Genomic DNA, 45282 nt, shown 5'->3' on the forward strand with positions numbered 1-45282 from the left:
AGAAGCTGCCGCCTGCAACATACAGGCAACAGCTTCTTCACGTATCCTAACCTTTTTTAAAATGTCCTTTACAAGGGGTACAGTTTAACTTAAAGGCTGCCTTTTTTATGCCTAATTTGTCCCAGATGCATAGATGTTCATGAGCTGAACTTTCTTTCACGTGAAGATTTATGTTAGATTAAATGATGCAGAATCATGAAGGACTTCATGATTTACGTACATATAGAGAAACAAGGAGAGAAATATGAAAAAGTCTAAACGTATTGAAAACATCCGCAAGATCATTATGATCGTCATCGGCGCGGTAATTGCTGGATACGGCCTAGAGGCCGTGCTGATTCCAAACGAGGTAATTGATGGCGGCGTCACAGGCATCAGTATTATGGGCTCCCACTTATTTGGATTACCGCTGGGTGTGCTGCTGTTCGTCTTGAATATTCCGTTCGTTTTTCTGGGCTATAAACAGGTCGGCCGAACATTTGCCATCATGAGCATCATTGGTATTGCGGCTTTGTCGGTGTCTACGGTTGTCCTGCATCATGTAAAAACAATTCTCGGTCCTGAAGACCCGCTCTTGATCGTCTTGTCCGGTGGATTGCTGCTGGGTATTGGCATTGGCATTGTCCTTCGTAACGGGGGCGCACTGGATGGTTCAGAAGTGCTTGCCGTACTGCTGTCACGTAACATCCCTTTTTCTGTAGGAGATATTATTTTGTTCATCAATGCCTTCATCTTCATCGGTGCCAGCTTTATTTACGGTTTGGAAAGCGCGCTGTATTCGGCACTGACCTATTATATCGCGAAGAATGTAATCGATATTATTCAAGTCGGTTTGGAAAAATCGAAATCTGTGCAGGTTGTCAGCAATAAGTCTGTGGAAATCGGGGATACGATCCAGTCACGTCTGGGACGCAATGTCACCTACACGCCGGGACGTGGCGGGTTCTCGAATGAAAAGTCTGAAATCTTAAATTGTGTAATCAACCGGATGGAAGAAAACAAACTGCTTTCGATCATCAAGGATATTGATGAGAGCGCCTTTGTTGTCATTTCTGATGTTTCCGAGGTTCGCGGGGGCAACTTTAAGAAACGGGATATTCACTAAGATACCTTATATAGAGCAGGAGCTGGAGAAATGGATTGGATACTGTGGTTCAAATATTTGTTCTTGGGATTTGTGCAGGGGTTTACGGAGCCCATACCGGTTTCATCAAGCGGACATCTCATCATTGTACAAAACCTTATGGGACTGAAGCAGCCAGGATTGACGTTTGAAATATTGACGAACACCGCATCGTTATTTGCAATTATGATTATTTTCAGGAAAGATATCATACGGCTTGTAAGCTCAGCTTTATCATATATCAGAAATCGTAATGCTGAAGATCGATCTGATTTTATGTTCTGTGTGTATATTATTATCGGCACGATTCCAGCTGGAATTGGGGCCATACTGTTTAAAAGTCAATTAGAACAAATTTTCTCTTCTGTGTATATGGTCAGTATTGCACTGTTGTTCACAGGTGCTGCACTTTGGCTGATCAGAAACTTCCGGGGACGTAAACAGGACGGTGACCTGACAGTAAAAGATGCCATCATTGTGGGTATAGCTCAGGCAGTGGCACTCATTCCTGGAATCAGCCGGTCCGGAGCAACCGTCATAGCTTCCATTGCGGTCGGCATGAAACAAGAAACCGCGCTGCGATTTTCATTTATGCTGTATCTTCCTATTAGTTTTGGAGGCATTATATTAGGTGTTTCTGACTTTGCCAGTGATCCTGGTCCTTCTGAACTGGCGGTTCCCTATTTGATCGCATTTATTGCCTCATTGATCACCACATACTTCTCCATGAGATGGTTAATGAATATTATGGCTAAAGGTAATCTGAAGTACTTTTCAATTTACTGCTTTGCAGCCGGTATATTGTTTTTATTCCTTTTATAGAGCGGACTATGGTCTTCATGTTAGATTATATCCTTCAAAAGTCGCGGATCCCGCGGCTTTTTTTTAATAAAATATACTATCTTAATGTTACTATTTACCTGTATACTATTTTTTGTAGGTCTAAAGTTTTATATTTGATAGTTCAAGGGAGCGATCATCATGGAGTTTTCAGAAATTGTAAAAAAGAGACGGTCCGCGAATAACTTTTTAGCAGACCATCCCATTACACAAAAAGAACTGGATGAGATTTTTGACCTGGTGAAGCTGAGTCCTTCTGCATTTAACTTGCAGCATGCGAGCTACATTGTGGTGAAGGATCCCGCCGTGAAGGAGCAAGTCAAAGAAGCTGCTTTTGGACAATTTAAAGTCTCATCTGCCTCAGCTGTTGTTGCTGTCTTGGGAAATATGAAAGCGTACACGAAAGTGTCTGAGATTTATATGGGTTTGAAAATGCTGGGAGCGCTCACGGAAGAAGAGTACAATAAAATCACTGATGAGACGATTTCGTTCTATGAAGCTCAAGGCGAAGCTTTTCAAAAAGAAGAAGCGATACGAAACGCATCGTTATCTGCCATGCTGTTCATGCTGGCGGCTAAGGAAAAAGGATGGGACACTTGTCCGATGATCGGCTTTGATCCTGCCCAGATCAAGAACTTGTTGAACGTAAAAGAAGGCTATGAGGTTGTCATGCTGGTTGCGGTAGGGAAAGAGAAGGAAGAGAGCAGAAGGCCGCGCGGATACCGAAAGCCGGTCAGTGAGTTTGTAGCTTACATATAGACCTTTGTTGGCAATAATCAATTAAAACGGGGCCGTCCCAACAGATCTCAGATCTTAGGTACGGCCCCGTGCTATATTGTGTTATGGCAAATCAACCACTTTGTTGATCTCGGAATCATCGGCATCTTTTCCCATCAGTCTGCGGAACATAAAGGACATCATTTTAAATTTGTTGCTGGAGTCCCAATATTCAGCAGTGTCGGCTTTTACTTTAATAAGAACCAGACTTGGATCGTCATAATTGCAATCCAGCAGTTTTTCATATGCCGCATTCCAGAATTCCTTGATCTTTTCGGGACTGTCTACGAGTTCAGCGTTACCCCGAATCGATACATATGATTTATCCACATACGCCACATTCACTTGACGATTATGGAGTATTTCATGAAATTTGCTGGTATCTTTTTTGGTTAAAAACCACAGATCTCCATCAAATTCGACATCCTGGGTTTTCATTGGGCGTGAGACTAAACCATCATCCGAAATGGTCGTAAGCATCGCTGTATCAATATCCTTGATCAATTCCCTTACTTTCTCTATCGCTTCTTGATGATCCGTTACATGACTCATTTGAATTCACCTCTTTGAAATGTGGTATACCAATAGTATTACACGTGTTATTCGTGGTTTAAACCGTCAGCATGAAGCTGGACACCCTCGGAACTGAACACACAAAAATAACATACATCAGAAATGGGGCTCGTGAGCCTTTGTTCGGAGCAGCAACAGGAGCCTAGACGTAAATATGTTTGGTGCTGGACGTTCTGTTTTTATGCTTGAAATCAATCAGAATAAAGATTATTATATATAAGCATTCAATTATATATTTATGTAATGGGGGAGGAGTCAAGGCATTGGAACAGATCAATGAGATTGCTGATAAGCTCAAATTACTTGGAGACAAAACCAGGCTCACCATATTAGCGCTCCTTACTGATCGAGAATGGTGTGTCTGTGAATTTGTAGATTTGTTTGACATGTCACAGCCAGCAGTCAGCCAGCACTTGAGAAAGCTGAAATCGCAAGGTCTCGTGAGTGAATCTAGGCGCGGCCAGTGGGTTTATTATTCTTTGAACATAGATGATAAACCTTATATCCGGGCGGTACTGAATGAGATCCCAAGCTCACAGGAAGTGCTGTCATCAATGAATAAGGAAATCAACTGTGATTGCGACTAACTGGTTTGGCAGAGTGTCCATATGCAATGGTCTACAGTAATAGTGACAAAAATGGAGGAATGAACGTTGTTTTCTGTTGTCTTAGCCAGCATTATCTTTTTAATTACTTTAGTACTGATCATTTGGCAGCCTAAAAATCTTTCGATCGGATGGTCGGCCTGTGGCGGGGCAGTCCTGGCGCTCCTTGTTGGCGTGGTGGATTTTCAAGATGTATGGGATGTCACCCAGATTGTGTGGAATGCTACGCTCGCATTTATCGCGATCATTATTATTTCATTGATTCTGGACAAGATAGGTTTGTTCGAATGGGCTGCCCTTCATATGGCAAAGCTGGCGCAGGGAAGCGGTATACGAATGTTCGTGTATATATCACTGCTTGGGGCCGTTGTGGCTGCCTTTTTCGCCAATGATGGAGCTGCTTTGATCCTGACGCCAATCGTGCTTGCCATGGTAAGGGCATTAAACCTTGATGAGAAGAAAATTTTCCCTTTCATTATTGCCAGCGGTTTTATAGCAGATACCACGTCGCTGCCCCTAGTAGTCAGCAACCTAGTGAATATCGTATCCGCCGACTTTTTTGGGATTACATTTATTGAATACGCCAGCCGGATGTTCGTACCTAATTTATTTGCACTGGCAGCAAGTATTCTCGTACTGTACTTGTTTTTCCGAAAGAGCATCCCGCACAAATTCGATGGGACACAGCTCAAACCGCCTTCATCCGCTATACAGGATCCGGCCATGTTTCGTTTATCCTGGATCGTATTAAGTATACTGCTGGTGGGTTACTTTGTTTGTGAATTTGTCGGCATTCCGGTATCGATTGTAGCCGGGTTTATCGCAATTTTCTTCCTGCTTATGGCTCGTAAAAGTCCTGCCGTGCAGACCAAGGAAGTGCTCAAAGGTGCGCCATGGGCAATTGTATTTTTCTCTATCGGCATGTATGTCGTTGTATACGGCTTGCGAAATGCCGGTCTCACGGATCTGCTGGCAGACGTCATACAGAGTATAGCAGATCAGGGACTGTTTGCGGCAGCAATGGGCATGGGTTTTATCGCTGCAATCCTGTCCTCTGTTATGAATAACATGCCGACTGTGATGATTGATGCACTTGCGATTGATGCAACTACCACATCAGCAGCGATCCGTGAAGCTCTGATTTATGCCAATGTCATCGGATCTGATCTCGGTCCCAAAATCACGCCGATCGGTTCCCTGGCTACGCTGCTCTGGCTTCATGTCCTTTCCACCAAAGGTGTGAAGATCAGCTGGGGTACCTATTTCAAGACAGGAATGATATTAACCATACCAACTTTATTCATTACCCTTTTAGGTTTGTATATCTGGTTAACCGTACTCTAATTAAAGCGACAAGAACAGGAGAGATCATTCAATGGAAAAAAAGACGCTGTACTTCTTATGTACTGGCAATTCATGCCGCAGCCAAATGGCCGAAGGATGGGCCAAGGAATATCTGGGTGAGGAATGGAATGTTTATAGTGCCGGTATCGAGGCTCATGGCTTAAACCCCAATGCGGTTAAAGCCATGCACGAGGCAGGACTGGATATTACGAACCAAACCTCAGATGTCATTGATATGGAACTATTAAACAATGCCGACTTTGTTGTTACACTCTGCGGGGATGCAGCAGACAAATGTCCGATGACGCCTCCACATGTTCGCCGCGAGCACTGGGGATTTGATGATCCTGCCAAAGCGCAGGGCACTGAAGAAGAGAAGTGGTCAGTATTTCAAAGGATCCGTGACCAGATTGCAGAGCGCATCAAGACCTTTGCTGAAACCGGGAACTAAAAGTTTTCAAGCTATGATTCAACAGCCGCCGCAGGGCGGCTTTTTTAGGTTATATATTTGACAAACTATGTATAGTGTGTATAGTATATATACACACTATACATCCTGCATATGAGCATCGTGAGGAGGGAATATCATCAATATTATATTATCTAACGCGTCAACAGATCCTATATACATTCAGATTTTAAATCAAATTAGACAGTCAATTCTAAACGGTGAATTGCGTCCAGGTGACAATCTTCCCTCTATCCGTCAGCTTGCTAAGGATCTGAAGGTTAGTGTGATCACAACTAAACGCGCTTATGAAGAGCTGGAGAAAGAAAAACTCATTGATTCCGTGGTCGGCAAAGGATGTTTTGTATCTGGCGCAAATCAGGATTTCATAAGGGAGCAGCGAATGAAACGTTTAGAAGAGAAGATGATGGAGATTGTACGGGAGAGCCAGGCGCTAAGTATGAGTCAACAGGAATTATTGGATCACTTGAAATTGATGTTAGAGGAGGAGCCAACATGAATGCGATTGAAATCAACAATCTGTGTAAATCATACCCTCTGTTTTCGATGGACAACTTGTCAGTGAACTTTAAAAAAGGTTATATCACAGGACTTATTGGTCCAAATGGCGTTGGGAAAAGTACGCTGATCAAAATGATTCTCGGCATGATTACACCGGACGCGGGCACTATCCGGATTCTCGGGAATTCAATGCCTGAACAAGAAGTTGACATCAAGCAGCGGATCAGTATCGTGTCCGATGATTGCTTCTTTTATGAGCATCTGACCATAAAGGAAACAGGGAAAATGATTGCCCCGTTTTATAGCCATTGGAATGATCAGAAGTTCAAGAGTTTTTTAGAACAATTTCAATTGTCTCCAAGTAAGAGGGTTCAGGATTTATCCAAGGGGATGAAGATCAAGCTCGCCCTGGCGATCGCTTTATCCCACGAGGCAGAGCTGCTGATTATGGATGAGCCCACGTCTGGTCTGGATCCGGTTTTCAGAAGAGAGATGCTGGATTTGCTTGCGGATATGATGCAGAACGACAACCACTCTATTTTATTCTCCACTCATATTACTACGGATTTAGATCGTATAGCGGACTATACTGCCTTTATTCATAACGGCAGACTTATCTTTAATGAAGCGAAAGATGAAGTGCTGGAACGCTATGCGATCGTGAAGGGTGAGATGCAGCTGCTGGACACAGATATACGAAAGGAGTTTGTCGGTCTTCGCGAGACTTCGGTAGGTTTCGAAGGCATGGTAGATAATAGAAGCAGGGCGCAGGAATTGTTTGGCAGTCATGCTTTATTGGAGCAGCCCACCCTGGAAGATATCATGTATTATACAGCTAAAGGAGTTTCCGTTCATGCTTAATATGCTTCGAAAAGACTATATTGCTTTAAAAAGCTCGCAGTGGATCGTCATCTTATATCTTGTTGTATTTAGTACTGTGTTTATTCCACGGATGGACATGTCAATGTACTTTGTCGGGATTTATACAGCTATTGGCTCCATCATGCTAGCAACCATGGTAGATATAAAAAACCATAACCATCGCTTTCTAATCACGCTGCCCATAAATCGTAAACATATCGTAAAGGCTAAGTATTTGACAGCCATCGCTTACATGTTATTCGCAGTCTTTTCATCATTCGGAATTCACTGGCTTACTATTCGGTTGTTCCCATTGCTCGATAAACCGAATTACACATTTAACGATATTATCATTTCAATAGGAATCATCCTGCTGCTGATATCGGTATACATGCCATTATTCTATGCCTTGAGTCATAAAAGTGCAGCGGTCATCAATGCTGTTTTTCTGGTTGCTCTAATTGTCCTGGCTCAGCCAGCGGCCCAATTCATTCATTGGTTAAGCGAAGAAAGTCAGTGGCAGAGTCCGATAACGCTGTTCGTTTATCCAGGTATTCTGCTGCTGTTCTTAGTTTCATATCTTGTCAGTGTCAAGCTGTTTTCGAGAAGAGATATATAAATGAAAAACTGTATCGTTTAACCTGATATCGTAAGGGTAAGGATAAATCAAGGCACCCAAACATACTACGATGACAGGAGTTGAATTACATGTTTCATTATACAGTCGATACGAATAAATCTATTGAACAAGTCATTGCAGATCTTACAGAGAGCCTCAAAACAGAAAAATTCGGTGTATTATGGCATCTGGACATGAAAGAAAAGCTTCATGAGAAGGATGTAGAGCTGGGTATGGAATATCATATCCTGGAAGTCTGCAATCCAGTTGAAGCACAAAAGGTGCTGTCTGAAAATGCACTCGTTGGTTATTTTCTTCCCTGCAAAATCGCAGTTTATGAAGAAGGCGGGACCATCAAGATTGGTATGCCGAAGCCTACGGCATTGATCGGGCTTGTGGACAATAATGAATTAATGAAACTCGCTGGAGATATTGAACAGCGACTGATCTCTTGTGTGGATATGAGCCGCTAGCTTTAATTAATACATGAAGGAGCTCTTTTACTTAGAGCTCCTTATTTCTTTTGTCATTTTACAAATTATGAGAGATAATGAACATATTACAGTAGATTTGAGGTGATCATGAATGTTCGAGCTTAATACGCTTCGGCAGCAGTTTATTGAACCACCGGCAGAATTTAGTCCAATTCCGTTCTGGTTCTGGAACGATGAATTAACGGAAGATGAGCTGATCCGGCAGCTCCGCGATTTCCATTCGAAAGAGGTAAACGGGGTTGTTATTCATCCCCGGATGGGTCTGCCAGACCATATACCTTATTTGTCAGAAGCCTATATGGCATTGGTTGAAGCGGTTGTGGCAGAAGCAGAGGTGTTGGGGATGTCTATCATTTTGTATGATGAAGGCATGTATCCTTCTGGCTCTGCCTGCGGTCTGGTCGTGAAGCAGAATGCAGATTATGCGAGCCGGGGACTGCAAATGCGGGAAATGCCATGTGAAACAGGGACACATTCAAATTTTACTGTACGGCTGAAGCCTGGCGAAATGTTGGTATCTGTACAAGCCGTCCGCAAACTTGCTGCTAACGTCTATGACCCGGACAGCACGGTTATACTTGAGCTGGTTGAACATACGGTTTCTTTCACTCCGCCGGATGATGAAGAATGGTATATCCTCATGTTTGTAGATACGCCATCTAAAGGATCCATCCGTGGGGTCCATCCCGGACAGGACGATGGTGAACCGGGTGCGCCGCCCGCTGCAGACCTTCTGAACCCGGACGCCGTTCAAGCCTTTTTAACCATCACACACGAAACGTATTATAAACATTTGAGCTCTTATTTTGGCACAACCGTGATAGCTATGTTTACGGATGAACCGGATTTGCTGGGGCGCAGACATCTGAAACATCTAAAGCCATGGACACGCGGTTTCATGGATGAATACCTGATGAGCGGCGGCCGGGAGCGAGATTTACCTGCGTTGTGGCTTGAGGGGGGAGAATTGAGCGCATCCATTAGAGACCATTATGAAGCTGTAATTCGCAGCCGGCTCGGTCGAACGTATTACAAACCCCTGGCTGACTGGTGTGAACACCATGGGATCGCACTGACAGGTCACCCGGCCGGAAGTGATGATATCGGACTGCTGGAGCACTTTCATATCCCGGGACAGGATGTGGTATGGAGATATGTTGCTCCCGAGAATGGAACATCTCTGACTGGTGTGCACAGCACGATGGCGAAATGCTCTTCCGACGCCGCGCGTCATCGAGCTAAACGCAGGAATCTGAATGAATGCTTCGGTGTATGCGGCGTTGACGGAGGCTGGTCACTTAGTGCAGACCATATGAAGTGGATATTGGACTGGCTTTTTGTACGAGGCGTTAATCAGATCATTCCTCATGCTTTCTACTATTCCATCCGTGGAGAACGCAGGGATGAGCGGCCGCCGGATGTAGGTCCCCATAATATATGGTGGCCGGAATATGCCCGGTTCTCGCGATACATCAAGCGGATGAGCTGGCTCATGACGGATAGTGTCAATCATGCCGAGGTTGCTGTTCTGGCAGGAGCTGCATGCCTGCCTTGGAACATCGTCAAACCATTGTATGAAGGGCAGGTGGAGTTTAACTACCTGGAGGAGGTTTTGCTGTCATCCTGCACGATCAAAGATGGAGAAATTCGAATAGCAGGCTATCGGTATAAGGCACTCCTGATCGAAGACAGCTGCCGGGTATCTGAAGATACATGGAAACATCTTGTGTCTTTTGTAGAGCAGGGCGGTCTGGTTCTGGAACTGTTTAATCCGAGCAGTAAATCAAAAAACTTTGGACAGATCCAGCTGAGCACCCCAGATGATGTGTTCAGCGAGCTGATGAAAGTGATCTCCAGGCCGGTGAAGCTGGATCCCGCAGCCGAGCACATCAGAATTAGTCATATTTCTAAAGATAATATGTATTACTATATTATCGTGAATGAAGGTGAGAGCGGTTACACTGGCAAGCTTCAGCTTGAAGTTGAGGGTCGTGCTGAAATTTGGCGTCCCTGGGATGGTGATTTCATTCCTGCCACTGTCCTGAAATCCGAAGAAGGTCTATTATTGAATATCCACATTGAACGCCGGGAATGTGTGATTGTTGCTGTAGATCCGCTTGAATCAAGCGAGATACTAGATCTTTCATCAGGGTGGCTCGTAGTGGACGGGCCATGTAAAGGAAGTTTAACTTCACTGTCTTCTTGGACGAAATGGGCAGGAATGGAGCACTATTCTGGAACCGTTACCTATGAACAGCGAATCAATATTCATGATTCCAATCACGCTGCAGGTACCGTGCTGGATTTGGGATCTGTCCATGAAATCATGCAATTGTCTGTCAATGGCCGTGAACAGGGGGTAAGGATGTGGGCCCCTTATCGTTATGATATCGGTCAGGATCTCCAGCAGGGCGAGAACCTTCTGCGAGTCACCGTTACAAACAGCTTAGCCAATCGTTATGATAGAAACAGTCTACCTTCTGGCCTGATCGGTCCGGTTCGGCTTATCCGTTTTTTCGGGTCAATATCATAAATTGAGATATCAATACTAATACAGGCAGCTCGATCAGAGGGCCAATGACTAACGCTAACGAAATTAAAGGCTCATCCGGAAATGCTGTTACAGCAATAGCCAGGGCGACCGGTGAATTCCGTGCAAGTATCGTCAGTTTTAAACTTACCCTATCTGCAAGTGGAAACTTCATCAGCCTTCCGGTCAGGTCTCCTACCATATAATTGATCACAAAATACACCAGTACCGGAATGATCAAAATATAAAAGATATGTAAGTTTTCCATAAGAATAGAGCCTTGAGATGCAAACATTGCCGTGATGGCCAGTGATAAGAAAATCATTTGAGCGGAAGAGAAGAACGGAATGAGTCTCTTCGACAGCACCGGTGTATTTTTTCTGAATAGAAATCGTGTCAGGTGAGCCAGCGCAAACGGAATAACTAATACGACAAATATGCTCTCAACCAGCGTGCTTATAGGGATCGACCAGATTGTTCCGGTGAAAATTAGCAGATACACAGGGAGCAGCAGAACCTGAAGAATTAAGTTTATTGGCAGAATAGACGTTGAAAGTGCGACATTCCCTCTGGCAATGCCGGTGAACATTAAGTACCAATCGGTACATGGTGTCACCATCAGCATGATAAATCCGATCCAGAGGGCAGGATAATCTGCCAGAAAAACAGCGCCCAATGCCCAGGCGAAAATGGGGGTCCATATAAAGTTGATCGCTGTGCTGGCACTTAGAAATTTCACATTCAAAAAGGCCTTTTTAATTTCATCTAATGGGATGGTTAAGAACAGGCCGTACAGCATAAGCAGCAGAAAGGGAACAATGAATAGATCTGCATGCTGTTCAATGACTGTAACCTGTCCAATCAGAAAACCAAAAGCTACAGCCCCTAAAATAATGACGGTTTGCAATCTCTCCATGATTCCCATAATTTTTGTACCTCCAATGAAGATATACATATTAATAAATCTTTGTCTAGGTAAAAGAGGTGTCGTTAGCTGTATAATCTGAACCTTCCTTGCAGGCTTTCTGCGACTTCAGGAGACATCTCTTTGATGAAAATATCTTCACCCAGGAACAGCAGCCAATTGGTGATCTCCGTTAATTCTTCTGCATGGCTTACATGAATATAGGTCATGAGCATCGCCGTGGTCTGGTGGTCAAAGCCTTCAATGTGCCAAACACTTTTCTCACGATAAAGGTGCATCAGATACAAGGAATATGTCTTCAGTTCCTGCTCTTCCTGAAGAGTGAGGCGCAGGCAGCGGTCTGTAAGAAGGGTTTGGATGAGCTTCTCTAACATGGGGTGGGGGAGATCAGACAGATCCAGCAGATCCGGGTTATGGGGGTTCGTTCCCTCAAACAGCAGAATCTGATTGAGCAGTACAAGGTCATCCTGCTGATTCTCCGAGAGGAGGGCCATTTTCTCAGCCAAAGACTGGCGGCTCTTCAGGTAAGGCAGCTGCTGGTTTCTCGTAGCCATAAAGGCTATGAATAATGCTTTAATCTCATTGTCGGTAAAGCGCACGGTCGGCAGAACAGAGTTGTTCATGACCGAATAGCCGCCATCCCTTCCAACCTCAGCGACCAGCGGCATCCCCATGGCTTCAATCTCTCGGATATCACGAATCGCTGTCGAACGATCGTATCATTTTTTGACATGATTAACGTTTATTATAGACCTATCAAGTTGAAAAACAAATCATTTGAAACTGAAAATTAGAAAAGGTGGTTTCACAAATGGCAGATTATGCGATTGTAGAGAAAGAAGGATTTTGGGAGTCTGTGAAGCAGGATGGAAGGCTGGATTCCCTTAAAGCCGCAGCGGAGAACGAATACATTTTTGCAGTGAATGAAGCCGTGAACAACAAAATGATGCATTACGCAGGCGTAATCACAGAGGAGACGTTACCGGATGTATCTAGGCTTATCCAGTTTCCGGAAGGAGATTACCTTGTCGTTGAAGAAGAAGGCAGAAATACTGAGGAACTGGAACAACAGCTAACAGGGATCGCCTTTGGTCAAGTTCTGCCAGAATTGAATGACACTGCCTATGTTGGCGGACCTAATGCAGCCGTTGTGATGGGAGAGAAAAACGGAATGGTCTATGGCGAAATGTGGATTCCGGTAATTAAGAAATAACATGAACTAAGGGAGGAACGATTGTGTCAAGTATTGTAGATTTCAAAAATGTATCAACGGCTGGATTAGAAACATCTCCGGTCGCAGAAGCGCTTGCAGGGTTACGGGCGAACGAAGCGCGCTACTTCATGAACAAATATAAGCATGAATTTACGGTGAAACCTGCAAGTGAGAGCCAGGAGACGCTGGATTATGTGACTTCAATTCTTAAGAAAGAGCGGGACATTGAATTTCAGGCGAAGCCGCTTGAGACATCTCGTTTCCTGGTGGAGAATATTCAATTTGCTTACGTCATTTATGAGGATGGTCTTGTGGTCAATGTGATGTATACTGTCGATGACCACAAAAAAAGGGCGGTGGGCTTCAAGCTTTCTGAGGGGATGGAAATTCCCAAAGAGCTGGAGAGCAAGTTTAAGTTTGCAAGGCAAAAATCTAAATTGGCTGGAACCATCCGGGGCTCGTTCTTTGTTATCAAGGGTGAATACTAAGAACTGAAATGGTCAGTGTTTTTATTCAGAAGAAAGTACCCAATCCAGAGTGAACATTGCGTTCAAGTGGAAGAAATTAGCGAGATCGAAATGATTAATGTATATTAATCTTTCTCATAACGGGTAATTACTAACAACACATCAATCTCTGGACATCAAGTAACAATTAAATTGAGAAAGGGGATTTAAGAAGTGATGAAACGTAAACTGTTATTAACCGGTGCAGCAGGTACCATTGGAAACACGATTTTTAAAGGGCTGCAGCAGGATGAACGGTATGACATTATCGGGGCAGATAAACAGCAGGATGACGAACAGGGCATTGTTGAGATGGACATTACGGACGAAGCGCGGCTGCAGGAACTGACGCAAGGTATTGACACGGTGCTGCATTTTGCCTGGATTAAGGATGAAGGTGATTTTCTCGGAAAAGTGTTGGAGGGAAACGTCAGCGGTGCTTACAAATTAATGGAAGCAGCCGTGCAAAATGGGGTACGCCGGATCATTTTCGCCAGTTCCAACCATGCGACCGGTTTTTACAAGACGGATGAGAAGGTGGATCCCGAAGATCCGTACCGGCCGGACAGCTTTTATGGTCTCAGTAAATGTTATATCGAACTATTGGGCCGGTTGTATTCGGATCAAGATAAGATCTCCTCAATCAATATTCGGATCGGTAACTTTCCTGGTGATGACCGTCCTCATTCAGAACGAGCAGGACATATCTGGATCTCGGAACGTGATATGCTGCAGCTGACGAAGTGCTGTATTGAAGCAGATGATGACATGAAGTATTTGAATCTCTACGGCACCTCCGCCAATACGGATAATTACTATAATATTGATTATCTCGAAGAGCTCATTGGATACAAACCTCAGGATGATGCAGCTAAGCTGCTGGAGCAGGCTAAATCGGCAGGCTTTAAAGTTTCTCAGGATGAGACGATTTATCAAGGAGGACAGAAGCAGTAGTATGGTCAGAATAATACAGCCTACCGGTTTTTGATGCTGAACGTAACGCAAAACCCATCAATGCAGTGGTGGGTTTTTTTATTTTAAGTTTTTGTATGCTCACTTTGTAGGAAAGCTATAAGTATGATCAGCCTCCACTGCGTAAAGGCAATCCGGTTATACCGCTATGCCTGATGAGCTATCCTACATTATTGACCAAATCGCTATTTGTCTCCATGAGAAATATTGATATTTACATAATTTAGTGATAATCTCTGCGATAGCTCATATTATGCATATAAAATTGAAGTTAATATTACTAAACGTTTAGTTTCGAAGAAGCATACGGAGAGGATGTTATTAGAGATTGAATAACCATTCGGTTAAGAACAGCGTCGAATGTTGGGACTGTTTTGAACTTCGATTAAAAGGTCCGAATAGCGGAAATCCCTATGTGGATATTACCTGGAATGTGACGTTCCATCATGAATCTCGAGAAGTCAAGGTGATGGGCTTTTACGCAGGGCGTGAAGAGTATGCTGCTCGGTTTATGCCTGATGAAATAGGAGAGTGGACATACGAGACATCCAGCGACTGCATAGAATTAAATGGAGTTACTGGAAGCTTTACTTGTACGGCCTCTTCATCCGGTAATCACGGTCCTGTTAGAGTGACGCATGATGAACGATTTGCTTATGCCGACAGCACACCATATCATCCATTTGGAACGACTGCCTATGCTTGGATCCATCAGCCCGAGGAATTATATACAGCTACGCTTCAAACTCTTAAAAACAATGTATTTAATAAGATCCGTATGTGCCTGCTCCCCAAAAACTATTCATTTAATGCTCAGGAACCAGAGCTTTACCCATTTGAAGGAGCACCTCAAGAGGGTTTTGATACCAGCCGTTTTAACCCTGCTTTCTGGGATCATCTAGATCGGTGTATTGAGGCATTGCTGAAACTTGGGATTGAAGCGGACATTATTTTATTCCATCCCTATGATAAAGGGCGCTGGGGCTTTGATGTAATGGGTTCGAAGGCCGATGATCTATATTTACGTTATGCCATTGCCCGTCTTTCTGCCTATCGCAATATCTGGTGGGCGATGGCTAACGAATATGATTTCATGAAAGAAATGACTATGAGTGATTGGGACCGATTGATCAGTATTGCTTCAAATGAAGATCCGCACCAGCATTTACTCTCAATTCATAACGGAACAGGAATGTATGAGCCGGGAAGCATCTTCATGTATGATCATACCCGGCCCGAGATTACCCACTGCAGCATCCAGCATTGGGATGTCACCTTGGTTACTGAATGGCGAAAACAATATGGAAAGCCTGTGATCGTAGATGAATGCGGTTACGAAGGCAATCTGCCTCAACGATGGGGGAATTTAAGTGCTGGCGAAATGACCCATAGGGTGTGGGAAAGCTTTGCCCGGGGCGGATACACAACGCATGGTGAGACCTATCTTCATCCACAGGATGAAATTTGGTGGGCGAAAGGAGGAGCTCTGTTCGGCTGCAGTAAAGATCAAATTGGCTTTCTACGCGATATCGTAGACAAGGCACCTAATGGGCTGAGGCCATTCTCCATTCCGCGAGATGCGCCGATGATGGGAATCGAGAACGAGTATTATCTGTATTACTATGGCCAACATCAGCCGGGTTACCGGGAATTTGAGCTGCGGGAGGATAAGGAATTCATAGTGGATTGGATTGATACTCATAAGATGACAATTACGACACTGGAAACCACGTACCAAGGTACATGCCGCATACCGCTCCCCGGCAGGCCATATTTCGCACTCCGTATTCGATGCAAAGAAGAGTGATTCATATGCATGAAGAGAGACGTAAACCTCTATGAAGGGAGATAGGGAATAATGAATAATATCAAGCCTTGGGATCATGGGCCATGGTCAGTGTGCGGGAAAGGACGTTTTTTTCGTCATACAGACGGGTCTCCATTTTTTTGGCTGGCAGATACAGCATGGCTTTTGTTTACCCGAACAACCAGAGAAGAAGCGAGATTATACCTCAAGGATCGACGTGTTAAAGGATTTAATGTCATACAGATCATGATCATTCATCATCCAGAATCGGCAAATGCATACGGAAAGCGTCCTTTTATAGAGGGAAATTTCACAGCGCCTGATTTAAATCAAGAAGAGACGAACGGAAGCTTCTGGGATTATGCAGATGAAGTCATCACCATGGCCGAAGAAGAAGGTCTCTACGTCGCTCTCGTTCCAGTCTGGGGAGGTGTTGTGAAAGGAGGAGCATTAGACGCCGATTCAGCCAGAAACTACGGGCAATGGCTGGCTGCACGATATCAGAAGCATCCGCATATCTTATGGCTGATCGGTGGTGATATTAAAGGCAGCATCCGAACGGATGTATGGGAAAGTCTTGCCTGTGCGATTCGAGAAGTTTCACCTAATCAGCCTATGACGTTTCACCCTTTCGGTCGCACGCAGTCCTCTACTTGGTTTCATTACAAAGACTGGCTGGATTTCAACATGTTTCAATCCGGTCATCGACGGTACGATCAGTTAAAGGGAGAAGACCCGGCAGCCTGGATAGGAGAAGATAATTGGCGTTATGTACAGGCTGATTATGATAAAGAACCGGCAAAGCCGACTTTGGATGGAGAGCCATCATATGAGGGGATTCCGCACGGATTACATGATGCTAATGAACCGCTTTGGGAAGCGAAGGATGCGAGACGTTATGCGTACTGGTCGGTCTTCGCCGGTGCATGCGGCCACACTTATGGACATAACGCAGTCATGCAGTTTTACAATCCAGATATTGGTAGGCCAGGAGCATACGGGTGCACTTTATCATGGACAGAAGCGCTGGATGCTGATGGTGCTGCACAAATGGTATATCTTAAGAACTTGATGCTCTCCCGGCCTTATTTCGAACGGATTCCCGATCCGACTCTTATTCACGGAAATCCTGGTCAGCGTTATGATTATGTGATCTCAACGCGGGGAGACAGCTGCTTAATGATCTATACGTATTCAGGACGTCCATTCGAGCTTAACATGGGATCCATTTCAGGTACAGAAGTTACCGGCTGGTGGTTCAATCCGAGGAGTGGTGAAAGCGAATACATTGGTGCATTTCAAAATACCGGTATAAGTTCATTCGACCCGCCCGGACAGCAAGTTGAAGGAAATGACTGGGTTTTAATCCTGGATGATGCCTCTAAGCAATATGATGCTCCAGGTATAGTGCAGACTTGAAATATCTATTTGAAGATACCGGAATTTCGATATGCAGCATTTCCTGCAGCAGAAACGTTTCTAATTTAGCACCTTAATTTTCCTGAAGCAGGTGATTGGGTGTTGAAAACAAAGGTTTGGAAGTTTGCAGCCGCCGGAATGCTGTTGATGTCTGCAATTGTGCCGATGGGAGCTCAAGTAACTGAAGCTGCTGCCAAGAAATATGTTGTGCTGGAGACACAGTGGGAAGACGGCCGTATCCACAGAAATCAAACGCTCTATAAAGATGGAGTCACGTACGGGAATTTTTTTGCACTGGGCAGTATAGCTGGTCTGCGCTGGAGGATGGAAGATGACCGTACAGCGGTGCTGGAACGAGATCAAAAACGTATTGTTGTACATATGGGAAGCCGCATCGCGGAAGTGGACGGCCATGATGTAGATATGGGAAGTGAGCCGGTATGGTATATTAGCCATCTTTATGTTCCTATTCGATTCCTGGCTTCGGCATTAGGCGGTGAAGTCGATCATCTGGATCCGAAAACCGGTAAGATAACCGCAACCATTCTTAATAACTTTACCGATACGTATAGTGCTGCTGTAATGGGCTACAGTTATGATGTTCGAACATCGAAAGAGGTTCTGGAGATTGAAAAAATATAAAATCGTGAATTCGGAAGGCAGCCTGGAGCTCTCATCGATAACCACCGAATCCGTATGATAGAAGATGGAAGCGGCCAAGTTCTTGACGAGATTTTTTCATTTAAATTCTTTCTCCCAATAGCCTATACGCGGTGATATCATCCCACATACGTTATAAGGAACATGCCTAATTCGTGGATGGTAAACAGGTTTAGCTAAAGATAAGGAGTTGGATGAATGGGTACATCAGGCATTAAACTTACCGGGCGAGTAATTTTTAAAGGAGATCCTGGTTATGAAGCCGCTCGCAAGAATTGGGATCCGCATACGGACAGATTCCCTAAAGTGTTTGTGTTCGCTCAAAAGACTCAAGATGTAGCCAATGCTATTCGATGGGCCAGAAAAAATAACGTTCCCATTCGTCCGAGAAGCGGCAGACATGCTCTGGAGCCTAATCTTTCTCAGGTCAATGGGGGCATCGTTATCGACGTCAGCGACCTGCGGAAAATCCAGTTAAATAAAAACAGCGGCACTGTTGTCGTTGGTACAGGAAATCGTGTAGGAAGAATCGTTGATACGCTGGCAAGGCAAGGTTATATCGCACCCTTTGGTGACAGTCCCACGGTGGGAATCGGGGGAATCACACCAGGCGGGGGGATTGGACCGCTGCAAAGAACGACCGGCCTTATTAGCGACAATCTGATTGAGCTCAAAATGGTAGATGCCAAGGGGAGAATCCTGCGGGCGAATCATAAACAAAATGCTGATCTTCTGTGGGCTTCCCGAGGCGGGGGCGGAGGCAACTTTGGCATATATACCGAATATAAATTCCGAGTACTGAAAGCTCCCGCCAAAGCTACTGTATTCCGAGTTACCTGGCCATGGGAACAGTTTGAAAAAGTCGTGAAAAAGTGGCAAGTTTGGGCTCCGAACGCCAGCACCAAGCTGGGCAGTGAATTAAATGTTGGTCCCAAAAAGGGCGGAAATGTCAGTATGCTGGGTCTGTACCTGGGCTCCAAAAATGAAGCCATGAAGCAATTAGAACCCATTCTCAGCGTGGGTAAACCTACTCAACAGATCATTCGATATATTCCATACAGGGAAGCCACGAAGTTTTTATTAGCACCAGATCCCGTGTTGACGCAAAAATACAGTAACCAGTTCTCCAGCGGCTTCAGCAGACGGCCGTTCCCGAACAAAGCTTACAAAGTGATGCGCGAATTTCTGGAAAAAACGGAGGGAGGAACTCCAGCCGGATTCTTCTTCCTGAACTGGGGCGGCGCGATCGGCCGGCTTTCACCCAAAGCCACCGCATTTTATTGGCGCAACGCTAAGTTTTATGTGGAATGGAACAGTTCATGGGTGAAGCCATCCCATGCTGCAAAAAACATAGCTTTGGCGCGAAATACAAGAAAAAAGCTGCAGCCCTATATTGTAGGATCCTACATCAATGTTCCGGACCAAGGTATCAAAAACTCAGGATCTGTCTATTACGGGAAAAACTATGGCCGATTGAAGAAGATAAAAGCTAAGTACGACCCTAATAATGTGTTTAATAACCCTCAGAGTATACCGCCTGCAAATTAAAGAGTGAACTTGACCACATGTTTACGCCAAGCCATGAATGAAATCAGGCTTGGCTTTTTTATATTCTGCATTTGCGAAAATACATATAAGGCCATGTTTGCTTGTACTTTATGAGGTTAATCAGTATGGTAAAATCATACGAAATGAAAAGGAGAAGCATCATCAATGAAGGTTGAAGCTTACTTGTCTTCCCACAGCACCTGTGAAGAATCATGTCACACAACAATCTGCTTTATTGCAGGTGTCGTAACCTATCGAAATAACTTTGAAGCTGCAGCCCGCGAGATGTCCAAGCAATTTCCTAAGGTTAAAATTTTGACGATTTTTCCTTATGGAACGGCCAATGGAACCAACCGTTCCTCTTTTCTGCGATTGTTGGGAAGTCAGTTGACTCAGGCAGGATATGATATAAATCTGTCTCAATCAAAACGGGTGAGAGTTGTATCGGAACTCATCCGCAAACATTCCCCTACAGGGAACCGCCTCATTCTCATTGGGCATAGTGCTGGCGGTGTGATCGCGTATCGGTCAGGACTGTTGTTAGAAGAAAAATATAAATTATCTCCTGCTCAAATATTCGCTGTCGGAAGTCCCAAATTCCCTTTGAAGGACATACCTTTCAATCAACGGTTCACCTATATTACAGGTCAGTCTCTAGATCGAATTACCCGAATCGGCAGATGGGGCATACCGGGTTCCCGGGTGTATCGTGGTAAACCTGGAAGGGAAATTCAAATGAACTTTAATCCCGCGAACCAAGGCTGGCGATTTCATGCTTCTTATTTTTTGGATTCAGGCTGGCAGGATGCAGACCAGGATTTTCACGCCAACGCGAGGGATTTGGTTTCCAAGATCGCTGAAATCTGCAGATGACAAGTGCTTGATAAAAATAAAGTGTTTCCATTTCTCATGTCGGAAGTGGGAACACTCTCGCTTTTTCTACATAGGTCACGCCGGTATATTTTTTCAGTTCCAGTTTTAAACTCGGTGAATCACTGTTCGGATTTCTGACTAACCAATGGTAGATCCATACTTCGGTTGGCGGCTGGTTCCCATTCCTTATGGCACAGAGCAATCTGCCATTCTTTACTTCACGTCCGGCAGGAAAGGCACTTGAGGGGGGGACTCTAAATTTAACGGCGACGCAGGATCCGGCTGGAATAGCGGGTGAAGAAGGATTACCGGTGCAGCGACCTATTTGGTCACGTTTCATAAAAGGAGTTTTACGAATTTCAAGAGGTCTCACGGTAATCAGTTGACGGTAAAGATGTCCTGTATTTCTATTGATGTTGTAATGAAGTATCGTAACAGGTCCATTATAAGTTTCAGAATTCAGACTTTTAGGAGACACTAGAACACCGTCATGAACCGTGGCAGGTGCTCCCATCGTGGTGAAATATAGAATGCCAACACAATCCCCAGCTCTTATTGTAACCAAATCTATCACTTCCTTTAGGTTAATAATATATAGTATGAATCGAATCTCAAAAGGATTGTGTACATGCCACATCGAAGTTATCATTTGAATGATGTCAGTGAATGAACCGATGGTTTTTGTTTGTAAACACATTAGAGCAAAGGAAGTGCAGGAATGGAAGACTATTCAGTGCTGCTGAGCGATCTTCTTCGGCAGGAGCAGGAGCTTCAGTTTACGGAATTTAACAACAATACGGCCATTAAGCTGGGTCAGTTGATTTTGTCCAAAGCCTTTAAAGAGGGCAAAGAAATAACGGTAGATATCCGCAAGAACGGCATGACCTTATTTCACGCGAAAATGAATAACAATGGTTTAGGCCATGACCGATGGATCACACGAAAAATCAATACTGTTCATCATTTTGAACACAGCTCTTATTACATACATGTGCAAATGAAATCTTGGAACACAACGATCCAGGATAATGCCTTTGTGGATTCAATGGAGTATGCGGCCGAAGGGGGCTGCTTTCCGATCATAGTGAAAGGGGCCGGAATGGTGGGTACGATCACGGTCTCTAGGTTGGCAGGCCATGAAGACCATGACATGGTGGTCACTTCACTTGAACAGCTGCTGCTGGCTGGGGGGATTTTCTAAAATCAAAAACTGGCGCAATCCTCTCATAAGGAGAAGAATGCGCCAGTTTTTTGTGCCAGTTGAATAATGATGACTTTCATTACTCTTTAACCGAACCCAGCGTAATGCCGTGAATGAAGAAGCGCTGCAGGAACGGGTAAACAAGGAGAACAGGTAACATTGCTATAAAAATCTTGGCAGCATCGAGCGTCCGGTTAGATAACTCGGATAGGCGGCGATACTGGGCCTCGGACATCGTCGACGGATCGACCGAAACGACGAGCTGCTGGATGTACGTCTGCAATGGATAAAACTGTTCCCGGGTCATGAAGATCAGACCGTAAAGAAATTCGTTCCAGTGATAGACGATACTGAACAGCGAGACGGTTGCCAGTACAGGTACGGCCAGCGGGATGTAGATTTTGAACAGGATATACCAAGGGCCAGCGCCGTCAACAAGTGCAGCTTCGTCCAGCTCTTTGGGCAAATTGCGGAAAAAGTTCATGGTCAGAATGACGTTGAAGACCAGGGTCTGCGCACCGCCGACCAGGACAAGCGCCCAGATGCTGTTCAGCATGTTGAGCTCTTTGATTGTCAAATACAGCGGAATCAGTCCACCGTTGAACAGCATCGTGAAGATGAGAATCCACATGAACACATTGCGTCCCTTGAACTCCCTTGCTGTCCGTGAGAGCGGGTAAGACATGAGCACAACCATTGTAAAATTGAGGGCAACGCCAAGCAGTACGCGCTCGGTCGAAGTCCAGAAGGACCGGAAGAACTGGTTGTCATTGAGGATCTGGGCATATGCATTAAAATTAAAATCCACAGGCCACAGCCAAACCTGCCCTGCTGCTGCGGCAGAATTAGAGCTAAGTGAAAGGGAGAGGGTATACCAGATCGGCAGAACACATGACAAAGTTATGAATACCAGGATTACAATCAGTACGATATCGGTCACACGATTACCGAATGTCCGATCTCTAACCACGGTCAGCACCTCCCTAGAATATGCGATAGTTAACGAATCGGTAAGCCAAATAATAAGAGACGGATATGAGCAGGAAGCCTACGACGGATTTCAGCAGGCCGACGGCGGTTGCCAGCTCGTACTGCAGGTTGAGCAGTCCCGTTCGATAAACCCAGGTATCAATGATATCACCAGTAGAATAGACGAGCGGGTTATACAGATTGAAGATCTGGTCAAAGCCGGCGTTCAGCACATTGCCCAGGCTGAGTACCGCGAGCAGTACTGCTGTCGTGCGTATTCCGGGCAGGGTAATATGCCAGAGGCTTCTCCAGCGCCCGGCCCCATCGATATTGGCGGCTTCATACAGTGCCGGGTTAATTCCGGTAAGTGCTGCAAGATAGATAATGGTGCCAAAGCCGAATTCCTTCCAGACATCACTACCGACAACAAGGAGCGGAAACAGCTCGGAATCCGCAAAAAAAACTTTGGGCTGGGAGCCGAATAAGGCAGTCAACTGATTAACAGGACCGTTGTATGAGAACAGGTCCAGCACAATTCCTCCCAAAATGACCCAGGACAAGAAGTGAGGCAGATAGACAATGGTTTGGATCCAGCGTCTAAGGATCATCAGGCGCAGCTCATTGAGCATGAGTGCGAACATCAGAGGCGCTATCAGATTGGCGACAATCTTCATCGATGCGATTACAAGTGTGTTGACGAATACTTCCTGTGTATCCTTCAGCAAGAACATATATCTGAAGTGCTCGAGCCCCGCCCAATCCGAGCCAAGGATACCTTTACCGGGATTGAAATACTGAAATGATATGATGATGCCGAACATCGGAATGATACTGAAGATGAACAGCAATAATAATCCCGGAATCAGCATCAAATAATAATGTTTCGCGAAGCCTTTCATTCGCATGACCGTACTCCTTTCCCCGTATACTGCGGCGAGTATACCAGAGCTCCTGGCGAGTGCCGGGAGCTCTGGCCATGATATTGTTTTACGCTTTCATATTACTCTGCCAGCGATTCTGCAACTTCCAGTGCGATCTGATCGCCGCCCTGACGCTTCCAGTTCTCTACGAAGGAATCGAATGTCTCTAGCGGTGCTGCACCCATGATGATGCGCAGGAAGGTTTCATCCTCCAGCTTGCGGAGGTTGACCCAGCGGCTCTCCATCAACGGCGTTTGTTCATAGAGCAGACTAGGCACCTCATTATATTCAGTATCGACCAACGGGCCACCGCCTACCATTAAGGAGTAGGTGCGCGTCCATGCTCCCCAGTTGGCTTCCGGGTTCCATGTCGAAATATCCATTGAATCGTAAGGCTCGTTTTTGATCGTCTTCAGACTTGCAATATCCGAAGGCAGCAGTTTGTAGGCCTTGTTATCAGCAAAATCCTCGGCTGTTTTGCTGCCTGACAGCACCTCGCGGAAAGCTTGAACTGAAAATTCGATTTCATCAGATGGAGCATATACCACACGCAGCGGATAGTATCCCGGACCGCCTTTGCTTGGATCAAAGGTGTTCTCTTGTTCGTTCTTAAACAAATTATTCAGCAGCTTCATTGGAACTTCAGGATGAGCATAATCTTTCCGCACTACTACAAATTCGGTGGAAGGGGTGGCAGCATGGGGTTTAAACTCTCCATCATTATTCAGAGGCAGTGCATATGCCTGCCAGTTCGCTTCCATGTTATTTTTCACTGCGTTGGTCAGTGGACCGTAAGCCATCCACCATGGCGCGAAGAATATACCGGATTTCCCGGCAATGATCGGCTCATCGGCTTTATTACGAACACCCATCTCTGGGTCGATTAGCCCTTTGGCATACAAATCTCTTAAACTGGCCAGCGCCTCACGTGTCTCCGGCAGAATGGAACCGTAAACCGGCTTGCCGTCCTCACCTTCAAGCCAGTATCCAGGGAATGCGTCATGTGCGGAGAAAACAGGGTCAAATCCGTAAAGATTGTTCTTCGATTCTAAAAAGTTTGCGTACAGCTTTCCGCCACTTTCCGGACCGGTGATCCCTATGGTGTCCCGCTGGCCGTTGCCATCCGGATCGTTCTCGACAAACGCGCGGGCGACCATTTCAAGCTCAGCCATCGTGGTTGGGGGCTCAAGGTTCAATTTATCCAGCCAGTCTTGCCGAATCCACATGAGATGAATGCCATCGGCATTGGCCTGCACACCAGGCAGCGCCATCATTTTGCCATCGAACGTTACTGCTTCCAAAGCAGCTCCGTTGGTTTTTTCGATAATGGTCTTTATATCCGGGGAGGCATATTGTTCATAGACTTCAGTTAAATCAGCAATCTGGTCGGCTTCAACCATTTGGCGCAGCTCAACAGCATTAACGACCATCGCATCAGGCAGATCGTTACTTGCGATTGCGAGGCTGATTCTCTGACGAAGGTTCTGGCCCGAGGCAGCAAATTGATGATCAACATCGACGTTAAGCGCTTCCTTAATCTGACGTGTATATTGATTCTCAAGCGGTGTATCACCTTGCGGCAGTTCGTTATCCGTTGGATCGACTTCAATACTGATGCTGATCTTGACGGGTTCTTCATAACGGCCGAATGGATCGGCGGGTTCATTGGACTTAGCGCTTTGTTCCGGTGTTGGTTCAGCCGGTGTGTTGTTTGCTTCATTGCTACAAGCACCTAATACGACGGAGCAGGCCAGTACAAGCGCAAACCACCTGGATTTGTTTTTCATAATTACACCCCTTCTTTGGATTGAATGGAATAATGATTCTCCTCGGACCACTTAACTGTATCATAATGAAATCGCCTTCATAGATAGATGACAGTTTTGAATTGAGGGGGTCATATGTACACAAAATTCACAGGGGAGATCAGCGTTCGGACATTTGACCCCCTAATGTGAAGACATTTGTCTACCGATGATTTTTTCACATAACAAAGTTAGAATAAGAGCATGTTGAGACCCGCAGGCAAATTATTATCAAGGATGGAGGGAGAAAATGAACCAGGACAAGAAGTGGAAATCCCGCCTAAAACATCTTACCTTGAGAAACCGTATTCTTTTACTCTTCGTCGCAGCTACTTTAATCCCTTTCATCTGCACCTGTTATCTTTCATACAACACCATTACGTCCATCTTGAATACGAAGCTGCAATCCGGCATCCAAAGCAATTTAAAGCAGGTCAGATTGTCGCTAGAGAATGCACTGAGCAATCTGAATCACGTATCCCAGCAGCTGTCGTATGGGGGGCATGTCGGTAAACAGCTTGAACAATTTTTGTTGGCAGAACAGCCATATGACCGGAGTTATTTGACAGATCAGATCAAAAATCAGCTTAATCTCATCACATTCACCAATCCCAGTGTTGGTTTAACCTTGTATTATTTTGGTGACGACCAAACCACACTTTTTGAAAATACAGGAATGACTCAGCCCATCGACATCGATAATCTTCCTGTCATAGCAGAGTATTATGGAATTACGTATTTTGGCCCTCATCTCAGTAATGACCGATACAACCCGCAGTATGTGCTATCCGCCTTGCGCAAGGTTGGTTTGCCTGATAGGGAAGATGCCTACATATACATTGAATCTGGTTTCAAGCTGACCCAAAGCATTCTGGACCTGGACGAAGTCAGCAAGCATACCAATCATTTGATCCTGGACAACGATGGACGAATTTCTTACAGCGAGCTGCAAAGTGTATTTCCCGAAAATACATTGTTCTCGGACTCCATGGAGCCTACTCATTTGACCGGTATCAACTCCGACTATTACTGGTATCGGCAAGTCAGCAACCAGGGCTGGAGTGTGGTCTCACTCATATCTCAATCCGATTACAATCGGGAGAAAAACCGCTGGATCATGCAGATGCTTGGTCTGGCACTGTTATTCGCGGTGGTCAGTCTGACGATCGGCTGGCTCTTATGGAAAATGGTGTATAAGCCGCTGTCCCGCTTCAATAAGGAGATCAAGCTGCTTGCGAGCAGTAATTTTAATGCGGCTCCCACACAATCGCGTATCCCGGAATTTGAAATGCTGTTAAATCAGTTTCAGCATATGAAGGTGCAGATTGCGCAGTTATATACGGAGGTTAAGGTCAAGGAGAAGCGCAGAGCTGATCTGGAGATCGAGAAGCTGCAGTATCAGATTAATCCGCATTTTCTGATGAATACACTGGATACCGCGCACTGGCTTGCCGTGATGAATGGCCAGGATGAGATCGACAGGCTTATTACTTCTTTGAACAAGCTGCTGTACTACAATCTGCGCAAAGGTAACAGTGTCGCAACAATCAGAGATGAGATTGATTCACTGAAACAATATCTGATCCTCCAGCAAATTCGATACGATTTTCAGTTCGATGTCAGTATTCAAGTAGATGACGAACTGCTTGAAGTGACGGTTCCCCGGTTCATCCTGCAGCCGCTGGTGGAAAATTCGCTGTATCACGGCCTGGATGATCACGGCAGGATTGAAGTTGAAGTGCGTAAGAACGACAGGCTTGAGATTGAAATTCGAGATAACGGCGGAGGGATTTCTGAAAAATCCATTGAGGCATTGCTCGAGCAGGAGCAGACGCAGCACCATCGGGTGGGCATGGGAATCGGACTGAATTATGTCAAACGAATGTTGGCATCTCATTACGAGGGGAAAGCGAATCTTGCGGTAACAAGTGAGATGGGCAGAGGAACTCGCATCATCATTTCAATACAAATCGGGGAAGGGAATGAGCCGATATGATTCATGTTCTCATTGTTGATGACGACAAGCTGGTACGCAAGGGATTGATATCCTATATGCCTTGGGAATCGTTCGGAATGAAGGTTGTAGGTGAAGCCGCTAACGGTGAGAGGGCACTTCAGTTTCTGCAAGAAAATCGGGTAGACCTGTTAATGACAGATCTCGCCATGCCCGTAATGTCGGGCATTGAATTAATCCGGATTGTACGAAAAGAGTATCCAAATACCGCGATCGCGGTGCTGACGCTTCATCAGGATTTTGAATATATCCAGGAAGCGCTTCGGCTGGGAGCTATTGATTATATAGCCAAAGTCGAGCTGGAAAAAGAACATTTTAAAGAAGTGTTCACTCGTATACATTCACGAATCGCAGAAGAGAGGCAGAAACATAAGGATTCACGGGATTACAGAGCAGTGGAGACTTGCTCCGGCGATACTTCTTATGCGCTTTTATCGCTGCAAGACGAGCCTCTAACAAGCAGTTTGCTTTCGAATTTTATGTCTCTGGGGTGGAGGGCCGAAGGTGAGGGATCTATTTTGATGTGGTTGAAGGACTCTCACGGGGAAGATTTTGAGAAAGATTCTGATCTTGAGGAGCTCCCGCCCCTTCCTGAGGGAATTAATAACGCCAGATGGCAACTAATAAAGCTGCGGCATACTGCGGGTGTATTTCCATCCGACCTGTACCAGCATCTGCGTGCTTATAGAAGCAGCGCGTTGTTCTATGATTGTGACGGCCGGGAATCTTGTCTGATAGAAAGGTCCGTCTCTGATCTGTTAATGGAACATCCTGAACCGTTAGAACAAGATACAGATAGCGTGAAGGTAATGCTGCATGCCTATAAGTGGGTACATGACGACCAAACATTTGAGCAGCTATGCTTCCGAATAAAAGAACTGAGACTGCCCGTCTCCAAGCTTATGCAGCTGATCTACAGCTTTACCATTGAGTGGAACAGACTCTTTAAAGCAGTGCAAACCGACGATGTGAAGCTGCCTGATACGTTCACGTCCTGGAGAGATGCAGAAAACTGGCTGAGGCATTTCCGTGACATGGCATCTGCCCTGTCAGGCAGCCTGCAGCTGAACCCGGAAGTGAACGGCAGCATTTTGACCGCTGTCAAAATTGTACATGATGAACTGGATTGTCCACTTTTCGCTATCGATGTTGCGAAACGGGTAAATCTAAGCCGCAGCTATTTTTCTCAATGCTTCAAAGAAATTGTCGGTTTCTCCTTTAATGAGTACCTGCGCAAAGTACGCATCGACAAAGCGAGGGAGTATCTTGAACAAACAGCAAAGCCTATTGTCTGGATAGCCAAGCAAACCGGGTACGAGGATGAGAAGTACTTTAGCAGAACGTTTCGCGAGCAAACCGGTATGCTGCCGAGCGAATATAGACAGCGGCATAAGATGAGGTAGGGAATAGCCGCACGAATTATATTGAGAAAACTTATTTTTCTTGGTTTGTGGCTTTTTGGCTCCTTCTGGTGTCTAATACATTGTGAATCAAGAGGAGGTTCTCATAATGTCAGGAGCTCACGACACAAAACCTGTTTATCCGGATGAACAGGAATTCGCTGCAAGTTTAGAAAAAACGTATGAGTTGTACCATAAAAGGATCCGCACCTATTTTACGATCAAGTTAAACGCCATGGTGGCGGATGATTTGACACAGGCCGTATTTCTTAAAGCTGCTGAACACATTCACAGTTTTAAAGGGAATGCTAACTTGTTCACATGGATTTTCAAGATTGCTCAGAACACCGTCAAAAATGAATATCGAAGGTTATCGCGAAAACAAGAATTCCCCTATGATTTTACAGAATATGAATCACAATCGATCTCCCTTGAATTCACGAAATATGCTGATTTTCGAATTGATATCGGAACAGCACTGAAAGATTTAGCTGAAATAGACCAAGAGATTATTGCACTTCGCTTCTTTGTGGACTGCACGCTGCCTGAAATCTCAAGGATTGTTAGGATGCGTGAGAGTGCAGTGAAGAACAGGTTGTACCGAGCTTTGAATAAATTAAAAGAAGAGTTAAAAGAATGGGGAGGAGTTACCAGTATGGCGATTCAAGAATTGATTTCAATCATAGACAAGGGTGATAATGCAGGCACGAACCAGCATCTAAAGAAGGTGCAGCAAGACTTGTTCACAGAGCTCGGCAATCATGTTGAACGGATCTCGTCAAAGTATAATTACCATCCGTCAAGAAAAGTTGTGATCGAAATGTACCCTGATCTGCCTACGTTTCATCAAGCGGTAGGTGAAGTAGATGCTCCGAATTGGTTTATGGGCACATACGAAGGGCATATTCTTAAGATTGTATCTCCGCTCAATCCAGGTCCAGAGCATACGTATCAATCCATTTTGAGAAGCACGGTCCATTTGTACACCATGTGGTTAATCAATGAAATTAACCCGGCTGTTCCTAAATGGATCAAGCAGGGCATAGGAGGTTATGAAGCCAATCAGATGACCGCGGATTTTATTGAACACTCCACAAAAGATGCCGTGCGTAACCAGACGGTTCCATCATTTGATGAATTAAATAATGATACCTGGGATTTTGAAACGATGAAAGGATTTCAATTTTCTTATATATTCGTGCAATTTGTTCTTGAACAATACGGGGTGGATGCGTTAAACAAATTGATTCGCAGTCCGCACGATTTTCATGGAGTTTTTCAATGTTCCGAGTCGGAACTGCATGACAAGATGGTTGAATATATAAACAAGTAAGCTTTATACAGCAGCGTTAAAGTCCTTAGTTTTCAGGCTTTAACGCTGTTTTTCTGATTCATGATGCACGGACCCTCGAGCTTGGCTCTAAGCTTGCAAGAAGAAATTCATTAAGTCTTTATTGTACAGTCAATATAATCGGACCCTCCGCGGTAATGGCGATTGTATGCTCATACTGTGCGGACAATGAGCCATCCACGGTTCTTGCCGTCCATCCGTCGGGATCCACCTTCATCGCTGCCTTTCCGATGTTGATCATCGGCTCGATTGTCAGCACCATGCCTTCTTTCAAGCGGAATCCTTTACCTGGTTTGCCGATATGGGGGTAATTAGGCTCCTCGTGCATCTCGCGTCCAACGGCATGACCGAGCAGGTCGCGAACCACGGAGTATCCGTTTTGTTCGGCATGGGTTTGAACGGCATGCATCACATCTCCAATTCGGTTACCGACAACAGCCTTTACAATACCTATATCGAGGCATTCCTTGGTGACCTTCATCAGTTTCCGGGCTTCTTCAGAGATTTCACCAACCGCATAAGTCCAGGCAGAGTCCCCGATCCAGCCATTTGCCTGTGCAACAATATCGATGGTGACAATATCTCCTTGCTGAAGCGGCTTGTTGTTTGGAAAACCGTGTGCAATGACGTCATTGACAGATGCACATGTCGCAAACGGATATCCGTTATAGCCGACGGTGTAAGCCTTGGCACCTTTCTCCCGCAGGAACTTTACTGCGAACTTCTCAATGTCGAGTGTTGTGACACCTGGCTTAATCATGTCCGCGATGGCTCGGTGAAAGGCAGCGACAATTCCGCCAGCTGTTCTCATTTCTTCAATCTCAACTCTCGATTTCAGTGTGACCATTCTAATTACCTCTCCTTTGACTGGATGCCTGTGAACATCAAATCGACGATTCTCTGCACATCCATTTCACTTTGCAGCTGGTGGTGAATGTTCAAAGCAGCATAACCCACAAGCGAGCCGAAAATGAAATTGGCTGTATTCTCCGGTGATTTAGAATCGATTTCTTTAAGAATCTGTTCCACAAACGGTTGATAGACCCTAACCTGGAATTCAGCAAAGAGTTTGGTGAACCGGTTCCCAGGAAAGTGGTGGAAATTATCCGCTACCGATTTAAGCAAAATAAATATGGCAGGATCCTGCATGCACTTCTGCAGAAGCAGCCTGGTAAAAGACACTGATTTGAACTTATCGTTGTCATTCCCATTTAAAGCAGGCATTACTGAAGACTCCACACGAAGAAGGGCATCCCAGAGCAGATCTTCCAGAAGCATATGTTTGTTTTTGTAATAATGGTACACGGTTCCGTAGCCGAGTTCGGCTTTGAGCGAAACATCACGGATCTCTAGTTGAATCCCTTTCTCTAAATACACTTCCGCAGCGGCGTTCATAATTTGGCTCATCCGCATCTCACGGATTGCCTCATTTTGTTCTTTGGTACGTGGTGACATAGCTCCTCCTTTTTAGACCTGCTGTAATGTCAACTTAAAAACAATATACATGAATTGAGCAAATGCAGCAACTGTTAAACGCCTATTTAGAAGATCAAATTTTTATGAAAAACATCTTTAAATCTTAATTATTTGTACACTAATAATAATTTATGGATTTTCAAAAATGTGCGAAACATTTTATATCTATTCTACGTCATATCTTGTGGTTAGGCTTTATACCTCATTTAGCCTACGCAATAATATACATCACGAAGGAGACAGCATGAATCCAATGAAACGCAGCGCATTTATTTTTATTACTATTTTAAGTATGTTAATTTTCCCTTTTTTCGGGTCTGGCCAGGCCAAGGCTGAAGAACTTGATTTCGAGGATCTGTTTAGCGGGGCTGTTATTCTCTCCATAGGAAGTCCCAATGCGATTTACGACAATGAAGACCGAATTATTGATGAGAATAATGATAATATTGTGCCTTATGTTAAGAATCAACGGACCATGGTGCCGCTGCGATTCATTAGCGAAAGTATTGGTGCACGCGTTGCCTGGAATCAGGCATCATCTACTGCTACGATTACGCAAGCAGGAAAGGAAATTAAAATTACACTAGGCAGCAAAACGGTGCTTGTCAACGGAAAGAAAAGTGCACTTGATGCACCAGCAGAATATAAACAAGGCAGGACTTTTGTTCCGCTGCGGTTAATCAGTGAGACCCTAGGGAAAAAGGTGTTTTACAGCCGCGGAGTTATTGTCTTCGCTAATCAGTCCATTTTAGATCCCAAACGAGATGCAGAAATTGTAGATTATTTGAAATTCATACTTGAACCGTATTCGAAAAGCCCTTATACCGGAAAAAACTTATCTAACCAGCAGATCGCAGGCTTTGAGCAAAGTGTCGTGCTTTTAGAGTCACTGGACCGAAGCGGGGAATCAACAGGTTATGGTAGTGCGTTTGCGGTAGGTTACGGACTGTTCTTGACGAACTATCACGTCATTGACGAAGCGAGCAGCTATGTCATCATCACAGGAAAAGATCAGGTGTATGAGGCTGCGGGGATCGTAGCGGTGGATAAGAAAAATGATTTAGCTTTGGTGAAAGCGAAAATACGGACCAACGTGCCTCCGCTTCATATCGGTACATCACAGAACTTGTCCAAGGGGCAGGCGGTTGTTGCAATTGGTAATCAGGAAGGACTGCTAAACACTGTATCTACAGGTGTGTTAAGCGGATTTCTTGTCATCGATAACCAAAATCTGATCCAATTCACCGCACCGATTGGTTTTGGCAGCTCAGGAGGAGCGTTATTTGATAAGAAGGGTGAAGTCATTGGCGTTACTTCATCAGGCATGGATGATGGAAACTTGAATTTTGCTGTGCCGATTGATTATGCAAAATCATGGATAAGCAAATATAACGCCATGACTTTCTCTAAAATTACCGTGCTGAATCAAGATCCATTCAGAGAACCAGTGATTGACTCGGGAAACATTAAGCCGGAAGAAACTCCACAGCCACTTGTCATCACACCAGGAGCGAATGTGAATGTTTTAAATCAAGTGATCCAGGAAGCTGTTGCTCATCCATCGAAACAAGTTATCTATGGTATTGACGATAGTGAGTCAACCATTATATCGTATGACCATACTCAGAAAAAAGTGGTTAAGACGTCTGTTCCCTTTGACAAAGCGCCACGAAAATTGGTTTACGCGAATGGAGAGCTATACGTTATTTTCAGCGATGAAGAGTATAGTGCTTATCGTTTCAATGGAAAACAGGGTGGAACAGTAAAAATACTGGACCCAGCCACATTGCAGGTGAAAGATGAGTGGAAAGTTGACATTGATCCTTACGATATCGTAGTAGATCAGACGAGGCATGTTTATATTACATCAGGCTCCGGACAGTGGACTTATATGAAGAGTTATGATCGTTCTACTCACAAGGAACTCTCTTCTTCGAGTGTGTACCATATGACAAATGTGGTGATGCATCCTACAGAAAATCGAATTTATGCTGTAGATACACTGATAAGCCCGAGAGATATCGCTGTATTCCGGATCAATGATGGTAAAATAACAACGACGTATAACTCCCCATATCATGGAGAATACGATCTGTCGACGGCCATTGGTATCACTCCGGATGGCAAATATGTGGTTAACGGTGCAGGCTATGTCTTTGCATCTACTAATAATAAAAACACGGATATGTATTATACAGGAACAATAGATCCATTCGATGTCCTAGCAGGAAATGCGGCGCATATGGATACATTTTTCACAGCGGCCCACAATAAGATCAATCAAGTAGATACGAATACATTGTCGACCACCAAGACGTATACAACGCAAGGAACGGTAGTGAAGCTCTTGATGACAGACACTCAACTCCTTGCGATCACCAAAGGTACCGTGGCTGGATCGAATATATCCAAACATGCGATAGAATGGATCACAGATCTATAGTTATCGTTCATAATCAGAATCAAAAAAGCTGGCTCTCCATAAATGGAATTGCCAGCTTTTTGACTATTGCGATAGGGCTGCCAATTCACATGTCTTGACCTGCTTACAAATCCAGAGTAGGATCAAATAAAAAAAGAACCTGCACAATAAGGAGTAAATATGACACAATCAGATTTTCTACCTATCATTCTAGGAAGCGATGAAAACGCATATGGCAACGCCAGACTCATTCATGAGGCTTATCACATCAAACCACTATTACTGTGCACCCGGCTGTTATTCCCTACTATGCACAGTCAATTGTTTCAACTCGTTCAAATCGACCGGTTTGATCATGACGAGGTATTTCCAGGAGCGCTGCTATCCGTATTGGAAAAACACGCTGCCCCGAATAAAAAAATCATTGTCATCCCGTGCTCGGACTATTATGCCAGCCTGTTGACCAGACACTACGCCAAGTTTAAAGGACTTATTGCCAACCATTTTGTTTCAGAGGAACTGCTGGATACGTTTGATACGAAAGATAAGTTTTACAAACTTTGTGAAACACATGGTCTGGACTATCCGAAGACGATCGTGTGCGGACCTCATGAGCGTGAAAGCGCATTGGAGGGAATGGAGTTTGATTTCCCTATCGTTGTAAAGCCAGAGAACAGTAACGCTTATGATTATCTGCATAGTGATTTTGAAGGGAAAAAGAAGGTGTTTTTCTTTCATTCCAAGGATGAATACTTGAAGATGATTAACAGCATGAACAAATCAGATTATCACGGTAAATTAATCATTCAGGAATTCATCCCGGGCGGTGACGATGCTATGCGGGTCATCAACAGCTATTCCGATGAACATGGGAAGGTCAAATTGATGTGTCTGGGGCAGCCTGTTCTTGAGGAATACGCACCGAAAACCCTTGGGAACTACGCGGCCATCATTTCTCGTACCGATATGGAGCTTTATCAGAAGATCAAAACGTTTCTTGAAGAGATCGGTTATGTTGGTTTTTCCAATATTGACATGAAATATGACAGCAGAACGGGCAAGTACATGATGTTTGAAATTAATCCGAGAATGGGAAGAAGCAGCCTCTTCGTCAGGGCAGCAGGGCTTAATATGTTGTCTACCCTAATAGACGACGTTGTGTACGGCAAAGAACAAGATTGTAAATTCAGCGATCAGACAGGACTTTGGACAAATGTCCCGAAGAGTGTCCTGCAGAAATATGTCACGGATCCGACATTATCCAAAGAAATAAACAGCCTGTTTAAGCAAAAAAAGGTACTTCGATCTCTCTGGTATCCAAAGGATATCAACCTCAAACGTATCATCACCATTGCACGATATAACAACGGACATATCAAAAATTTTAAAGAATTTTATTTTGAGAAGAAATAAACATGAAAAGTCGCTGACTCAGCGGCTTTTTTATGTTTATTCAAGGACGGTCTGCTTTCGATACTCCTTTGGCGATAATCCAGAATAATTTTTAAACGCTCTTGAAAAGTGGTAAATATTGTCGTATCCGACCCGGCTAGCCACCTCATTGACGCGAAGTGTTGGATTTTCCAGGAGCCTCTTGGCTTCATCCATTTTCAATTTCATCATATAGGACGAGAATGTCCATCCGGTTTCTTCCTTGAACCAGGAGCTGAAGTAGGTGTAATTCATGGATACCACATTTGAAATTTCCGACAAACATACATCGCCATATGGACGATCCGCAATATACTGCTTAACCAGTCCAATTAATGATTTGGGTCGGGCTTCACCCTCATCGCCCCCAAGTTCCGATCCCGTAAGAGTTGGAGAGGAAATTCCTTCAGCGTTCATGTCTACATTTGCTGATTCAGCCTCAGGAAATGCGGATGGAGAAACATGCTCTGCTGCGTTTTGATGTGCCTTATGCTCCGTGCATTCTTGAATGGCATGGCTCAGCTGTGATTCAAGTTCTGACAAACGTACAGGCTTGAGCAGATAATCGACGATACCGTATTTGAACGCTTCTCGAACATATCCATAGTCTCCGTAACCGCTAAGTACGATAAACTTGATTTGCGGGTAGGCAGTATAACATTCTCTTATCAAAGATAGTCCATCCAGATTGGGCATGCGAATATCCGAGATCACGATATCAGGTTTCAGCTCGCGTAAAGCATGCAGCGCCTGTTGTCCATCCACAGCGAAATGAATATTACTTATGCTTGGATTGCCGATGCGAATAATTTTTGATCTGATTTCTTCACGTATTAATTCTTCATCATCCACAATCAGAAGATCCAGCATCACAATAACCCTCCATTCGATTTATATAGGGCAGGTTAAGAACCGTTTTTGTAAAATGCCCCTCATCACTTTGCATCTTAATGAAAAATGATTCTCCATAAAACAACCGCAGCCGATTATTAATATTCTCCAATCCAATTCCCGATCCGTCCTCAAGGGAGGAGGGCTGGTCCCGCTGATCACCAGACCGGAAACGCTCATTTAGCTGCCGTAATTTGCTCATAGAAACCCCGCAGCCATTATCATGCAGAAGGATTCCAAGTTCACGCTCGTTCTTCTGTTCAATCACTAGATTAATATGCAGTTTATCCCGGTTCTTCATGCCGTGAGTAATACTGTTCTCCACCACGGGCTGAAGGATAAACCGAATCATCTTGAAATCTAAGAGTTCTGGATCACAAGTCCATGTAAAATGAAGGCGATCTCCATATCTTAGTTTTTGAAGTCCAATGTAACTTTGCACATGGCTAATCTCCTGCTGGACAGTAGCATAATGGGACTGCGAGTTCATATTATAACGAAGCATCTGACCAAATTCGGCAAATGCTTCTGAAACATCGTAGAGTCCGCCAATTTCGGCTTTAGCGCTGAAGAGATTGATTGTATTGTAGATGAAATGGGGATTAATTTGAGCTTGCAGTGCTTTCAACTGCGCGTCTTTATGAACGGTTTCCCGGGTGACCATGTCATTGACCAGGCTGCTGATCCTGACAAGCAGCGTATTGAATTTCTCGGAGATAACGCCAATCTCATCATTTCGTTCCACAGGTACCAATTCGGTAAAACCAGCTCGAATCGAATGATCCATCGCACGGATACTGGCTTTAATTTTAATAAAGGTCATTTTGAGTACTTGATAAAACAGAAGAATCGAGAGAACGATTGCCGCAATAAAGCCCAGGGTGGTCAAAAGCTGAAATGAACTCCATGAAGAAGCGAGAGGGGCGGTTATGCCGATCCGCATGTTAAGACGCTCAAGCTGCTCCAAAACATAGAGATGACCTTTATATTCAAACGTTTCCTTAGACAAGGAATTTTGTGAAATTTCCTTTGTCAGCGATTCGACTGTGCTGCCATACTGCAAATATCCTTCCGCATCGATTACATATACAGCAGGACTTTGGTTTGGCAAATCGGTCAATGAGGCGAACAAATTTGGTTTTAATACTGTGACGCGGCTAACCCCCAAGTATTTCCCCTCCATAGATATTATCTTTTGTAAATAAATATAGGAATCTTCACCAGGAAGGGAGTACCAGGCCGACCGTTGTTTAGCTTCCAAGAAATGAACATACCAAGGTTCGTCCAGGACGGCTGTGTCATGATAAAAGCTGCCAAATCCTTCAGGAATACTGTGATTGGACATATAAATTTTAATATTGCTGATCTCCACCTGGTTATACAACAAGCTGTAGGACACAATCGGATGAATGATCTGACGATAAAGGTCGAAGGTATCACTCTGATTATTGAAAGGTTCGGAGAGAAAGTTTTGCAGCCTTGTATTGTAGGTGATGTTGTGACTAATGCTCTCTACCAAATTCAGTTTCGCTTCAATTCCGTTTTTTTGTACGGATAAGGTCTGCTCCAAATTACTGGCCGTCTGCTTACTCTGAAACGTACTGGTTTGGATATAGGAATGCACAGAAAGGAGACAGAATGGAATTAGTATAAAAGCGATATAAGCGATGCTGAGACGACGTTTGATGCTGTAATCCGCCCAAAATCTACGATGCATGGTTAAAAGTTCCCTTCAGCTTTTCATTCATTTTACACTATACGAAAGCGCTCTTACATTGAAGGTGAAAAAATGGTATCAATTCCGAAATGATGATATTTTTTTGACCGGTCTCCTTGATTATGATGTAAGCACAGATTGAAAGCGCAAACATTTATTGACCATGATGGCACCATTTGTACATAAGACAGGAGGTTAGCCTGGTGAACAAAATTGAACATTCGTCAGAATTACTCGGCAAGAAAGTAACTTCTTCTCGCAGGATCCGGTTGAGAGCTCAATTTGAGCTTCAGAGCATGGTAGTGCCAGGATTGATATTCTTATTTGTATTCGCTTACATCCCGATGTACGGCGTATTGATTGCATTTAAAGATTATAATATGTTTCTCGGCATTACAGAATCTCCATGGGCAGGACTTATTCATTTCAAGGAGTTTTTCACGGATCCGAATTTTGTTTCCGTCGTTAGAAACACGCTGGCCATCAACGGATTAAACTTGCTAATCGGATTCCCTGCTCCTATTATTTTTGCATTACTGTTAAATGAGATCACAACATCCAAATTCAAACGATTCGTTCAAACCATTTCTTATCTGCCGCATTTCGTCTCATGGGTCGTGTTCGGCGGATTGATTATTACGATCTTATCCCCTACGAACGGGATACTCAATTTTATCCTGGTCGAGCTTGGCGTATTGTCTGAGCCTGTTAATTTCTTAGGGGAAGCGGATAATTTCTGGCTCATTCTGGTCTCCGGCGAAGTCATTAAGGGACTAGGATGGGGCGCGATCATCTATATCGCCGCAATTTCAGGGGTTGATCAGGATATGTATGAAGCTGCTACGATTGACGGGGCAGGAAGGGTCCAGAAAATGTGGTATGTGACGCTCCCCAGCATTATGGGAACGATTGTCATCATGTTAATTTTTGCGATCAGCGCGATTTTGAATACAGGTTTTGAACAGATTTTGGTCCTGCAGAACCCGCTGAACCTGGAAACGAGCGAAACCATTGATACTTATGTGTATAAAACAGGCCTTCAGCAAATGAGATATTCGTATTCAACGGCTGTAGGCGTAGCAAAATCCATCGTGGCTGTTTTACTTCTACTCTTGGCAAACTATGCATCTAAAAAAATTACCGACAAAGGCTTATTCTAGAGGAGGGGCAGCAATGATCAAAAGCAGAGGAGAGAAGTGGTTTACCATCTTCAACACGTTCGTCATGATCGTCGTTATGTTTTTTATGGTAGCACCATTCTGGTTTTCACTTGTAGGGTCTTTCAATGAAGGACTGGATTATTTAAGAGGCGGGGTGTACTTCTGGCCCCGTGAATTCACCTGGAGCAATTACATTTCAGTATTTTCGGATCCTACTATTTACAATGCCTATTTTGTGACAGCAGCCCGAACGATTCTGGGAACCATCCTGCACGTACTCTTCACTTCATTGATAGCGTATGGTTTATCACGGCCATCCTTGAAAGGGAAATCAGTATACATAATATACATTATGGTTACTATGTTTTTCTCAGGAGGATTGGTTCCTACCTACTTGCTTTATCGCAGCCTTGGATTATTAGATAACTTTCTCGTCTTTATTATTCCTACCATGTTCAGCGTATGGAATATGATGATTTTGCTCTCTTTCTTCCGGTCAATTCCCGAATCGTTGATCGAATCAGCCAAAATTGATGGCGCAGGGGAGTACAGAATCTTCGCACAATTTGTACTGCCGCTGTCCATGCCTGCACTTGCAGCAATCGCATTGTTTACAGGTGTAGGTCACTGGAATTCCTACTATGATACCTTGATGTTTACCACTTCGGAATCGCTTCAAACCATACAGCTGTTTTTGATGCGGGTCGTTACGGATGCTGACTTCGCTCAGGGAATGAGTGCACAAGCGGCCAACCTGGTTCCGGAGCAGGCCAAGAAAACCAGTCCCGAAACGCTTAAGCTTGCCATGATGATTGCAACTACTGCACCGATTCTGGTCATCTACCCGTTCTTGCAGCGGTATTTTGTGAAAGGTGTCATGATCGGATCCATTAAAGGTTAATTTCCACGACCAGCAAGAGTGGATTAACATATACAACACTTTCATAAAGGGGAGGATTAGAATGAAACGCTTAAACAGATGGATTGTTTTATGTATGATCATCACGGTATTTACATCGTTGCTATCTGCTTGTTCGGGTAAAGGGTCTGAACCAAATACAGCCCAAAACGAGGAAAACGGCAATACACCGGTGAAGATCAAATGGTTTGTAGCTGCAGACTGGTACAAAAAACAGTGGGATGCGGAAAATGTTCTGGTAGATAAGATGGTAACAGATGCTACTGGCGTAACCGTTGAGTTTATCAGCGGAAATGAAGAGAAATTAAGTGCTATGATTGCCTCTGGTGATATTCCGGATGTAGTCACCGTATGGAACATCGCACCACAGCGGAAAATATTAGAGAACTCTGGACTGGTTGTTCCTCTGGATGAATTAATTGAGAAGTATACACCTGATTTTAAAGTCGCTCAATCCATCCAGGATTGGTATCGTAACGAAGACGGTCATTTTTATGGTTTGCCGAATTACTTCTATGCCGAGGAGACTATGCAGGAAGAAGATACCCTTGCGACCCATATTGATATCGTTGCACGCAGGGACATTATGGAGCAGGTTGGCATTAAGCCGGAAGATTTTAATACCAAGCAAGGAACACTTGATGCGCTTCGAAAAGTCAAAGAGTCAGGCATTAAATACAATGGTTTTTCGATGATCCCCGCCTATTTTGATCACCACAATCTGGTGCATTTCTTCGGCGCAGCACCTGAAGCTAAAGACGGCAGCTGGCAGGACATGCTACGTACACCCGAATCACTGGAAGCTTACAAGTTCCTGAATCAACTCTATCGGGAAGGGCTGCTTCCACAGGACAGCATTACATTAAACGATGATCAAAAGATGGAGAAAATCGCAGCAGGAAGCGTATTCGCGAAAACCAGAGCACTGTTGAGATGGGAAGCGCTTTATCAAAACGACAATAATGCGGTTTATGTTCCTGTAGGGCCAATCAAAGGTGATGCAGGTAATGATCTGTATGCAACGCCAAGTCCTTTGTCGGGCTGGATGCTGAGCATGATCGGTACAGAAAGCAAATATCAGGAAGAAATCATTCGTTTGTTCGAATATTTATCAACCGACGAGATGTCCCTTAACGTTTTTTATGGACCGAAAGACGTGGCCTGGACCTACGACGACAATGGTAAGGTTAAATTTACAGAACAGCGAATCAAGGATTTTGCGGACGATCCTGCGGCTGCTCAGCGAAAGTATGGCAACGATACGTTCGGCTGGCTGATAAACTGGGTACCTATTAAACGGACATGGCCTGAAGCGAGCAATGAATTCGAAAAAGTGATGCAAGAGCATGACAAATACTTTGAACAATTTGCTTACAATGATCTCGCTTTTGAGGCAACGACCGTCCAGGGGGGAACTACAGAAGCTGGAGTTGAGGCCAAAATCAAAGATTATCGTGCCAAGATGGAAGCGAAGATGATTCTTGCGAAGAGCGAGGAAGAGGTTGAAAAAATATTTAATGAAATGCCGGCTCAAGAGGAACAGCTTGGTTATCAGCAATTATATGATTATAAAAATAAAGCTTTTCAGGATGCAAAAGCCAGTCTTGGCCAAAAGTTTGCTTATCCGCCAAATCAATAATCATTCAGGCTTGCAGAGAAAGGGGGTGACCCTGTTCTGCAAGCCTGATATATTTAATGTGTTCACATGAGAGGAGATGAATAAATGGAATACCCATTAGATGTCAGGATCTCACCAAAACCGATTTATCGTTCCACTCTTCGGCTAGGAGGAACGAACCCGGAAGGGACAACGATTCAATTCAACAATTATTACATGGAGCTGAACAGCAGGCCATTTATTCCGATCTGCGGTGAATTCCATTACTCCCGTTATCCCGAGCAAGATTGGGAGATGGAAATCTCCAAGATGAAAATGTCAGGCATAAATGTGATCGCCACCTATATCTTTTGGAATCATCACGAGGAAATTGAAGGCGTATTCAATTGGCAAGGATCCCGAGATATACGAAAATTCACCGAATTGTGTGCACAGCAGGACCTTTACGTCATTCTTCGTATCGGACCGTTCTGTCATGGAGAGGTACGCAACGGCGGACTGCCGGATTGGTTGTTTGGCAGATCGTTTGATGTGCGTTCCAATGATGAAGGCTACCTTAATTATGTACGAAGGCTTTACCAGGAAATCGGGGAACAAGCAGCCGGGTTGATGTTTAAGGATGGGGGACCCGTGATCGGTATTCAGCTTGAGAACGAGTTCAATGCTGCTGCGGCGCTGTGGGAACTGACCGCCAAACAGGGGGACGAGTACCTAAGCGGAGGCAGTGGAGGTAAGGAGCATATGCGGATACTGAAAGAGCTAGCTGAAGAAGTTGGCTTGGATGCACCCATGTACACCTCTACAGGGTGGGGAAATGCACCCATTCTTGAGGATGAAATTCTCCCCTTATATGGTGGGTATGCTTATACACCCTGGAGTGTAAGCGTTGAGAACAAAATACAGAAGCCGACGGGCGAATATCTTTTTGCCGACTATCACAATGATGACGCGGTGAACGAGTTCCAGCCACCTTACCCAAAGTCCAAATATCCATTTGCATGCTGTGAGATGGGCGGCGGGATGCAGACCTGGTATTTATCAAGGTTCCAAGTCGAACCAGAGAGCGTTGTGGCGATGAGTCTTGTCAAAACTGCAGGCGGATGTAACTTCATAGGGTATTATATGTTTCACGGAGGAACTAATCCGGTAGGAAGCACGGGATATCTGAACGAGAGCACAACACCTAGAATTACATACGACTTCCAGGCACCGATCGGAGAATTCGGACAGATCCGCCCATCGAATCATCTCCTGCGGCCGTTTCATTATTTCTTACAAACCTTTGGCGATGTCTTTGCTCCGATGGCTGCGGTTCTCCCGGAAGGAACGGAATCGATAACGCCGGAGAATACGGACACACTTCGCTATGCAGTCCGCACAGATGGAAATTCGGGTTTCTTATTCATCAACAACTATCAGGATCATGTCCAGATGAGTGTCAAGGAAAATGTCTCTTTTCAGATCACTACAAACACTGGAATACTGCAGTTCCCGCAGAGAATATCACTTACCGTTCAACGGAACGCTGCCATGATGCTGCCGTTTCATATGAAACTGGATGGAACAAATCTGCGCTACGCGACAGCTCAGCCTGTAACGGCAGTTCAGTCAAACCAAGCAGCAACCTATTTCTTCGCGATGCCGGAAGGTGTAGATGGAGAATTCTTATTTGACCTGGATACACAGGACTGTATTAATGCAGAGAGCGGTGAAGTTGAGCGCGATCCGGACGGCTCGGCGATAGTCATTGTACCACACGATGAGACAACTTTAATCCGTATACAACGTGCACAGCAGCGGGAACTTCATGTGTTTGTCATGTCTGCAGCGCAGGCAGCCATGATGTGGGAGACGACAGCGGCTGGCAATCGAAGAATATTGTTCTCTCAAACACCTCTAGCGGTGATTGAAGATCAGCTGGAGTTTGTCATGAATGGAGAGGAACAATTCACATTCAGCGAGTATGTTTATGAGGAATCGCTGACTGAATGGAAATCCGGTTCAGAATCTTGTACCTGTGCTGTGGAGATAAAAGGACCAATAGTGAAATACCGCCTCCAGATCCCGTCCTTATCGTTTCCTTTAACCATCCAGCGGGTTCACGATCATAAAGTTGTAGTCATTTTTGATCATGACAAGCTCCAGGAATCAAATGACGTTGTTTTAAATATCAATTATACCGGAAACGTGGGTTATGCGTTTTCCAACGGACGTCTGATTCACGATCACTTCCATAATGGAGCACCATGGGAAATCGGCTTGAAGCGATTCGAAGAATTTCTGTCAAACGGGGAAATTGTTCTGGAAACGACACCGCTTCGTGAAGGGGTGATGACGATTGACGCTGATGCGGCTATGGCAGTGGAACAGCATTTTACCGGCGAGAAAAAGGCTGTATTTCATCAGATTACCGCTGAACCTGTAAGGCGCATCAAGCTTAAGGTTTAGGCTCACATATTGAACAACACAGAGAGCAGTTTGCCAATGGCAGCTGCTCTCTTCTTAGATATGAAGTGCAGGTCGCGGATATTATGTTAAACTACCTATATATTACTCTACAGAAGCCATAATATATGGAAAGAGGGGATATACATGAAGAAAAGGTATTTACTGATTCCTGCTGCAGTAGTTTGTGTTCTAACTGTGACAATTTCTCTTGTCTATGCTTCATCTATTAACAGCAACACAGCATTAGGCAGTCCAACAGATCAGATTCATGCTGAACCAAATCAATACATAGCATCTTTTGATACAGTGAAAATAGACACCGCAGACTTTCTTTTTTATAAGACAAATGCGCAGCGGGCTGCTGAATTGAACAACGCTGAAATGCCTAGTGATCAACACCTTATTAATAATATGCTGAAAGACAAAATAACTGCATATGAAGCTGTACAGCAAGGAATTACCGTGAGCGACGAGGAAGTACAACAAGAAATTGACTTTCAGCGAGATGTTTTTGAAAATCAAATGGAACAGACTTCTCCAGAAGCACAAGAAGTTTACGATATGATGAAGAACAGAATTAGAATCACAGGATTATCTGAAGAGGAATTTTGGGATGCTGATTTTGTTAAACAAGTTTATAAAGAAGCATTACTGGAAGGAAAACTAATGAATGCTTTACGCGGTGATGACAAGTCTTTTGAGACCATTGAAGATTTCCAAAAATACAAAGAAGAATTATTATCAAAATATAAGGATAAAATCAGTTTTAATCTTGAATAATGAAACTTACGAAATGGTATTATCCCCTTCAAGTAGACACTCGTAAAAAACCTCATGTGTTAACATGAGGTCATGAGTGAACTTGGAGGGGATTTTTGCAT

Annotated in this window: 39 protein-coding genes and 2 pseudogenes; 30 read left to right on the forward strand and 11 right to left on the reverse strand. The window is 44.4% G+C overall.

Going from position 1 to position 45282, the window contains the following annotated elements:
* Nucleotides 1-244: 244 nt before the first annotated feature.
* From HII30_RS19935 to HII30_RS19945, 3 genes are all read left to right on the forward strand, one after another.
* Nucleotides 245-1105 (forward strand): YitT family protein, encoded by an 861-nt coding sequence (locus tag HII30_RS19935; RefSeq protein ID WP_169506797.1) that lies wholly within the window; start codon nucleotides 245-247, stop codon nucleotides 1103-1105.
* A 30-nt stretch (nucleotides 1106-1135) separates the two neighbouring features.
* Nucleotides 1136-1945 (forward strand): undecaprenyl-diphosphate phosphatase, encoded by an 810-nt coding sequence (locus HII30_RS19940; RefSeq protein ID WP_169506798.1) that lies wholly within the window; start codon nucleotides 1136-1138, stop codon nucleotides 1943-1945.
* 156 nt (nucleotides 1946-2101) lie between these two features.
* On the forward strand, nucleotides 2102-2722 hold the full coding sequence (locus HII30_RS19945; RefSeq protein ID WP_169506833.1) for a nitroreductase family protein: 621 nt from the start codon (nucleotides 2102-2104) through the stop codon (nucleotides 2720-2722).
* A gap of 81 nt (nucleotides 2723-2803) precedes the next feature.
* On the opposite strand, the gene HII30_RS19950 is transcribed toward HII30_RS19945, so the two are convergent.
* Nucleotides 2804-3292 carry a pyridoxamine 5'-phosphate oxidase family protein gene (locus tag HII30_RS19950; protein ID WP_169506799.1) on the reverse strand — a complete coding sequence of 163 codons (489 nt, stop codon included), beginning with the start codon at nucleotides 3290-3292 and terminating at the stop codon, nucleotides 2804-2806.
* Between the two features lie 284 nt (nucleotides 3293-3576).
* On the opposite strand from HII30_RS19950, the gene HII30_RS19955 reads away from it, so the two are divergent.
* From HII30_RS19955 to HII30_RS19990, 8 genes are all read left to right on the forward strand, one after another.
* Nucleotides 3577-3900: an ArsR/SmtB family transcription factor gene (locus HII30_RS19955; protein WP_169506800.1), complete on the forward strand. Its 324-nt coding sequence runs from the start codon at nucleotides 3577-3579 to the stop codon at nucleotides 3898-3900.
* A 66-nt stretch (nucleotides 3901-3966) separates the two neighbouring features.
* Nucleotides 3967-5262, forward strand: a complete 1296-nt coding sequence (locus tag HII30_RS19960; RefSeq protein WP_169506801.1) for an arsenic transporter — start codon at nucleotides 3967-3969, stop codon at nucleotides 5260-5262.
* A 31-nt stretch (nucleotides 5263-5293) separates the two neighbouring features.
* Nucleotides 5294-5713: an arsenate reductase (thioredoxin) gene (gene arsC, locus HII30_RS19965; protein WP_169506802.1), complete on the forward strand. Its 420-nt coding sequence runs from the start codon at nucleotides 5294-5296 to the stop codon at nucleotides 5711-5713.
* Nucleotides 5714-5849: 136 nt separating this feature from the next.
* Nucleotides 5850-6230, forward strand: coding sequence for a GntR family transcriptional regulator (locus HII30_RS19970; RefSeq protein WP_169506834.1), 381 nt, complete (start codon nucleotides 5850-5852; stop codon nucleotides 6228-6230).
* Nucleotides 6227-7093, forward strand: coding sequence for an ABC transporter ATP-binding protein (locus HII30_RS19975; RefSeq protein ID WP_169506803.1), 867 nt, complete (start codon nucleotides 6227-6229; stop codon nucleotides 7091-7093). The genes HII30_RS19970 and HII30_RS19975 overlap by 4 nt, the downstream gene beginning before the upstream one ends.
* On the forward strand, nucleotides 7086-7712 hold the full coding sequence (locus HII30_RS19980) for an ABC-2 transporter permease (protein ID WP_169506804.1): 627 nt from the start codon (nucleotides 7086-7088) through the stop codon (nucleotides 7710-7712). Before HII30_RS19975 ends, HII30_RS19980 begins: the two co-directional genes overlap by 8 nt.
* Before the next feature lie 89 nt (nucleotides 7713-7801).
* Entirely contained in the window at nucleotides 7802-8185 is a 384-nt protein-coding gene (locus HII30_RS19985) for a DUF302 domain-containing protein (protein WP_169506805.1), read from the forward strand.
* A 112-nt stretch (nucleotides 8186-8297) separates the two neighbouring features.
* A complete protein-coding gene (locus tag HII30_RS19990) occupies nucleotides 8298-10739 on the forward strand; it encodes a glycosylhydrolase-like jelly roll fold domain-containing protein (protein ID WP_169506806.1) in 2442 nt (813 codons plus the stop codon).
* Here the strand turns inward: HII30_RS19990 and HII30_RS19995 are convergent.
* A complete protein-coding gene (locus HII30_RS19995; protein WP_169506807.1) occupies nucleotides 10711-11661 on the reverse strand; it encodes an arsenic resistance protein in 951 nt (316 codons plus the stop codon). The two genes, HII30_RS19990 and HII30_RS19995, sit on opposite strands and share 29 nt — an antisense overlap.
* Before the next feature lie 65 nt (nucleotides 11662-11726).
* Nucleotides 11727-12374, reverse strand: a pseudogene (locus HII30_RS20000) (helix-turn-helix transcriptional regulator); the annotation flags it as partial.
* A 92-nt stretch (nucleotides 12375-12466) separates the two neighbouring features.
* Here HII30_RS20000 and HII30_RS20005 point away from each other — a divergent pair.
* From HII30_RS20005 to HII30_RS20040, 8 genes and pseudogenes are all read left to right on the forward strand, one after another.
* Nucleotides 12467-12874, forward strand: a pseudogene (locus tag HII30_RS20005) (GyrI-like domain-containing protein); the annotation flags it as partial.
* Between the two features lie 23 nt (nucleotides 12875-12897).
* A complete protein-coding gene (locus tag HII30_RS20010; protein ID WP_169506810.1) occupies nucleotides 12898-13362 on the forward strand; it encodes a phage tail protein in 465 nt (154 codons plus the stop codon).
* A gap of 195 nt (nucleotides 13363-13557) precedes the next feature.
* Nucleotides 13558-14334: an NAD-dependent epimerase/dehydratase family protein gene (locus tag HII30_RS20015; RefSeq protein ID WP_169506835.1), complete on the forward strand. Its 777-nt coding sequence runs from the start codon at nucleotides 13558-13560 to the stop codon at nucleotides 14332-14334.
* A 346-nt stretch (nucleotides 14335-14680) separates the two neighbouring features.
* The gene (locus tag HII30_RS20020; RefSeq protein WP_169506811.1) at nucleotides 14681-16159 is read left to right on the forward strand and encodes a DUF5605 domain-containing protein; all 1479 of its coding nucleotides are present in this window, start codon (nucleotides 14681-14683) and stop codon (nucleotides 16157-16159) included.
* 51 nt (nucleotides 16160-16210) lie between these two features.
* Nucleotides 16211-17578, forward strand: a complete 1368-nt coding sequence (locus HII30_RS20025; RefSeq protein WP_169506812.1) for a glycoside hydrolase family 140 protein — start codon at nucleotides 16211-16213, stop codon at nucleotides 17576-17578.
* Nucleotides 17579-17680: 102 nt separating this feature from the next.
* Entirely contained in the window at nucleotides 17681-18220 is a 540-nt protein-coding gene (locus HII30_RS20030; protein WP_246246773.1) for a stalk domain-containing protein, read from the forward strand.
* Nucleotides 18221-18436: 216 nt separating this feature from the next.
* Nucleotides 18437-19786 (forward strand): FAD-binding oxidoreductase, encoded by a 1350-nt coding sequence (locus HII30_RS20035; RefSeq protein ID WP_169506813.1) that lies wholly within the window; start codon nucleotides 18437-18439, stop codon nucleotides 19784-19786.
* Between the two features lie 165 nt (nucleotides 19787-19951).
* Nucleotides 19952-20659 carry an alpha/beta hydrolase family protein gene (locus HII30_RS20040; RefSeq protein WP_169506814.1) on the forward strand — a complete coding sequence of 236 codons (708 nt, stop codon included), beginning with the start codon at nucleotides 19952-19954 and terminating at the stop codon, nucleotides 20657-20659.
* Nucleotides 20660-20693: 34 nt separating this feature from the next.
* Here the strand turns inward: HII30_RS20040 and HII30_RS20045 are convergent, their stop codons facing one another.
* Entirely contained in the window at nucleotides 20694-21173 is a 480-nt protein-coding gene (locus tag HII30_RS20045; protein ID WP_169506815.1) for a hypothetical protein, read from the reverse strand.
* 204 nt (nucleotides 21174-21377) lie between these two features.
* Between HII30_RS20045 and HII30_RS20050 the strand changes: the two genes are divergently transcribed.
* Nucleotides 21378-21860, forward strand: a complete 483-nt coding sequence (locus tag HII30_RS20050) for a heme-degrading domain-containing protein (protein ID WP_169506816.1) — start codon at nucleotides 21378-21380, stop codon at nucleotides 21858-21860.
* 79 nt (nucleotides 21861-21939) lie between these two features.
* On the opposite strand, the gene HII30_RS20055 is transcribed toward HII30_RS20050, so the two are convergent.
* The 3 genes from HII30_RS20055 to HII30_RS20065 form a co-directional block, all read right to left on the reverse strand.
* The gene (locus tag HII30_RS20055) at nucleotides 21940-22830 is read right to left on the reverse strand and encodes an ABC transporter permease subunit (protein ID WP_169506817.1); all 891 of its coding nucleotides are present in this window, start codon (nucleotides 22828-22830) and stop codon (nucleotides 21940-21942) included.
* A gap of 13 nt (nucleotides 22831-22843) precedes the next feature.
* A complete protein-coding gene (locus HII30_RS20060) occupies nucleotides 22844-23734 on the reverse strand; it encodes an ABC transporter permease (protein ID WP_169506818.1) in 891 nt (296 codons plus the stop codon).
* A gap of 95 nt (nucleotides 23735-23829) precedes the next feature.
* Complete coding sequence (locus tag HII30_RS20065; RefSeq protein WP_169506819.1) at nucleotides 23830-25536, reverse strand: extracellular solute-binding protein; 1707 nt, start codon at nucleotides 25534-25536, stop codon at nucleotides 23830-23832.
* Between the two features lie 268 nt (nucleotides 25537-25804).
* Between HII30_RS20065 and HII30_RS20070 the strand changes: the two genes are divergently transcribed.
* The 3 genes from HII30_RS20070 (at nucleotide 25805) to HII30_RS20080 (ending at nucleotide 30301) form a co-directional block, all read left to right on the forward strand.
* Complete coding sequence (locus HII30_RS20070; protein WP_169506820.1) at nucleotides 25805-27550, forward strand: sensor histidine kinase; 1746 nt, start codon at nucleotides 25805-25807, stop codon at nucleotides 27548-27550.
* Complete coding sequence (locus tag HII30_RS20075) at nucleotides 27547-28971, forward strand: response regulator transcription factor (RefSeq protein ID WP_169506821.1); 1425 nt, start codon at nucleotides 27547-27549, stop codon at nucleotides 28969-28971. Before HII30_RS20070 ends, HII30_RS20075 begins: the two co-directional genes overlap by 4 nt.
* A gap of 106 nt (nucleotides 28972-29077) precedes the next feature.
* Nucleotides 29078-30301, forward strand: coding sequence for an RNA polymerase sigma factor (locus tag HII30_RS20080; RefSeq protein WP_169506822.1), 1224 nt, complete (start codon nucleotides 29078-29080; stop codon nucleotides 30299-30301).
* A gap of 118 nt (nucleotides 30302-30419) precedes the next feature.
* Here the strand turns inward: HII30_RS20080 and map are convergent, their stop codons facing one another.
* Nucleotides 30420-31166: a type I methionyl aminopeptidase gene (map, locus tag HII30_RS20085; protein WP_169506823.1), complete on the reverse strand. Its 747-nt coding sequence runs from the start codon at nucleotides 31164-31166 to the stop codon at nucleotides 30420-30422.
* A gap of 5 nt (nucleotides 31167-31171) precedes the next feature.
* Nucleotides 31172-31774, reverse strand: coding sequence for a TetR/AcrR family transcriptional regulator (locus tag HII30_RS20090; RefSeq protein ID WP_169506824.1), 603 nt, complete (start codon nucleotides 31772-31774; stop codon nucleotides 31172-31174).
* Between the two features lie 265 nt (nucleotides 31775-32039).
* Here HII30_RS20090 and HII30_RS20095 point away from each other — a divergent pair, with 265 nt between their 5' ends.
* Together HII30_RS20095 and HII30_RS20100 are read left to right on the forward strand one after the other, a co-directional pair.
* A complete protein-coding gene (locus HII30_RS20095) occupies nucleotides 32040-34238 on the forward strand; it encodes a stalk domain-containing protein (protein ID WP_211184704.1) in 2199 nt (732 codons plus the stop codon).
* A 159-nt stretch (nucleotides 34239-34397) separates the two neighbouring features.
* Nucleotides 34398-35630 (forward strand): carboxylate--amine ligase, encoded by a 1233-nt coding sequence (locus HII30_RS20100; RefSeq protein WP_169506826.1) that lies wholly within the window; start codon nucleotides 34398-34400, stop codon nucleotides 35628-35630.
* Between the two features lie 36 nt (nucleotides 35631-35666).
* Here HII30_RS20100 and HII30_RS20105 read toward each other — a convergent pair whose 3' ends face one another.
* Together HII30_RS20105 and HII30_RS20110 are read right to left on the reverse strand one after the other, a co-directional pair.
* Complete coding sequence (locus HII30_RS20105; protein ID WP_169506827.1) at nucleotides 35667-36518, reverse strand: response regulator transcription factor; 852 nt, start codon at nucleotides 36516-36518, stop codon at nucleotides 35667-35669.
* Nucleotides 36493-38256, reverse strand: a complete 1764-nt coding sequence (locus HII30_RS20110) for a sensor histidine kinase (protein WP_169506828.1) — start codon at nucleotides 38254-38256, stop codon at nucleotides 36493-36495. The genes HII30_RS20105 and HII30_RS20110 overlap by 26 nt, the downstream gene beginning before the upstream one ends.
* A 203-nt stretch (nucleotides 38257-38459) precedes the next feature.
* Between HII30_RS20110 and HII30_RS20115 the strand changes: the two genes are divergently transcribed.
* From HII30_RS20115 to HII30_RS20135, 5 genes are all read left to right on the forward strand, one after another.
* A complete protein-coding gene (locus tag HII30_RS20115) occupies nucleotides 38460-39416 on the forward strand; it encodes an ABC transporter permease (RefSeq protein WP_343045135.1) in 957 nt (318 codons plus the stop codon).
* A gap of 13 nt (nucleotides 39417-39429) precedes the next feature.
* Complete coding sequence (locus HII30_RS20120) at nucleotides 39430-40317, forward strand: carbohydrate ABC transporter permease (RefSeq protein WP_169506829.1); 888 nt, start codon at nucleotides 39430-39432, stop codon at nucleotides 40315-40317.
* Nucleotides 40318-40378: 61 nt separating this feature from the next.
* Nucleotides 40379-41974 carry a type 2 periplasmic-binding domain-containing protein gene (locus HII30_RS20125; protein ID WP_169506830.1) on the forward strand — a complete coding sequence of 532 codons (1596 nt, stop codon included), beginning with the start codon at nucleotides 40379-40381 and terminating at the stop codon, nucleotides 41972-41974.
* A gap of 84 nt (nucleotides 41975-42058) precedes the next feature.
* Nucleotides 42059-44401, forward strand: a complete 2343-nt coding sequence (locus tag HII30_RS20130) for a beta-galactosidase (protein ID WP_169506831.1) — start codon at nucleotides 42059-42061, stop codon at nucleotides 44399-44401.
* Nucleotides 44402-44545: 144 nt separating this feature from the next.
* Complete coding sequence (locus tag HII30_RS20135; RefSeq protein ID WP_169506832.1) at nucleotides 44546-45181, forward strand: SurA N-terminal domain-containing protein; 636 nt, start codon at nucleotides 44546-44548, stop codon at nucleotides 45179-45181.
* Nucleotides 45182-45282: the final 101 nt, after the last annotated feature.

This window comes from Paenibacillus lemnae, from assembly GCF_012933385.1.
GTDB classification, from domain to species: domain Bacteria; phylum Bacillota; class Bacilli; order Paenibacillales; family Paenibacillaceae; genus Paenibacillus_AQ; species Paenibacillus_AQ lemnae.

Bases quoted from the DNA above. Each gene is read 5' to 3' on its own strand.
- HII30_RS19935 (WP_169506797.1), top strand. From the start codon at position 245: ATGAAAAAGTCTAAACGTATTGAAAACATCCGCAAGATCATTATGATC.
- HII30_RS19940 (WP_169506798.1), top strand. From the start codon at position 1,136: ATGGATTGGATACTGTGGTTCAAATATTTGTTCTTGGGATTTGTGCAG.
- HII30_RS19950 (WP_169506799.1), bottom strand. From the start codon at position 3,292: ATGAGTCATGTAACGGATCATCAAGAAGCGATAGAGAAAGTAAGGGAA.
- arsC (WP_169506802.1), top strand. From the start codon at position 5,294: ATGGAAAAAAAGACGCTGTACTTCTTATGTACTGGCAATTCATGCCGC.
- HII30_RS19975 (WP_169506803.1), top strand. From the start codon at position 6,227: ATGAATGCGATTGAAATCAACAATCTGTGTAAATCATACCCTCTGTTT.
- HII30_RS19980 (WP_169506804.1), top strand. From the start codon at position 7,086: ATGCTTAATATGCTTCGAAAAGACTATATTGCTTTAAAAAGCTCGCAG.
- HII30_RS19985 (WP_169506805.1), top strand. From the start codon at position 7,802: ATGTTTCATTATACAGTCGATACGAATAAATCTATTGAACAAGTCATT.
- HII30_RS19990 (WP_169506806.1), top strand. From the start codon at position 8,298: ATGTTCGAGCTTAATACGCTTCGGCAGCAGTTTATTGAACCACCGGCA.
- HII30_RS19995 (WP_169506807.1), bottom strand. From the start codon at position 11,661: ATGGGAATCATGGAGAGATTGCAAACCGTCATTATTTTAGGGGCTGTA.
- HII30_RS20015 (WP_169506835.1), top strand. From the start codon at position 13,558: ATGAAACGTAAACTGTTATTAACCGGTGCAGCAGGTACCATTGGAAAC.
- HII30_RS20025 (WP_169506812.1), top strand. From the start codon at position 16,211: ATGAATAATATCAAGCCTTGGGATCATGGGCCATGGTCAGTGTGCGGG.
- HII30_RS20035 (WP_169506813.1), top strand. From the start codon at position 18,437: ATGGGTACATCAGGCATTAAACTTACCGGGCGAGTAATTTTTAAAGGA.
- HII30_RS20040 (WP_169506814.1), top strand. From the start codon at position 19,952: ATGAAGGTTGAAGCTTACTTGTCTTCCCACAGCACCTGTGAAGAATCA.
- HII30_RS20045 (WP_169506815.1), bottom strand. From the start codon at position 21,173: ATGGGAGCACCTGCCACGGTTCATGACGGTGTTCTAGTGTCTCCTAAA.
- HII30_RS20050 (WP_169506816.1), top strand. From the start codon at position 21,378: ATGGAAGACTATTCAGTGCTGCTGAGCGATCTTCTTCGGCAGGAGCAG.
- HII30_RS20060 (WP_169506818.1), bottom strand. From the start codon at position 23,734: ATGCGAATGAAAGGCTTCGCGAAACATTATTATTTGATGCTGATTCCG.
- HII30_RS20065 (WP_169506819.1), bottom strand. From the start codon at position 25,536: ATGAAAAACAAATCCAGGTGGTTTGCGCTTGTACTGGCCTGCTCCGTC.
- HII30_RS20070 (WP_169506820.1), top strand. From the start codon at position 25,805: ATGAACCAGGACAAGAAGTGGAAATCCCGCCTAAAACATCTTACCTTG.
- HII30_RS20075 (WP_169506821.1), top strand. From the start codon at position 27,547: ATGATTCATGTTCTCATTGTTGATGACGACAAGCTGGTACGCAAGGGA.
- HII30_RS20080 (WP_169506822.1), top strand. From the start codon at position 29,078: ATGTCAGGAGCTCACGACACAAAACCTGTTTATCCGGATGAACAGGAA.
- map (WP_169506823.1), bottom strand. From the start codon at position 31,166: ATGGTCACACTGAAATCGAGAGTTGAGATTGAAGAAATGAGAACAGCT.
- HII30_RS20090 (WP_169506824.1), bottom strand. From the start codon at position 31,774: ATGTCACCACGTACCAAAGAACAAAATGAGGCAATCCGTGAGATGCGG.
- HII30_RS20095 (WP_211184704.1), top strand. From the start codon at position 32,040: ATGAATCCAATGAAACGCAGCGCATTTATTTTTATTACTATTTTAAGT.
- HII30_RS20100 (WP_169506826.1), top strand. From the start codon at position 34,398: ATGACACAATCAGATTTTCTACCTATCATTCTAGGAAGCGATGAAAAC.
- HII30_RS20105 (WP_169506827.1), bottom strand. From the start codon at position 36,518: ATGCTGGATCTTCTGATTGTGGATGATGAAGAATTAATACGTGAAGAA.
- HII30_RS20110 (WP_169506828.1), bottom strand. From the start codon at position 38,256: ATGCATCGTAGATTTTGGGCGGATTACAGCATCAAACGTCGTCTCAGC.
- HII30_RS20120 (WP_169506829.1), top strand. From the start codon at position 39,430: ATGATCAAAAGCAGAGGAGAGAAGTGGTTTACCATCTTCAACACGTTC.
- HII30_RS20125 (WP_169506830.1), top strand. From the start codon at position 40,379: ATGAAACGCTTAAACAGATGGATTGTTTTATGTATGATCATCACGGTA.
- HII30_RS20130 (WP_169506831.1), top strand. From the start codon at position 42,059: ATGGAATACCCATTAGATGTCAGGATCTCACCAAAACCGATTTATCGT.
- HII30_RS20135 (WP_169506832.1), top strand. From the start codon at position 44,546: ATGAAGAAAAGGTATTTACTGATTCCTGCTGCAGTAGTTTGTGTTCTA.